Annotated in this window: 57 protein-coding genes (2 of these 57 cut by a window edge); 35 read left to right on the top strand and 22 right to left on the bottom strand. The window is 44.9% G+C overall.

Going from position 1 to position 57,671, the window contains the following annotated elements; all coding sequences use genetic code 11:
* On the top strand, positions 1-865 hold the 3' portion of the coding sequence (gene zapE / locus DRW07_RS10415) for a cell division protein ZapE (protein ID WP_165870471.1). 551 nt of this gene lie to the left of the window's left edge; the window shows 865 of its 1,416 coding nt (coding positions 552-1,416); its start codon lies beyond the left edge, outside the window; its stop codon occupies positions 863-865.
* A 228-nt stretch (positions 866-1,093) separates the two neighbouring features.
* On the opposite strand, the gene DRW07_RS10410 is transcribed toward zapE, so the two are convergent.
* On the bottom strand, positions 1,094-1,972 hold the full coding sequence (locus DRW07_RS10410; protein ID WP_124027858.1) for a LysR family transcriptional regulator: 879 nt from the start codon (positions 1,970-1,972) through the stop codon (positions 1,094-1,096).
* Positions 1,973-2,097: 125 nt separating this feature from the next.
* Between DRW07_RS10410 and DRW07_RS10405 the strand changes: the two genes are divergently transcribed.
* Entirely contained in the window at positions 2,098-2,772 is a 675-nt protein-coding gene (locus DRW07_RS10405; protein WP_124027857.1) for a type 1 glutamine amidotransferase domain-containing protein, read from the top strand.
* 45 nt (positions 2,773-2,817) lie between these two features.
* Positions 2,818-3,561: an SDR family oxidoreductase gene (locus DRW07_RS10400; protein WP_124027856.1), complete on the top strand. Its 744-nt coding sequence runs from the start codon at positions 2,818-2,820 to the stop codon at positions 3,559-3,561.
* Between the two features lie 142 nt (positions 3,562-3,703).
* Here DRW07_RS10400 and DRW07_RS10395 read toward each other — a convergent pair whose 3' ends face one another.
* The 4 genes from DRW07_RS10395 to DRW07_RS10380 all read right to left on the bottom strand — a co-directional run bounded on the left by DRW07_RS10395 (position 3,704) and on the right by DRW07_RS10380 (position 6,647).
* Positions 3,704-3,928, bottom strand: coding sequence for a helix-turn-helix transcriptional regulator (locus DRW07_RS10395; protein WP_124027855.1), 225 nt, complete (start codon positions 3,926-3,928; stop codon positions 3,704-3,706).
* Positions 3,928-4,389 (bottom strand): hypothetical protein, encoded by a 462-nt coding sequence (locus DRW07_RS10390; protein WP_124027854.1) that lies wholly within the window; start codon positions 4,387-4,389, stop codon positions 3,928-3,930. The genes DRW07_RS10395 and DRW07_RS10390 overlap by 1 nt, the downstream gene beginning before the upstream one ends.
* Positions 4,390-4,513: 124 nt before the next feature.
* Positions 4,514-5,746 (bottom strand): serine hydrolase domain-containing protein, encoded by a 1,233-nt coding sequence (locus DRW07_RS10385; protein ID WP_124027853.1) that lies wholly within the window; start codon positions 5,744-5,746, stop codon positions 4,514-4,516.
* Between the two features lie 31 nt (positions 5,747-5,777).
* The gene (locus DRW07_RS10380) at positions 5,778-6,647 is read right to left on the bottom strand and encodes an alpha/beta hydrolase (protein WP_124027852.1); all 870 of its coding nucleotides are present in this window, start codon (positions 6,645-6,647) and stop codon (positions 5,778-5,780) included.
* Positions 6,648-6,817: 170 nt separating this feature from the next.
* Here DRW07_RS10380 and DRW07_RS10375 point away from each other — a divergent pair, with 170 nt between their 5' ends.
* Positions 6,818-8,875 (top strand): winged helix-turn-helix domain-containing protein, encoded by a 2,058-nt coding sequence (locus tag DRW07_RS10375; protein ID WP_124027851.1) that lies wholly within the window; start codon positions 6,818-6,820, stop codon positions 8,873-8,875.
* Between the two features lie 56 nt (positions 8,876-8,931).
* Here the strand turns inward: DRW07_RS10375 and DRW07_RS10370 are convergent, their stop codons facing one another.
* Both DRW07_RS10370 and DRW07_RS10365 read right to left on the bottom strand, forming a co-directional pair.
* Positions 8,932-11,094, bottom strand: a complete 2,163-nt coding sequence (locus DRW07_RS10370) for a prolyl oligopeptidase family serine peptidase (protein ID WP_124027850.1) — start codon at positions 11,092-11,094, stop codon at positions 8,932-8,934.
* Between the two features lie 52 nt (positions 11,095-11,146).
* Positions 11,147-11,938 carry a hypothetical protein gene (locus DRW07_RS10365; RefSeq protein WP_124027849.1) on the bottom strand — a complete coding sequence of 264 codons (792 nt, stop codon included), beginning with the start codon at positions 11,936-11,938 and terminating at the stop codon, positions 11,147-11,149.
* 20 nt (positions 11,939-11,958) lie between these two features.
* Here DRW07_RS10365 and DRW07_RS10360 point away from each other — a divergent pair, with 20 nt between their 5' ends.
* The gene (locus DRW07_RS10360) at positions 11,959-12,486 is read left to right on the top strand and encodes an HAD family hydrolase (protein WP_124027848.1); all 528 of its coding nucleotides are present in this window, start codon (positions 11,959-11,961) and stop codon (positions 12,484-12,486) included.
* A 77-nt stretch (positions 12,487-12,563) separates the two neighbouring features.
* On the opposite strand, the gene DRW07_RS10355 is transcribed toward DRW07_RS10360, so the two are convergent.
* Positions 12,564-12,725 carry a bacteriocin gene (locus DRW07_RS10355; RefSeq protein WP_165870470.1) on the bottom strand — a complete coding sequence of 54 codons (162 nt, stop codon included), beginning with the start codon at positions 12,723-12,725 and terminating at the stop codon, positions 12,564-12,566.
* 90 nt (positions 12,726-12,815) lie between these two features.
* On the opposite strand from DRW07_RS10355, the gene DRW07_RS10350 reads away from it, so the two are divergent.
* Positions 12,816-16,646 (top strand): ATP-binding protein, encoded by a 3,831-nt coding sequence (locus DRW07_RS10350; protein ID WP_124027846.1) that lies wholly within the window; start codon positions 12,816-12,818, stop codon positions 16,644-16,646.
* A 10-nt stretch (positions 16,647-16,656) separates the two neighbouring features.
* On the opposite strand, the gene DRW07_RS10345 is transcribed toward DRW07_RS10350, so the two are convergent.
* The 4 genes from DRW07_RS10345 to DRW07_RS10335 all read right to left on the bottom strand — a co-directional run bounded on the left by DRW07_RS10345 (position 16,657) and on the right by DRW07_RS10335 (position 21,367).
* Complete coding sequence (locus DRW07_RS10345; RefSeq protein WP_124027845.1) at positions 16,657-17,349, bottom strand: hypothetical protein; 693 nt, start codon at positions 17,347-17,349, stop codon at positions 16,657-16,659.
* Positions 17,350-17,430: 81 nt separating this feature from the next.
* The gene (locus DRW07_RS18325) at positions 17,431-17,607 is read right to left on the bottom strand and encodes a hypothetical protein (protein ID WP_165870469.1); all 177 of its coding nucleotides are present in this window, start codon (positions 17,605-17,607) and stop codon (positions 17,431-17,433) included.
* A gap of 372 nt (positions 17,608-17,979) precedes the next feature.
* Entirely contained in the window at positions 17,980-20,217 is a 2,238-nt protein-coding gene (locus DRW07_RS10340) for a GspE/PulE family protein (protein WP_124028172.1), read from the bottom strand.
* 184 nt (positions 20,218-20,401) lie between these two features.
* Positions 20,402-21,367 (bottom strand): ion transporter, encoded by a 966-nt coding sequence (locus DRW07_RS10335; RefSeq protein ID WP_124027844.1) that lies wholly within the window; start codon positions 21,365-21,367, stop codon positions 20,402-20,404.
* Positions 21,368-21,740: 373 nt separating this feature from the next.
* Between DRW07_RS10335 and rpsJ the strand changes: the two genes are divergently transcribed.
* Genes rpsJ through rpsQ form a run of 11 tightly spaced genes read left to right on the top strand, consistent with a single transcriptional unit; the run spans position 21,741 to position 26,677 of the window.
* A complete protein-coding gene (gene rpsJ, locus DRW07_RS10330; RefSeq protein ID WP_124027843.1) occupies positions 21,741-22,052 on the top strand; it encodes a 30S ribosomal protein S10 in 312 nt (103 codons plus the stop codon).
* Positions 22,053-22,070: 18 nt separating this feature from the next.
* Positions 22,071-22,709 carry a 50S ribosomal protein L3 gene (gene rplC, locus DRW07_RS10325; protein WP_124027842.1) on the top strand — a complete coding sequence of 213 codons (639 nt, stop codon included), beginning with the start codon at positions 22,071-22,073 and terminating at the stop codon, positions 22,707-22,709.
* A 17-nt stretch (positions 22,710-22,726) separates the two neighbouring features.
* Positions 22,727-23,329, top strand: a complete 603-nt coding sequence (gene rplD / locus DRW07_RS10320) for a 50S ribosomal protein L4 (protein ID WP_124027841.1) — start codon at positions 22,727-22,729, stop codon at positions 23,327-23,329.
* Positions 23,326-23,625, top strand: a complete 300-nt coding sequence (gene rplW / locus DRW07_RS10315; protein WP_124027840.1) for a 50S ribosomal protein L23 — start codon at positions 23,326-23,328, stop codon at positions 23,623-23,625. Before rplD ends, rplW begins: the two co-directional genes overlap by 4 nt.
* Before the next feature lie 14 nt (positions 23,626-23,639).
* Positions 23,640-24,464, top strand: a complete 825-nt coding sequence (gene rplB / locus DRW07_RS10310; protein WP_124027839.1) for a 50S ribosomal protein L2 — start codon at positions 23,640-23,642, stop codon at positions 24,462-24,464.
* A 15-nt stretch (positions 24,465-24,479) separates the two neighbouring features.
* The gene (gene rpsS, locus DRW07_RS10305) at positions 24,480-24,755 is read left to right on the top strand and encodes a 30S ribosomal protein S19 (RefSeq protein ID WP_124027838.1); all 276 of its coding nucleotides are present in this window, start codon (positions 24,480-24,482) and stop codon (positions 24,753-24,755) included.
* Positions 24,756-24,766: 11 nt separating this feature from the next.
* Complete coding sequence (gene rplV, locus DRW07_RS10300; protein WP_124027837.1) at positions 24,767-25,099, top strand: 50S ribosomal protein L22; 333 nt, start codon at positions 24,767-24,769, stop codon at positions 25,097-25,099.
* Between the two features lie 9 nt (positions 25,100-25,108).
* On the top strand, positions 25,109-25,813 hold the full coding sequence (gene rpsC, locus DRW07_RS10295; RefSeq protein WP_124027836.1) for a 30S ribosomal protein S3: 705 nt from the start codon (positions 25,109-25,111) through the stop codon (positions 25,811-25,813).
* A gap of 2 nt (positions 25,814-25,815) precedes the next feature.
* On the top strand, positions 25,816-26,229 hold the full coding sequence (gene rplP, locus DRW07_RS10290; RefSeq protein WP_124027835.1) for a 50S ribosomal protein L16: 414 nt from the start codon (positions 25,816-25,818) through the stop codon (positions 26,227-26,229).
* Positions 26,229-26,420 (top strand): 50S ribosomal protein L29, encoded by a 192-nt coding sequence (gene rpmC / locus DRW07_RS10285; protein WP_124027834.1) that lies wholly within the window; start codon positions 26,229-26,231, stop codon positions 26,418-26,420. The genes rplP and rpmC overlap by 1 nt, the downstream gene beginning before the upstream one ends.
* Positions 26,420-26,677 (top strand): 30S ribosomal protein S17, encoded by a 258-nt coding sequence (rpsQ, locus tag DRW07_RS10280; RefSeq protein ID WP_124027833.1) that lies wholly within the window; start codon positions 26,420-26,422, stop codon positions 26,675-26,677. The genes rpmC and rpsQ overlap by 1 nt, the downstream gene beginning before the upstream one ends.
* Before the next feature lie 68 nt (positions 26,678-26,745).
* Here rpsQ and DRW07_RS10275 read toward each other — a convergent pair whose 3' ends face one another.
* The gene (locus DRW07_RS10275; protein ID WP_124027832.1) at positions 26,746-27,564 is read right to left on the bottom strand and encodes a DUF3667 domain-containing protein; all 819 of its coding nucleotides are present in this window, start codon (positions 27,562-27,564) and stop codon (positions 26,746-26,748) included.
* An 85-nt stretch (positions 27,565-27,649) separates the two neighbouring features.
* The gene (locus DRW07_RS10270) at positions 27,650-28,537 is read right to left on the bottom strand and encodes a mechanosensitive ion channel family protein (protein WP_124027831.1); all 888 of its coding nucleotides are present in this window, start codon (positions 28,535-28,537) and stop codon (positions 27,650-27,652) included.
* A gap of 213 nt (positions 28,538-28,750) precedes the next feature.
* Here DRW07_RS10270 and DRW07_RS10265 point away from each other — a divergent pair, with 213 nt between their 5' ends.
* Both DRW07_RS10265 and DRW07_RS10260 read left to right on the top strand, forming a co-directional pair.
* A complete protein-coding gene (locus DRW07_RS10265; RefSeq protein WP_124027830.1) occupies positions 28,751-29,128 on the top strand; it encodes a GntR family transcriptional regulator in 378 nt (125 codons plus the stop codon).
* Positions 29,129-29,138: 10 nt separating this feature from the next.
* Positions 29,139-29,981: a hypothetical protein gene (locus DRW07_RS10260; RefSeq protein ID WP_124027829.1), complete on the top strand. Its 843-nt coding sequence runs from the start codon at positions 29,139-29,141 to the stop codon at positions 29,979-29,981.
* Positions 29,982-30,041: 60 nt separating this feature from the next.
* Here DRW07_RS10260 and DRW07_RS10255 read toward each other — a convergent pair whose 3' ends face one another.
* From DRW07_RS10255 to DRW07_RS10240, 4 genes are all read right to left on the bottom strand, one after another.
* A complete protein-coding gene (locus DRW07_RS10255) occupies positions 30,042-31,766 on the bottom strand; it encodes a COG3904 family protein (protein WP_165870468.1) in 1,725 nt (574 codons plus the stop codon).
* Between the two features lie 92 nt (positions 31,767-31,858).
* Positions 31,859-32,482, bottom strand: a complete 624-nt coding sequence (locus DRW07_RS10250; RefSeq protein ID WP_124027827.1) for an SOUL family heme-binding protein — start codon at positions 32,480-32,482, stop codon at positions 31,859-31,861.
* Positions 32,483-32,806: 324 nt separating this feature from the next.
* Complete coding sequence (locus tag DRW07_RS10245; protein WP_124027826.1) at positions 32,807-33,562, bottom strand: LytR/AlgR family response regulator transcription factor; 756 nt, start codon at positions 33,560-33,562, stop codon at positions 32,807-32,809.
* Positions 33,555-34,583 carry a sensor histidine kinase gene (locus DRW07_RS10240; protein ID WP_165870467.1) on the bottom strand — a complete coding sequence of 343 codons (1,029 nt, stop codon included), beginning with the start codon at positions 34,581-34,583 and terminating at the stop codon, positions 33,555-33,557. Before DRW07_RS10240 ends, DRW07_RS10245 begins: the two co-directional genes overlap by 8 nt.
* A gap of 387 nt (positions 34,584-34,970) precedes the next feature.
* On the opposite strand from DRW07_RS10240, the gene DRW07_RS10235 reads away from it, so the two are divergent.
* Together DRW07_RS10235 and DRW07_RS10230 are read left to right on the top strand one after the other, a co-directional pair.
* Positions 34,971-38,021: a TonB-dependent receptor domain-containing protein gene (locus DRW07_RS10235; protein WP_124027824.1), complete on the top strand. Its 3,051-nt coding sequence runs from the start codon at positions 34,971-34,973 to the stop codon at positions 38,019-38,021.
* 110 nt (positions 38,022-38,131) lie between these two features.
* Complete coding sequence (locus tag DRW07_RS10230; protein WP_165870466.1) at positions 38,132-38,872, top strand: substrate-binding periplasmic protein; 741 nt, start codon at positions 38,132-38,134, stop codon at positions 38,870-38,872.
* 3 nt (positions 38,873-38,875) lie between these two features.
* On the opposite strand, the gene DRW07_RS10225 is transcribed toward DRW07_RS10230, so the two are convergent.
* Entirely contained in the window at positions 38,876-40,075 is a 1,200-nt protein-coding gene (locus DRW07_RS10225; RefSeq protein ID WP_124027822.1) for an acyltransferase family protein, read from the bottom strand.
* A 27-nt stretch (positions 40,076-40,102) separates the two neighbouring features.
* A complete protein-coding gene (locus DRW07_RS10220; RefSeq protein WP_124027821.1) occupies positions 40,103-40,699 on the bottom strand; it encodes a CIA30 family protein in 597 nt (198 codons plus the stop codon).
* A gap of 198 nt (positions 40,700-40,897) precedes the next feature.
* Here DRW07_RS10220 and DRW07_RS10215 point away from each other — a divergent pair, with 198 nt between their 5' ends.
* A complete protein-coding gene (locus tag DRW07_RS10215; RefSeq protein ID WP_124027820.1) occupies positions 40,898-42,517 on the top strand; it encodes an RNA polymerase sigma factor in 1,620 nt (539 codons plus the stop codon).
* Here DRW07_RS10215 and DRW07_RS10210 read toward each other — a convergent pair.
* Positions 42,514-43,452, bottom strand: a complete 939-nt coding sequence (locus DRW07_RS10210) for a hypothetical protein (RefSeq protein ID WP_124027819.1) — start codon at positions 43,450-43,452, stop codon at positions 42,514-42,516. The two genes, DRW07_RS10215 and DRW07_RS10210, sit on opposite strands and share 4 nt — an antisense overlap.
* Before the next feature lie 318 nt (positions 43,453-43,770).
* Between DRW07_RS10210 and DRW07_RS10205 the strand changes: the two genes are divergently transcribed.
* From DRW07_RS10205 to DRW07_RS10150, 12 genes are all read left to right on the top strand, one after another.
* Positions 43,771-44,268 (top strand): RNA polymerase sigma factor, encoded by a 498-nt coding sequence (locus DRW07_RS10205; protein ID WP_124027818.1) that lies wholly within the window; start codon positions 43,771-43,773, stop codon positions 44,266-44,268.
* Positions 44,261-44,806 (top strand): hypothetical protein, encoded by a 546-nt coding sequence (locus tag DRW07_RS10200; protein ID WP_124027817.1) that lies wholly within the window; start codon positions 44,261-44,263, stop codon positions 44,804-44,806. The genes DRW07_RS10205 and DRW07_RS10200 overlap by 8 nt, the downstream gene beginning before the upstream one ends.
* Positions 44,803-45,342, top strand: a complete 540-nt coding sequence (locus DRW07_RS10195) for a DUF4252 domain-containing protein (RefSeq protein ID WP_124027816.1) — start codon at positions 44,803-44,805, stop codon at positions 45,340-45,342. The genes DRW07_RS10200 and DRW07_RS10195 overlap by 4 nt, the downstream gene beginning before the upstream one ends.
* Positions 45,343-45,352: 10 nt before the next feature.
* The gene (locus DRW07_RS10190) at positions 45,353-45,892 is read left to right on the top strand and encodes a DUF4252 domain-containing protein (RefSeq protein WP_124027815.1); all 540 of its coding nucleotides are present in this window, start codon (positions 45,353-45,355) and stop codon (positions 45,890-45,892) included.
* Between the two features lie 85 nt (positions 45,893-45,977).
* A complete protein-coding gene (locus DRW07_RS10185) occupies positions 45,978-46,949 on the top strand; it encodes a glycosyltransferase family protein (RefSeq protein WP_124027814.1) in 972 nt (323 codons plus the stop codon).
* Positions 46,939-48,582 (top strand): sulfotransferase domain-containing protein, encoded by a 1,644-nt coding sequence (locus DRW07_RS10180; RefSeq protein WP_124027813.1) that lies wholly within the window; start codon positions 46,939-46,941, stop codon positions 48,580-48,582. Before DRW07_RS10185 ends, DRW07_RS10180 begins: the two co-directional genes overlap by 11 nt.
* 24 nt (positions 48,583-48,606) lie before the next feature.
* On the top strand, positions 48,607-49,113 hold the full coding sequence (locus DRW07_RS10175) for a DUF3087 domain-containing protein (RefSeq protein WP_124027812.1): 507 nt from the start codon (positions 48,607-48,609) through the stop codon (positions 49,111-49,113).
* Positions 49,114-49,212: 99 nt separating this feature from the next.
* Positions 49,213-49,977, top strand: a complete 765-nt coding sequence (locus tag DRW07_RS10170; protein ID WP_124027811.1) for a transporter substrate-binding domain-containing protein — start codon at positions 49,213-49,215, stop codon at positions 49,975-49,977.
* 65 nt (positions 49,978-50,042) lie between these two features.
* A complete protein-coding gene (locus DRW07_RS10165) occupies positions 50,043-50,459 on the top strand; it encodes a hypothetical protein (protein WP_124027810.1) in 417 nt (138 codons plus the stop codon).
* Between the two features lie 98 nt (positions 50,460-50,557).
* Positions 50,558-52,399, top strand: a complete 1,842-nt coding sequence (secD, locus tag DRW07_RS10160; protein WP_124027809.1) for a protein translocase subunit SecD — start codon at positions 50,558-50,560, stop codon at positions 52,397-52,399.
* Positions 52,399-53,307, top strand: coding sequence for a protein translocase subunit SecF (gene secF, locus DRW07_RS10155; RefSeq protein ID WP_124027808.1), 909 nt, complete (start codon positions 52,399-52,401; stop codon positions 53,305-53,307). The genes secD and secF overlap by 1 nt, the downstream gene beginning before the upstream one ends.
* 75 nt (positions 53,308-53,382) lie before the next feature.
* Positions 53,383-54,537, top strand: a complete 1,155-nt coding sequence (locus DRW07_RS10150) for a polysaccharide pyruvyl transferase family protein (RefSeq protein WP_124027807.1) — start codon at positions 53,383-53,385, stop codon at positions 54,535-54,537.
* On the opposite strand, the gene DRW07_RS10145 is transcribed toward DRW07_RS10150, so the two are convergent.
* Positions 54,534-56,369 carry a glycerophosphodiester phosphodiesterase family protein gene (locus tag DRW07_RS10145; protein WP_124027806.1) on the bottom strand — a complete coding sequence of 612 codons (1,836 nt, stop codon included), beginning with the start codon at positions 56,367-56,369 and terminating at the stop codon, positions 54,534-54,536. The two genes, DRW07_RS10150 and DRW07_RS10145, sit on opposite strands and share 4 nt — an antisense overlap.
* A 133-nt stretch (positions 56,370-56,502) precedes the next feature.
* On the opposite strand from DRW07_RS10145, the gene DRW07_RS10140 reads away from it, so the two are divergent.
* Positions 56,503-57,671, top strand: the 5' portion of a protein-coding gene (locus DRW07_RS10140; protein WP_124027805.1) for a GGDEF domain-containing protein. Its footprint extends 694 nt past the window's final position; only the first 1,169 of its 1,863 coding nucleotides appear in the window; its start codon is at positions 56,503-56,505; its stop codon lies beyond the right edge, outside the window.

Below are 57,671 nucleotides of genomic sequence, written 5' to 3'. Positions count from 1 at the left end.
CGTTGCCGATGCCATGATTTTGAAACGACTGTTTAGATTATTATTGGATTGGAATGTCGTGGTGGTGGCCACTTCGAATCGCTCCCCCGATGCCTTGTATGAGGGAGGAATTAACCGATCACTGTTTTTGCCATTCATAGACATGTTAAAAAACACGTTCGACATTATTTCCATGGATGATTCCACGAAGGATTATCGACTCGAAACTCGAGCGGATGGTCAATCCTATTTTTGGTCAAACAAGGATGTTCATGGCGATAGTAATAGCAATAACAACGTACAGGCGCAGTTGGAAGAAATATTTGGTATCACTGCATCTGGAACTGAGGTCGAGACCATTCCTGTCCTCTTTGGTCGCAACGTACAGGTCGCCCGATTGAATGACCGGTGCGCTTGGTTTGACTTTTCCGAGCTGTGCCACCAACCGCTCGGGGCAGCCGATTATATTTCCCTTTGCTGCCGATTTCCGGTCATCATCGTGGAACACGTCCCCCAACTGGATGCCAATCACCTCAACGAAGCGCGACGGCTCGTGACTCTCATTGACGCGTGTTATGAATCTCGCACCCGCTTGGTGCTGTCGGCACAAGTGCCGCTCGACGAATTGTTTGTCGATTTTGAAGCGCACGTCGAAAGCAGTGATGGAGATGGAGAATTGATTGTCAGTGAGAAGGGGGGGAACTCGAGTTCCTTTGCGACGACCATGATTCGCACCAAAGAGGGGGAATATTATGAGTGGTCGGCGACGGGTCGAATTGGCGTGTCACTGGCACAATTATCGTCCGCCAATGATCTCGCCTTTTCCTTTCAACGAGCCGCGTCTCGGTTGGTAGAAATGGGGGGAAAGGAGTGGGGGCGGCAATAGCGACCTACGGTAAGGTGCCCACCAACTTAAAAGTACCCCTTTCATTTGCATACAAATTAACCATTAGTCCTTAGTCGCTCAATCGTTTGCATAAATCCAACCTTTAGACTGTTATGCGAATGCTGACATTGCCAAGAGTGTAGCAGACACGTAATCTTTTTTCGTGTCGCCAAACCTTTTGTCAAGATACCGCTGGTGGCACCTTTGTGTTTTGTATAGACGTCAGACCTATTCCTGCCAATCCGCAAAATACGCCAGTAAGTAGTCGATGGTAATACGGGCCTTAGCGGGCAGGTACTGCCTGTTTTGGTACACGATCCAACTGCTGATGTCCTTTAGCCAATAAGGCTCCATGATGGGCACTAAGTCGCCCTTTTCTATCGCATCACGAAAATTACTTTTGGGCAGATAGGTGATCCCAAACCCATTTAAACACGCTTGGGTCATGACACTGGCATTGTTACTCTTGAAGCGTGGCTCCAGTTTCACACTTTCAATGCCATTTTCCGTAGAGAAATTCCACGTGTCATTGTTCACAATGCAGTCGTGCTGCTTAAGATCGTGCGGTGTTTTAGGCGTGCCCTTACGTGCCAAATAGTCTGGGCTCGCGACAAGCATAACGGAGCGATCAACCAGCTTGCGAGCTATCAGACCTGAGTCCTTTAGCAGGCCTACGCGAACAGAAAAATCAAAGCCTTCATCAACAAAGTTAATTAATTTGCTATCAAAAATAAGATGAATATTAAGTTCAGGATGTTGCTGGCCAAATTCAATCAATGCCGATGCTAGAAATGATTCAGCAAAGGTACCCGCAGCGCTTACTCTCAGTGTGCCCGTAAGCTTTTGCTGTTCTGTTCCAATCGCGTCGTTTGCCTGATGCAAGCCATTCAATAAATCCCGTGCTTTATGATAATAAACCTCACCCTCTCGAGTCAGGTTTACAACACGCGTGGTTCTGGCAAGCAGAGCAACACCCAGTCGTTGCTCTAACTTCACCATTTGTTTGCTCACATGGCTTGTACTGCATCTGAGCTGTTGGGCCGCTTTAGTGAAGCCTTTGCATTCCGCTACCGCGATAAATTCAACCAAGCCCTCAAAGTCATTCATAGTAATTATTATTTCTATAAGGAAATAGTGTTTCTATGATATGGGTAATTATCACTCAATGGAAATAAACTAGAATGCATTTTTTACAGTAAACATTGTTCAACCCAGTACTGAAGGAGCTTGAAATGAAAAACGTACTTATTGTGGTGACAAATCACGCAACGCTTGGCGAAACAGATCAAGCGAATGGCACCTATTCGCCTGAAATTACACACGTCATTTCGGTGCTCAACGAAGCGAGCATTAACTACGACATTGCTTCTATTGAGGGGGGGAAAGCACCACTTTACGGCACCGATGTGGAAGGCGATGATGTAAATCTTCGCATTCTAAATAGTGAAAGCTTTAGTAACCGCATTAATAGCACGCTGCCAGTCAGTCAGGTTGACATTGAAAAATATGCGGCCATTTTTTACCCCGGCGGATTTGGGTTGCTTTCCGATTTGGCCGACAACGCAGAGTTCGCACGTTTAGCTGCCTCACTTTATGAAAAGGGTGGGGTATTAGCCGCTGTGTGTCATGGCCCGGCAGGATTACTACCAATAACCTTGTCTAACGGTGAGAGCCTGTTGGCGAGTAAGCAAGTGACAGGCTTTACACGTGAAGAAGAAATTGATTTTGGCACCATTGATCACATTCCTTACCTGCTTGAAGAGAAATTAGCTCGTAGCGCCAGACAGTACAGCAAAATGCAGCCTTGGAGTGAACACGTCATTGAAGATGGCAGGGTGATTACAGGACAAAACCCTGCCAGTGCTCACGGTGTAGGAAAAGCTTTAGTGAAGCAACTGAAGCAATAACGGAACAAATAGTTGATAACTCGACGAATAAATTAGGAGCAAACAGTGAAAAACATTCAAGATAAAGTGGTTGTTATTACCGGTGGTAGTAGCGGGCTTGGTGAAGAAACTGCAAAACACTTGGCGTCTTTGGGCGCAAAAGTAGTGATAGGTGCGCGCAGAGAAGACAAGTTGAGCAAGATTGTTGAAGCAATTAAAGCCGAAGGCGGCGACGCTTCTTTTCTCACTACCGATGTAACGAAAAAAGATGACGTTTCCGCCTTGGTTCAGCACGCTGTAGATACATTTGGAAAAATTGATGTAATGGTTAATAACGCCGGATTGATGGCGATTGCCCCCATGTCAGCCTTACGCACAGACGAGTGGGACCGTATGATTGATATCAATATCAAAGGCGTGTTATATGGTGTAGCAGCAGCCTTACCGTTGTTCGAAGAACAAAAATCAGGTCACTTCATCAATATTTCATCAGTGGCTGGCATTAAAGTGTTCAGCCCAGGCGGCACTGTTTACAGTGGCACTAAATATGCTGTGCGGGCAATCAGCGAAGGCTTGCGTCATGAAGTGGGGGGAAATATTCGCACCACAAGCATTGAGCCTGGTGCTGTAGAATCCGAGTTGAAACACGGCTCATCTGACAAAGACAGTGCGGCGTTTGTTAATGACTTTTATGAAAACTATGCGATCCCAGCAGATTCAGTCGCGCGTGCAATAGCCTACGCTATCGAACAACCTGATGATGTGGATATTAACGAAATTGTACTGAGACCCACGTCACAGGAGTTCTAAATTAATTTATCCAATGCGCACCTTTACCTGCGTTAGCTTATGCTAGTAAAGGTGCAGTGTATCAGCGAAGGGCTCGTTAGCAGGCCCATTTCAATATGCCAATGTCACTCTTACGCAAAGCCTTAGCCAGAATCAAGAATTTTTAATCGGTGATCTTCTCGTAGGCAAATACCTCATCAAATGGTCGGCCAAATACAAGTGCGATTTTAAATGCCACTTCAAGAGAAGGGGAGTATTTCCCCTTTTCAATCGCCATGATCGTCTGGCGTGTGACGCCCACTTTGGATGCGAGCTCTTGTTGTGTCATTTCGTTGGCAAAGAAGCGTAGTGTCTTAATTGTGTTAGTGATTTTATACTGCGCAGACATCAGCTTTCCTTGCGATAATAATAGATCTCTGTGGCAAATCTCACAGCCTCTGATACCCAAAATACTACAACGAGCTTCAATTCAATGGGGGATGATAAAAAGGCTGGATAAGACGCTTGTGCCTCTATATAGCTATTAGCCATTTGTTGCAAAACACAGCCTATAACACCGATTGAAAGAACCCAATAGCCAATGTTATTAGCAAGCAAACGGTAATTGCGCTCACGTTCATCCTCGGGCAAATTGGCATTCTCTTGCTCACCCATTGCTAGTGCGATGTGTAACACCACTTCTAATACTATAAATGCGATGACCACACGAGTTATCAAAGCAGCCACAGCTTGCGGATCTGCGCTTTGTCCTGCTTTTAAAAAATAATAGATGTTGTCACCGTAAATAGTGGCGATTACTACAGTAATGAGTAACGACACCCACAGGCTTTTCTCTCTGAACGCGATCATCAATTGATACCTTTGTTTGTTAAATCTGACTTCATGAAATAAATAATATACTCAATGTTAAATATATCATACATTTCAGATGTAAATAATTATTACAAACAAGGTTTTCCTATGTTGCTTATGTCTACCGCCTTGTTGCCTTCACAAAAACAGGAAGAAGATGTTCAGCTATCACTTGTTGAGTGGCATCATTGCGGTGATGTGCAGTGGTGACAATTTGTAAATCAAGTTCATTTATTCGCAGTATATACATGCCGCCACCACCTTGTGCTGATGTTGCATAGTAGTGTTTGCCGTTGAATTCAATATCAGTTACCCACCAGAAGTAGCCGTATCCTTGGTTGCTAACGCTCTTTCCGCCACCGAAGATACTTTCGTCACCAGTTAATACTACTCTATCAATAGTCTGGGAAATAAACGCTGAAGGTATGAGCTGTTCATTGTTCCACACGCCTTTATTTCTGACTAAATGTCCAATTTTGACCATAGCTCTTGACGTAATACTCCACTGATCGGGCAGCCGGCTGGCGCTATTGCGTGACAAGTCATAGTTTTTTATACCCATCTTTGCCATTAACTCGTTCTCAATAAATGCCCAAACTGAACCGGGAACGAGGGCATCAACAACATGCAATACGAGAGACGGGTTATAATTTCCGTAGGAAAATGCCTGGGATGCTGGTGTGACCGGCGCGGTATGTTCAAACAGGTATTGTACAAAAGCCTGTCCTTTTAAATCGGTTCTGGTATTCAAAGCTTCTCTGGCTTCATCACTTATTTGCAGGCCGCCACGCATGGTTAACGCTTTTCGCAGCGTTATAGTTTCAACACCCTCAACAAACTTCTCAGGTTGTAGTTGATCAAAAAAGTGCACGATTGGCTTGTCCAGATCAGACATGCTCAAATAACCCTTCTGAATCGCTCGTCCCAAGGTCAGGCCGATATAGGCTTTACCAGCAGAGGATTGGGGGTGAGGCAAGTCAATGCGTCCTCGCTTGAAATAAGATTCAAATAAGAGCTTTCCGTTTTGCGAGATGAGTAAACTGTCATAACTGCCATGTTGGCCTTCTGCCATCTCTTTTGCGAGCCTAATGACAGCAGATGTATCATTCACATAGTCACTCAGTTTGCCCACCTCAATGCCGTCATCATGCGCCGTGGGTTGAGGGTTAATGTAGGCAGTTTCAAGCTCTGGGATTTCCATGAAACCACGGCCAATGGCAGGCATTTGCCAATGAGTGATTTTCGCTTCTTCAGGTGTGGCTGTTGGTGCTAGTTGCTGGGCAAGGGCAGCCTGACACAGCCCAATAATTAAAAATGACGTAATCCAAAGCGCCTTATTTTTTAAGATTTGCACGATATTTTCCTTATTGATTCTGTTTAAAAAGTCAGTTGCTGCTTAATGTCGATAGCCACTTGATACTGCTTGTGAACGTATCGGGCACGGCAGTGGTATGGTCGGCGTCATTGATAATTTCAAGGCCGGTTAGTGTTCTGGGTGATGGTCCTTTGCGACGAATGATAGAGGCTAATTGTTTGGTTGCATCCATGGCGTTGTGCTCTAACGCGCCTATAGAAAGAAAAACATTGGAGTGATGTGAGGCGTGCTGCTGCGTATGTTGCTTTTCCAATGCATCGAGGTAAGCAATGCTTTTTTCATCGACAGAAGGGCTACCTAGTATGTAGTTATCAAAGGTTTCTGGTTGTGCCAACAATATATAGGCGCCAAATTCTGCGCCCATCGAATAGCCCAGATACGTTTGGTTGGTGGGATCTACGCGAAAGGTTTTAGCCACCAATGGCATAATGTGGTTACGAATAAAGGTGAGGTGCTCTGCGCCTTTTCCAAACTGATACTTCTTTTGTACTTTTGGTTTGTCTGATTCAATAAATGAGTAATCACGAAATCGGCTGGCAAACGCCCTGACGTCCCCATAATCCACGGTCTCGCTCATATTTTGTTGCCAGGATATGCCGACAATGATGACATTGGGCATGATGTAGGTCGTGACACCAGACAATAAATCCATATGCCATTCTGCGTCAGTGGTATAAATAACAGGGTAATGTGAGTCAGTCTTTTTGTGATAATCCTCTGGCAGTTTGATATATAACGCATAGTCGCGGTCGAATTCTTTGTGCTTAATCTTAATGGTTTGCGTTCGGGCTATGTGAAAAGCCGATGCCTCGCTTGCCTTTATTGCTGTAGACGTCATCAATAGTGTTGCCGTACACAAAAGCATGGTTACTGTATTCATTGTTTTGCACCTTGTTCATGCAGTTTACGCTTGCTTGCAATATGCCCATTGCATACCTGACTTACTTGAAAAAAAGCTGACGTTTAGCTGATTTATTCGTATTCAGCTTTTTAAGCCGCTAAAAGAGCGGTAAGCTTTCAGCAGAGTTACCACGGTTACCTTAAGCACATATGGCGCAACAGTTCTGGGTTAATAATTACTACATAGACATAACCCGCAATCAGATACACCACCAAGAGCAAGCTACACATTTGCCGCCGAAAGCTTTAAAGGTGCTAGCGGTTTTGGCGTCCCGCGCCGGTGAAGTGGTGAGCCATGATGAGCTTATGGCCCTGGTTTGGGCCAACAGCGTAGTGGGGCCCAATACGTTGCAACGTGCTATCGCGCAGCTAAGAAAAGCCTTTGGCGACGACAGCAAGCAACAGGCATTCATAAAAACACATGCAAAAAAAGGTTATAGCCTTGAAGCCAATGTGCGCTGGGAAGAGTCAAACGTTGCAGCGTCGCAAACAGAGTCTCTGCCAGATAAAGGTTCTGCTAGGCGGAATTGGCTATTGGCTATACCTATGTTTGTCATGTTGCTGGTGGGGGTTTGGGTTTTCTGGCCTATACCGCAACTGTATGACCAGGTCACGCCATTAACTGCCAGTGATGAGCAGGAGTATAATGCTGCCTATTCCCCTGATGGCAAGTATTTGGTTTTTAATCGTTTTGTTGGTCAATGCGAAAGCCACCTATGGGCAAAAGATCTCAATAACGGTCAAGAGGTACGCTTAAGCACAGAGCCGGGTACTTACGGTCAGGTTAGCTGGTCGACGGATGGCACACAGTTGGCCTTTATAAAACAGTCTACTTGCGCAGATGTGATTGAACAAAACACCCTGTGCTGGCAATTACAAACCTTGGATTTTGCACAGGCATGGAACGGCAATGGACAAAATCAATTGCGTTATGACTGCGCCGACACAGAAACAACACACCCCACATGGATGAACGATGGACGCATCGCCATGCTGTATTATGCCGACGGCGCTCAACGCAGCCCCAATGTGATGATATATGACCCTATAGCTAATCAGGCAAACACGCTTGAGTTAGCCGAGAAAGGTGACATTTATGCCTTAGATTACGCCAGAGAAACAGAGTTGCTTGCTGTGGTGATGTTGTTAGATAGCCATGAGCATCGGTTGCTCACCTTCACGCCAGACGGCGAAATACAATCTCTTGCGACAATTCAGCGAAAGGCCTATCAGTCAGTGTATGACCGTTTTCCAATTCGTTTTACGCCTGATGGCGAGTCCTTTCTTACCGAAGTCAATGGCAGGATTTATCGGCTCGACCTTGAAGGTGAGTTGAACCCAATAAACACTGTATTTCAAAACGACCTGAGTATGCCCAGGCATCACCCAACAGAAAACAAAATAGCAGTGACCCATGGCGTGCAAAATTACGATGTGGGTGTGTTAACCCTCGACAATGATAAAACAACACTCGATTTTTTTGCCCGCTCTACTTCAACCGATATTAATGCCCGATTTCAGCCAGGTGGCGAGTTAATTGCCTATGTGTCATATCGCTCCGGTCATGCACAGATATGGATTGCTGATGGTGATAAAAGTTATCAGCTAACCCAGTTTGAGAATGGCATATATGGCTCCTTATTCAGTTGGTCTCCTGATGGCCGTCGAATAGTGGTAAACCTCAACAATCAACTCGCTGTGGTTAAACTTAACGGTGATTATCAGGTGCTTAACACTATGATTCCTGTGTTTGTACTGATGCCGTGGACACAACACAATCACATGCTGGTAACCTCAACGCAAACGCAAAAAGCGCAACTGTTTCAGGTTGATATGCAAACCGCAGAGGTGAAAGACTTGCAGGTAAGTAACGTGATGTGGGCCGCGTATATCGAAGACGGCACCATTCTGTATGCGGACTATCAAAAGCAATTCTGGTTGCTTTCAGGCGAGGGTAGGAAAGCACTGCCTACAATCAGTAATAAGTTAGTAGGTAAGAATGCACTGTTGGAAGGGAGCTATTTGTACGGTATCGACATGCAAGACCAGCTGTGGCGTTATCAATTAAATACAAATGAGCTGCAACACATTTCAACGATTAATAAAGACATAATGCTGATCAGTGATATAAAAAATGGGCAAATCTTGGCATCGCAATTTGTGGGCGGCCGACGAGAACTGTTGGAACTCAGCCCTGAGGCTAAATAAAAAAAACCGCTGCGCTTATTAAGGCAGCGGTTTTATTTCTTTATTACACGAATAAGTTACAAACGGCTTTCCATGTCGAGCTCTTCTGCAAGGAAAGCCCACATGTCAGCGTATTGTTCTATGGTTTTGGCAGTAGGCGTTCCCGCACCGTGCCCTGCTGCGGACTCAATACGCACCAACACGGGTTCGTCACCCCCTTGTGCGGCCTGAAGGGCTGCAATGTATTTAAAGCTGTGCCCCGGTACTACCCGATCGTCGGTGTCGGCAGTTAGCACCAACACAGCTGGGTACTCAGCGCCCTTTTGAATGTTGTGATAAGGGCTGTAGGCATACAGGGCCTTAAACTCTTCAGGGTTGTCTGAACTTCCAAAGTCGTCAACCCAATAACGGCCAGCGGTGAATAGTTGGAAGCGCAGCATGTCCATAACACCCACTGCAGGTAAAGCCGCTTCAAACAAGTCCGGGCGCTGATTAACGACTGCGCCTACTAACAAGCCACCGTTACTGCCACCCCATACCGCCAGTTTGTCTTTGTTGGTATAGCCTTCTTCAATCAGATACTCACCCGCGGCAATAAAGTCGTCAAACGCATTTTGGCGATTTAACTTAACGGCCGCTTGGTGCCATTCTTTGCCGTATTCACCGCCACCGCGAATGTTAGGCTGGGCATACACACCACCCATCATCATCCACGCCAAGCGGGTTAACGAGAAACGCGGTAATAACGACACGTTAAAGCCACCGTAACCATACAATAAGGTGGGCAGGTCACCATTTGGTTTTACGTCTTTTAAATGACTGATAGTCATGGGCACGCGGGTACCGTCTTTAGAGGTATAGAACACCTGCTTCACAACGAAATCTTCAGGGTTAAACGCTACGTTTGGTGCATTAACCACCTCGGCAGTGCCTGTGCTCAGGTCGTGCTTAAAGGAAGTGTTGGGGTAGTTGAAGCTAGAAAAAGAATAATAGAAGGTATCTGTGCTTTGGCTGGTGGTATAGCTGCCAACCTGACCAATGGTGGGCAGGGCAATGGCGGTCTTTTGGCCCGCTTCATCAAAGGTATACAAGGCTGACTTAGCGTCTTCAATATAGTGCGCCACGATTTGCGTTTTTGTCAGTGCCACATCACCCAAGGTCGCTTCGATTTCAGGAACCACTTCCTGCCATTCGCCACTTAAGTTGTTCAAATCTTTCGCGACTACACGGCCTAAAGACGCATTGTTAGTCGTTTGGAAATAGGCGGTGTCACCACGGCTGCCTAAGAATGTATATTCATAATCAAAGCCTTCTACCAGGTACTCAGGCTGACTGTTTTCGTCCTGTAAGTCTTTTACCAATACTTGATAACGGCTGTCTGTACCTTTCCACACTGTGATCACCAGCCAGCGACCGTTATCAGACGTATTGGCAAAAAAGCCCCAGTCGGGGTGCTCAGCGTTACTGTAAATTTCATTGTCCTGACTTTGCGCGTTACCCAGCTTGTGGTGATAAACCGCTGCATTCATATTTAGACTCTGAAACTTTTCACCTTCTTTAGGCTCAGGAAAGCGCGTGTAGAAAAAGCCCGACTCGTCTTGGTTCCACGACACAGAGCTAAACTTCACCCATTTTACTTCGTCTTCTAAGGTTTCTAAGGTGTTTAAGTCCATTACCTTCCAAGTACGCCAGTCAGAGCCCGCTTCCTGAATGCTGTACGCTAAGTAGTTAGCGTTGGGGCTAACCACCACATCAGACAGCGCTTTGGTGCCATCTTCAGACCAGTTGTTGGGGTTAATCAGTTCAACCGGCTCACCGCCTTTTTCATCCTGCATGTAGAGTACATACTGGTTTTGCAGCCCGTCGTTCTTACGGTAAAACAGCTTGCCGTCCACCAATTCTGGCGTGGTGTATTTCTCGTAATTCCAAATCTCGGTGAGCTTGTCGACAATTGCCTGACGCGTATCTAACGGTTCAAGATAAGCCCGGGTAACGGCATTTTGTGCTTTTACCCAGTTGGCAACGTCTTCTGACTCACGCACATCGTCTTCCAACCAGCGATAAGGGTCGGCTACGCTCACACCGTGATAGTCATCAACCTGATCAACGGTTTTGGTTACCGGGTACACCAGTGAAGTCTTTTCTTCCTTAGGCGCTGGAGCTGGTTCTGGGGCGGGAGCCTGCGTGCAACCCATTAACAGGGTGACTACAGAGGCTGTCGCAAGAATTTGTCGTTTCATTTTTTCCTCGTTAGGTCGTTGTTATCGTGATTATTGTTGTTAGTGTAAAAAGCTATTTTACGATCGATTTTATGCCGCCTTTCTTCATGCCATTCGCAATCAACAGCAGGCCACTCACTATGGCCAACAAGCCAATGGATGACATTAAGATAACAAGCGGGTTATTAAAATCGGAACGCTCGTCGTAGTCCATAATATGCAGCATCCACAAAAAGTCGAACACGCGCCAAATATCACTGCGCACTGCCACGATATTCGCCTCGCTCGCCGACACATAAAAGGTAGTGTGAAAAACGTCATCAAAGGCAATTTGCCACAGGGGGAAAGGCCTACCGCCCGCTTCGGGTGCCTGTTCAGGCTCGGTCAATAAACTTGTATCCGCTAAGGGTGCGTCACCTGTGTAGGCTGCTTGGGCGACTGACTCAGCCTCTGTTTGGCTGATGGGGGGCATAGGCTCACCGGTTAAAGCATTCAGCAAACTTGGCCCCTCTGACGTGATCACCTTGTACACCGGAGTATGTAATACCGAAAACAAGTGAACCGACTGAATTTCGCTGTAGCGCGTAGCCAGTGAAGACACAGGAACAACCCTGTCGGTAGCCAGCATTTTGGGCTTAGCATGCTCAACTAGATGGTTACCGCGCACAATATCAATGGGTACGGCTGTCATATACAGGCCACTGAGCATCCACAACAGCAATTGGGCAAATACCGCGAAAGTGAGAATTTTGTGAAGCTGGCGTATCCGTCGCTGAAAAGTCATAACTGCATAATTCTTTTTTGCCACTAATGTATCACAAATGGTAAAACGCGCTAATCCTGACCGGCTAGGCTGCGTATTCACTTACAGGCACAACAAATAAGATGCAGGTGGACACTTCGTTTATGCTTGATTTAACCAATATCAAAGGTGTTATTTTTGACCTTGATGGCACCTTGGTAGAGTCTTCACTCGACTTTGCCAAAATGCGTGCCGAAATCGGCTGCCCTCCCAATGAAGACATTCTCACCTTTATCGACAATATTGCTTGTCCCGATGAGAAAGCGAAAGCGCAAGACATAGTATTGCAGCAAGAGATGGACGACGCCTACAACGCCAAAATGCTGCCGATTGGAGAGGTAATGTTAAAGCAGGTGGCACAAGCCAAGTTGCCTGTGGGGCTGGTTACCCGCAACTGTAAACAAGCCACCGAGATTAAACTGAGTAATAACCATATTTCAATGGACGTGGTACTCACCCGCGAAGATGCCCCGGCCAAACCCGACCCCACGGCCCTATTACAAATTGCGGAAATGTGGTCGATAGCGCCGGAAAACCTGATATATGTTGGGGATTATATTTATGACCAACAAGCTGCTGACAACGCGGGGATGCGTTGTCAGTTGGTTTGAATATGTAATAATTGTTTATTATTTACACAGTTTTGCTTGCTATGCTAGATTCTTTAAGTGAATTGCAGACAGCGCTGTCATTTTAGGTTCTCTTTTAAATAAGGTGGCCTTTTAGGTTGATCAGGGTATGAACTTGCTTCATATGGAAGAGGCAATACAGGATTAGCAGCTCCACCAACTACTTGTGTCAGCTCTTTTTCAGAGAGTTGTTCTAGATAGTGTCTTTCAGTGTCTTTCACATTTTGCTCCATTTATTAGTTAGAAAGTCATTAATAGTATTGAGCTTTAAGGTCTACGAAGCTTTTCAAAAAAGGACACAGGGACGTAAAATGAAGAAATTAATCAATATTGTCTTGATCTTTATAATTGTTGGCCCATACGCTAGGCCTGCGGGGGCAAATCTAAGCCTTCCGTTTCCCAATTTCCCAAAAATAGATAATCATCCTACCGGTATAGTTTGGTCAATTAAATTAATTGATGACGACCTTATGATTGGTGCTGAAAATGGTTTGTTCAAAATGGTCGGTGCTTATCAAAAGAGAATTATCAGTTGTGAGAGTATGGAAGCAATTGCTTCTGTAACTGATATTCTAGACATTGATAACGACATTGCATTAGTTAACTCATACAGTTCTGGCATTTATGAGTTTGACAAAAGAAAAGGGTGTATCTCAGGCAAGCTAAAACTAGAAATTCAGGACCTACACAGAACATGGGATATTGGGAAAAATAGTAACTACCTTTTTCTTACTACAATAAATAATTTTTACGCTCTCGATCCAATTTCATTGGAAATAATGTTTGATCTTCAAAGCTTAGTTGGTGCTTTTCGTCAGATAACTATTACGTCCATGGCATACAATGAAAACTCCGTGTTCCTAGGAGTTGGTAAAGGTGGTGTTTTAGAAATCAATTTAAAGAATTTCTCTTTACAGACGTATACGATTGAAGAGTATTTCGATGGTGCTTCTGAAATTTTGAGTGTTGCGGCTACGACAACTCATTGGGTTGCTGGCTCAGATTCCGGTTTATACATCTCTAATGTTGAACCAGGTTTTATCAAAGTTCCGGGGAGTTCAGAAATAGGGGGAGTTTTTGAAATTTTGGCGAAGGATGAAGAGGTATTTTTTATTGCAAATGGTATCTATAGCCTAAATCTTCAAAAGGCATCAATTTTTGAGGTGAAAGCGTCTAATTATTTAACAGATAATATTAAGAGCAGTTCATACACTGGACTTGAAGTTGATCGCGAGAGAAATATCTATACTTCAACAGGAAAGACAGGCCTTGTTTTCATTCCTATGCGTTCTGGCTCACTCAGCTACATGTTTGATTTAGACTCTAGTTTCAAAAAAGGCAATGAAGTTTTTTTTGAAGCCAAAAACGGGAATAATTCTATATATTCACTTGGTTCCTCAGATGGACAATCTTATGACTTGGATAATCATAACATTACACAAGTTAAATCATTAACTGGAAAAAAAGTATCAGACGGAACAATAACCTATGATGCTGTCCACAAAGAAATATATAAAGTGGTTAATGGAAAGAATATACCTATCTTTCAGGGGGATATTCTAGATTATTTCAAAAGGAGGGATGCAGATTATTTCACTGTTAGAGGTGTAGGTCTTTTCACTATATCCCATGATGGCGCTGTAAAAGTGCTGACAGAAAACAATCTCATCACCAACAGACATGTTAATTGCCTCATAGAGTATATGAACACCTTGATTCTTTGTTCTGATGGGAATGGATTATTAGTTGTAAACAAAACCACACAAGAATTGAAACGACTCAACTGGTTTAACCCGACGTTCATAAGAGGAGCAGCAGAATTGATGACTCACTCAATTACTGTTTCAACTAACAATGGACTGTATTTAGTAAATTTAAAAGAGGAAACGTCTGCTCAGTTGGCTCAAGAGTTCGGCGTATTTGATTATGATTTTGAATATAACTCAGTTATTAGTCATGAGAATACTACGATAATATTCGGTGATACGCTTGGGTATGTTTTTCAAAATGACTATTTAAGCGACCTATTCTCCTCAGGTTTTCTGTCTCATTCAGTGGTCAAGCTTCAAGCTATGGGGATCTTAAACCCACAGAGCAAAAAAATTGAAAATACTATTAATAGAATAAATTATATAACAAACGAAATGCCCCACTTAATCCTTGCCTCTAATGAGGACCTTTTAAACATGGAATTCTCAGTTTCTGGGCCGTTGGATAGTGACCGAAAGCATTTCGCCTATAGACTAGTCGGCTTTAATTCAAACTGGACAGAATCAAAGTCATCTCTTGAAACTATTAGCATCTCAAATTTGATATTTGGCACCTATGTTTTGGAAGTAAAAGCGGTCGATAAACGATTTGAGATCGAACAACCAATTACGAGATATAAAATAACCGTACTACCACCTTTTTATCTTACCAATGAAGCACTATTCGTCTATGTAGCGCTAATTATCATAGTCTTTTCAATCGGTTTTTATATCTATTTGAGAAATGTATCTGGAGCAAAAGCACATGGGGAAAAGTCAGCAAGGAACAAAGTAGTCGCTCTAAAGGATAACAGTGATTCGTTGCAACGACTTCTTGCTCATAAGCAGTCATTAATGGCCAATATTTCCCATGAAATCAGAACGCCGCTCACATTAGTAACCGAACCCCTAAAAACAATAGTAGACAAACTCAAGGATGAAGATTCTAAGAAGCAGTTTGAGATAGTAAATCGCAATGCAGAGAGGGTCACTTGCCTAGTTGAACAATTATTGGAAATTGAACGCTTAAGCTGTATTAGGGAAATCCCAAGTCACAGTTACGATATCAATTCTACCGCTACCTATGTGGTTGAAAGCTTAAAGCCGCTAGCGGAACAAAAGTGCCAGCACCTCACATTAAAATGCAATGCCAAAGGGAGCATCACGCTTTACCAGGATTCGTTGCAGCAAATTTTCTACAATCTCATCTCTAATGCGGTGAAATATTCGCCAGACACATCTGAAATTGTGGTTAAAGTTTGGAAAGAGAACGACTTTGTTATGCTAAGTGTAAAAGATCAGGGGCCTGGTTTAACGCAAAGCGAAGCTAGGATGATGTTTGGTAAATTTACCCGTTTAGAGAATGCAGAGCATGAAAAGGGTATTGGTTTAGGATTGTCGCTTGTTAAGCAATTGGTCAAAGCTAACTCAGGATTCATCGAAGTTAGCAGTGAGCCCGGGAAAGGTGCTGAATTTAAAGTTATCCTTCCAGCCGTGCTAAAACCAAGCAGCGATACTGAGACGGCTTACGAAAAAGAAAAACAAGATGATTCGTTAAAAAATGATTCTCATGTATACGTTTGCGAACCAGAATTCGAAGAAAACCAACCTATTCTTCTCATAGCAGAAGATAGCGAAGAACTCAGAGAGTTCTTGCATAATCTGTTTAAAAATGAATTTAATTGTTATCTGGTGAAGAATGGCAAAGACGCGATTAATGCTGTCTCACGTTTAATGCCTGATCTGGTCATTACTGATTACAAAATGCCGCTTAAATCAGGCATAGATGTGGCTAAATTTATACGCGCGGACGAAATGCTTACTCATATCCCTGTGTTTATTGTCACAGGTATGAATGACAAGAAATCAATTAAGACTGGCCATGATGCACTAGTCGATGAATACATACTAAAACCATTTAATCGCGATATTCTTTTCAAACAAGTTAAGAATCGTATCGTATTAAACCAAAAAATGCGTGCAGCCATATCTGATTCTATCGACAACGACTGTGGATTTGATTTTATGGAAGGGGTTCCTAAACTTGCCAGAGAAAAGGATCAAAGGTTTTACCTTGGGTTAAGGGCATGCTTTGAAAAATACGCGTGCGATCCCGATTTTAACAGGAGTAAATGTGCTTCAAATCTAAACGTGTGTGAAAGACAACTTAATAGAAAACTGGAGGTAGTAGTGGGCAAGAGCTTCACTGAAACCCTCAAGGCGTACAGAGTGTCGATGGCAAAGGCGAAACTTTTAGAAGGGTTTACAGTGACAGATGTAGCTTACGAATGCGGCTTTAGTAATCCTTCATATTTCAGCACAGTGTTCAAAACGCAAACGGGTTCTTGCCCTAGTGAATTCGTTGCTAAGTCAGAATTAATGCGTGATGCTTAGCAGAGGAACTTCACTGCAACCAACTCACCACCTCACCCATAAATGCAGTCTTAGCCAATACCTCTGTTAATGGCCCCATTGCCATAATGGGGATAAGGCCTACCAGATAGGCGGGGTAAAACCGTTTTTTGTTTATCCCGTCGAACACCATGCCGCCCAATAAAAAACCTAACATTACCGCAGACACAACAATGGCGGCTTCTATTTCCAGTACCAGTGCGATACGGCCGACGCCCGGTGTGCCAATGGATAAGGTGGCGGCAAACATAAGGCGGCGGTGCCAATGGGTTTTATGCCGCATGAATAGGCCTAAGGTTATTAAAAGTCCGAATACGAGAATGTTAAGGGCATCGAGGGCGAGAAAAAATGCAGGCGTGAAAAAAGGCGGCGTGCGGCCTACCATCACCGTGTAGGGCAGAAATACAGCGCCGCTAACTATCATCCATATGGCGAGGCCTGCGCCTATTTTCCCCATTACGCGATGATTAGCGCGTTTGTCTGCATAGATAAAGTAAGTTTGACTGAGGTATAGGCCTAACCAGGCCATGTAGGTGACGGCATGTAGGTGCACCCACCACGGCGCTGAGAAAGTAGAGCGCCCGGTTATGATGAACATCACAAAGCCTGCCACTACGATTGTGGCGAAGGCAATGGCGGTAAAAAAGAAAAAGCGCGCTTCTCTTTGCTCAGCAAGCTCACGCATAGGGTTCTCCGGTTTTTGATTTAACCCTAGTCGAAAAGCGTCAGGTTGCTAGCTTTATTGAGGAATGTATTTACCATCAAATCAGATTTGCCAGTTTCCATCTTGGTTTTGTATTTCAAATAATTGTCGTGCTGAATCGTCTGGATATTGGCTCCATGTGCCTCTAAACGGCGGTTGAGTGCCGTTCTGGTAATACTGAATATAGCCTTCTACCACCATGTCTCCTTGGTTGTTTAGCCCGCCTTCATAGTCAATCACATATCCATGGCGCGGTTTAAAGGAATACTAATACCACTATTAAATTTAATAATTGTACCTGCTGCGCAGCAGTCATTAAGCTTCTTGTTGTCTATTTAGGTGAACAAGGTTGAACATAATGAATGATGCTAATGTACTAACGCCGCAAGCCACAGCGAGCCAGCGGTCGGCTCATCTTGTGGTGACGGTTTGTTTGTTGCTGATATTAAGTGGGATAACCAATATGCCGGCGCATCTTTCTGCGCTATTTACTCAGTTGGTTTTGGTTTTTGGGACCGACACACTCATGCATATGGCATTTTTTAGTGTGCTAGTGACAGGCTTAGCAATACTATCGAAATACCACAATGAGTTATTAAAAGCAGGGCTGGCTTACTCAGCCCCACTCACAATTTGCACTTGGGCAATGTCGGTATCGCCTTTAATCACTTTGTAAATGGCGTCTTGCACCAAGGTACGCATGCCGTCATTCATGGCTTGGTCTTTCATTTTTGACACCGACTCTTCTTTATAGATCAAAGACCGTAACTCTGGCGTCATTCCCAATAATTCGTGTACACCTGTTCGGCCTTTATAGCCGGTGTCGCCACAGGCTTCACAGCCTTTACCGCGGGTGAGCATAAGGGGGGAGGGCAGGTTTAGCTCGTGAATATACTCGTCGCCGTATTGGCGGTGAATAAAGGCGACTTCTTCCGGTGTTGCCTCATATTGCTCTTTACAATTTGGGCAAATGGTACGAATAAGACGCTGAGCCAGTATACCCACACAGGCGTCGGAGAAGTTCACCGGGTCAAGGCCTAAATCGAGCAAACGGGTAATGGTTTCGGGAGCTGAGTTAGTGTGCAACGTAGACAATACCAAGTGACCCGTTAGCGAGGCTTCTATACCCGCGTGCGCGGTTTCTTTATCACGCATCTCACCAATTAGAATGATGTCGGGGTCGGCACGCAAAAAGGCCCTGAGCGCCTGCGCAAAGGTAAAACCAATTTTGGGGCTAACCTGTACCTGTTGAAGGCCTGGCTGGGTAATTTCCACCGGGTCTTCTGCCGTCCAGATCTTTTTATCTGGCGTATTCAAATACCCGAGCACAGCGTGCAGTGTGGTGGTTTTACCCGAACCTGTAGGCCCCACTACCAGCAAGATACCGTGGGGTTTTTTGATCATGCTTTCCAACCGGGTTAGGTTGTTTTCAGCAAGGTTCATTTTTTCAATCGGCATGGCGCCACCAGACGCAAGAATACGCATGACCACGCCTTCACCGGCAACGGTAGGTATGGTTGCTACCCGCACTTCCACTAACTGGCCGCTGGCTTTAAAAGCGAGCTTTCCGTCCTGAGGAATTCGCTTTTCAGCAATATTCAGGTTGGCCATAATTTTAATACGGGCAATAACTGCACTATGGTGCGATGCGGGCACCTGATTGATATCGCGGCACACGCCGTCTATACGCATTCTTACCCGTGTAGGGCCGCTTTTTTCTGGGTCGATGTGAATATCTGAAGCATTGGTGCGCTTTGCGTCATGCAGTATACGACTCACCAAGCGAACAATGGCTGGTGCGTCATCAGACATCTCATCAACGTGGTCGTCTAGTTCTTCATTACTCGTGCCAATTTCGTCGAGAATATCACTCATCTCGCCCATGGCACCGCCACCGCCACCGCCGCCACCGAGGTATTGCAATATGTGGTTAGGCAAGCCCACTGCGATTTCGTACTTGTCGATGCCCAGTGCGCTTTCAATTTCCATTAACAAGCTGGCGTTATTCGGCTCGGCCATTAATACGGTGGGCTTATCGTGAGCGTCGGCAATTACTGCAACATAATTACGCTTTAAATAAGATTCGTTAAGTCGGCTTTCACTTTGATAAGGGTGATACTTGTCGGGCAAATAGCCAATAAAAGGCACTTGATAGTGAATAGACAGCGCGTTGCCGATAACCGGTTCGGCTATGCGAAATTCTGAAATTAAACGCTGCACTATGGTGCGCATATCGTCTGAGCTTTCGAGTAGCTCCGCGACGGCTTTTTCTGACATCGAGCCTGTGTGTACCAGGAAGTCGAGTGGGCCATTAGTGCCGCCAAGTTCATAACGGAATTTGTTACCCAAAATCTGGGTGAGTTCGTGAGCCAGTTCCAAATCTTTCTGGCTGAACCCTTCCAGTTCGTTTTCGCCTTTTTTATTGATGATCTGCATGACGCCCATGAGTACGTCTGCATTCATTATGGGCACACAAAGAATATTGTTCGTTTTGAAGTTATTGTCTTTGTCGAACTTTCGGTTAAACCGAAGGCGAGGATGAATCGATTTTAATAGTTCTTCATTATACGGGTCTGCCACTACCAAAGGGCGTTGCGACAAGCCAACATAGCCGGCAACAGAGAGCGGGCTGATAGGGACCTTAATTTCAACAGTACTTTTGCCCGTTTTGAAACGCGCGACCAAATCCTGATGCTGGCGCCGACGCTGAAAAATACTCATGCGTTCGGCGTCGAGTAGGTTTAGGATCAAAGGCTCAAGTTCGCTGTACGCATCCAGCAAAGAGGCATGGTTCTCAAGAACTTGTGTTACCTGAATCAACAGGTTTTGAGTTGAAGATTCCGTGTTCATCATTACCTAGCGAAATAAGTTACTGTTTGAGTGTATCCTAAAGACAGGATTCATAACAGATTTATGCCCCTAAAGTATAAGCCAGTATGCACTTTTCTGTATATTTACGCTTTCTTACTCGTTTTACCACTGTATTCAATGAACGGTTCAGAATAGCCTGTGACTTTTTGGCAACCTGCTAAGGTTACTCATGACCCTCAACCGACTTGCCACAATGAGGGCAGGTTTTCACTAGTTTAGTGGTGCGTTCCTTTTGAATAAGATTAAACAAGGCTTCTGCATCTTGCCTTTCTAAGCCCAGTGTTTTGCGTAACTTCTCAAGCTCATGGAGTTCCTTTGCGCTTAGCACGCCATCAGCAAACGCTTCTATAACCTTGGCAGAAAATGTGTCTCGACGCTTTCTCAGCTGCTCGGAAAAGCTCGACGCTAAAATGCCGGCGGGCAATGCCACCATGGCCATACTAATGACCGTTATTGTACCACCGAAAAATTTGCCGAGGGGGGTAATGGGCGTCACATCACCATAACCCACTGTGGTCAGGGTAGCCATGGCCCACCACATGGCTTGCGGAATACTGCCGAACTTATCGGGCTGTACTTGATGTTCAATGAGGTATATACCACTGGAGGCAATCACCATAAGCACTACCAACCACAGTAGTGCGGCGGTTAGTACCTTAAATTCACGTCGAAATACGTCGTAAAGCAACTGCATGGCGCCGGAATACCGACCTAGCTTGGCGACCCTTATTAATCGGATAATACGCAGGAAGCGCAAGTCCAAATTGAAGAACAAGCTCAAATAAAAGGGCAGTATCGCCAGCAAATCAATAACGGCCATGGGGCTGGTTGCATAAGAGAGCCGCGCTTTCCACTTTGGTAGGGCAGGGTTTTCGTGCTCAACACTAGACCACACCCGCAATACATACTCGATAGTAAAAATGCCAACAGAGAATACTTCATACGCAAACAGCCACTGGCCATACTGGGCGTCTATGCTATTAACAGTCGAGGCCATGACCGCCAGTACATTGGTAACAATGAGCACGACCAGTAAGAAGTCGACCAGGTCGCCCAGCTTGTCATTACGCTGTTGAGGTTCAAGTAATTCAGATACGCGTTTTCGCGCTGCAAGCCAACCACTCGCCATAGGTTGCTCCCGTGAATTTAGTACGCATTGTGTTTTGTTGTTATACCAATAGGTTGTAGCACGCTAAACCCATAAAGAAAACTTTGTTTTGCTGTTGCTTTTGTCGCCATCCCATGTATAATTCGCGCCCACTTGACCGACTATGTTCAAAGAACAGGTTTGGTGGTTAGAGCTTCATTACCGCTGTTTCACTGCTTTTAGGGGAATGGCCGACGCGTTTGAAATCCGATTTAACGCTGGCGTGTAAGAAACTCGAATAACGGTCCCAATTGGGGACCATCGGTTTACGCGCATCTTTTCATCCATATTTCCATGAGGAAATAAAGGGAGTGAAAAGGTGAATTTTTTTGTTCTTTCGATTGGAGCTTAGTCGATGGCTAATCAAAGAATTCGTATTCGCTTGAAAGCGTTTGATCACAAGTTGATCGATGCTTCTACGGCTGAAATCGTAGAAACTGCGAAACGTACTGGTGCTCAGGTCAGCGGTCCAATTCCTCTGCCGACTCGCAAAGAACGCTATACCGTTCTGATTTCTCCGCACGTTAATAAAGACGCGCGTGATCAATATGAAATCCGTACGCATAAGCGTTTGGTAGACATCATCGAGCCAACTGATAAAACAGTTGATGCCTTGATGCGTTTGGACTTGGCTGCCGGTGTTGATGTTCAAATCAGCCTGGGCTAACAAGAGAGGGTTATAACAATGGCGATTGGTCTAGTCGGTCGTAAAGTGGGTATGACACGTATCTTCACTGAAGATGGTGTATCTATCCCTGTGACTGTTATTGAAGCGACCCCAAACCGTGTTACCCAGTTACGCACTGAGGAAACAGACGGTTATCGCGCTCTTCAGGTAACTGCAGGTACTAAGAAAGCGAACCGCGTTAACAAACCAGATGCTGGGCACTTTGCCAAAGCAGGTGTTGAAGCTGGTCGTGGCTTGTGGGAATTCCGCCTAGAAGACAACGAAGGTGCCGACATTGAAGTAGGCAGTGAAATCACTGTTGAAATCTTCAACGACACCAAAAAGATTGACGTAACTGGTACGTCAAAAGGTAAAGGTTTTGCTGGTGCGATCAAGCGTTGGAACTTCAGTTCACAGCGTATGACTCACGGTAACTCTCTATCTCACCGTGCACCTGGTTCAATTGGTCAGAACCAATCTCCAGGTAAAGTATTCAAAGGCAAGAAAATGGCCGGTCAGCTTGGTAACAAGCAGGTGACTACCCAGTCTTTGGAAGTGGTACGCGTTGACGTAGAAAACAGCCTTATTCTAGTTAAAGGTGCCGTACCTGGCGCAACTGGCAGCGACGTTGTCGTTAAGCCAGCTGTTAAAGCGTAACGTCTTAGGAGTAAGTGATGGAATTGTCAGTAAAAGATGCGAAAGCACTTGAAGTTTCAGAAGCGACCTTTGGACGTGAATTCAACGAAGCGCTGGTTCACCAGGTAGTCGTTGCATACAGTGCAGGTGCTCGTCAGGGTACTAAAGCACAGAAGACACGTTCAGAAGTTCGTGGTGGCGGCAAGAAGCCTTGGCGTCAAAAAGGTACAGGTCGTGCACGTGCTGGTACTATCCGTAGCCCAATTTGGGTTGGCGGTGGTCGCGCATTCGCTGCTAAGCCTCGTAACTTCGAGCAAAAAGTTAACAAGAAGATGTACCGTGGTGCTATCAAAAGCATTCTTTCTGAGTTGGTTCGTCAGGACCGCTTGGTAGTTGTTGAGAGCTTCGGTGTAGATTCACCTAAAACTAAAGAGCTGGTTGGTAAGCTTAATTCACTTGAGCTTCGCGATGTACTTATCGTAACACCAGAAGTAGATGAGAACTTGTTCTTGTCTGCACGCAACTTGTACAAAGTTGACGTTCGTGATGTTGCAGGTATTGACCCAGTAAGTCTAATTGCATTCGAAAAAGTGTTAATCACTGCCGATGCAGTTAAACAACTAGAGGAGGCGTTGTCATGAGAGAAGAACGTCTACTAAAAGTGTTGGTTGCACCTCACGTATCAGAAAAGTCTACTTTGGCTGCTGAGAGCAACAACACAGTTGTATTTAAAGTAGTTAAAGATGCCAATAAAGCGGAAATCAAAGCAGCAGTTGAGAAACTGTTCGAGGTTGAAGTTGAAGGCGTACGCACTGTGAACGTTAAAGGTAAAACTAAGCGTCACGGTATGAACTTCGGTAAGCGCAGCGACTGGAAAAAGGCCTATGTGGTTCTTAAAGAAGGTCAGGACATCGACTTCGTCGGTGGTGCTGAGTAAGAAGGGGATTAGAAATGCCATTATTGAAAGCTAAGCCAACTTCTGCCGGTCGTCGTCACGTAGTACAGGTAACTAACCCTGACCTACACAAAGGCGCACCTTACGCTCCGTTGTTGGAAAAAAACAGCAAGTCTGGCGGTCGTAATAACGGTGGTCGTATCACCGTTCGTCACATTGGTGGTGGTCATAAGCAGCACTACCGTGTTATCGACTTCAAACGCAACAAAGACGGCATCCCAGCCAAAATTGAGCGTCTTGAATACGATCCGAACCGTTCAGCAAACATTGCGTTGGTATTGTACGCAGACGGTGAGCGTCGCTACATCCTTGCACCTAAAGGTGCGAAAGCGGGTGATGCAGTTCAGTCTGGTTCAGATGCACCTATCAAAGCAGGTAATGCTATGCCTATGCGCAACATTCCTGTTGGTACGGTAATTCACGCCATCGAAATGAAGCCTGGTAAAGGTGCACAAATTGCACGCTCTGCCGGTGCTTACGCGCAGATTCTTGCGCGTGAAGGAAACTACGTAACGCTGCGTCTTCGCTCTGGCGAAATGCGCAAGGTATTGTCTGACTGCCGTGCAACTATCGGTGAAGTTGGCAACGCTGAGCACATGCTGCGTTCTTTGGGTAAAGCCGGTGCTACTCGCTGGCGTGGTGTTCGTCCTACTGTTCGTGGTGTTGCCATGAACCCGGTAGATCACCCGCACGGTGGTGGTGAAGGTCGTACTTCTGGTGGTCGTCACCCTGTGACACCTTGGGGCGTACCGACTAAAGGTAAGAAAACCCGTAGCAACAAGCGTACTGATAAACTTATCGTACGTCGTCGTAACAAGTAAAAGCGAGGATTCACCATGCCACGTTCTCTCAAGAAAGGTCCATTTATTGACCTGCACTTGCTGAAGAAGGTAGAGGCTGCAGTGGAAAAAGGCGACAAGAAGCCAATTAAAACTTGGTCTCGTCGTTCTATGATCATCCCAGATATGATTGGGTTGACCATTGCAGTCCATAACGGTCGCCAGCACGTTCCAGTATTCGTTTCTGACGAAATGGTCGGCCATAAATTGGGCGAATTTGCTCCAACACGCACTTATCGCGGCCACGTCGCTGATAAGAAAAGCAAACGTTAAGAGGTAGGAAAATGGAAGCTTTAGCTAAACACCGTTTTGCTCGTACGTCTGCTCAAAAAGCGCGTTTGGTAGCAGATCAAATTCGCGGTCTACACGTCGAAAAAGCCCTTGAGGTTTTAACGTACAGCCCTAAGAAAAGTGCCACTCTAGTGAAGAAAGTTCTAGAGTCTGCCATTGCAAATGCAGAGCACAACGAAGGCGCTGACATCGACGAGTTACGCGTTGCCAAAATCTATGTTGATGAAGGCCCTACAATGAAGCGTATCAAGACACGTGCTAAAGGCCGTGCTGATCGTATCTTCAAGCGTAGCAGCCACATCACTGTAGTTGTAGCAGATAACTAGGAGTAGATAATGGGACAGAAGGTACATCCTACGGGCATACGCCTGGGTATCAGCAAACCATGGACATCTACCTGGTACGCTAATACTGCAGATTATGCTGACAACCTTTATAACGATCATGAAGTTCGTCAGTATCTTACTAAACAACTTAAAAATGCGTCTCTTTCTAAAATTGTTATCGAGCGCCCTGCTAAGAGCATCCGTGTGACTATTCACACTGCACGCCCTGGTGTGGTTATCGGTAAAAAAGGTGAAGACGTTGAAAAGCTACGCAATCACGTATCTAAGATGGCCGGTGTGCCAGCTCAGATCAACATTGCTGAAGTCCGCAAGCCAGAGCTAGACGCTCAATTGGTTGCAGACGGCATTTCAAGCCAGCTTGAGCGCCGTGTTATGTTCCGTCGCGCAATGAAGCGTGCGGTACAAAACGCTATGCGTATTGGTGCTAAAGGTATCAAAGTTGAAGTTAGCGGCCGTTTGGGCGGTGCAGAAATTGCACGTTCTGAATGGTACCGTGAAGGTCGTGTACCACTACACACTTTCCGTGCTGACATCGATTATGCAACCTCTGAAGCATTGACCCAATACGGTATCATTGGTGTTAAAGTTTGGATCTTCAAAGGCGAAGTATTAGGTGGCTTGCCACTACAGCAAGAGCAGCCAGCTCCTGCACAGCCTAAGAAGAAAGGCCGCAACGCTAAGCGAGAGGGCTAATCATGTTACAACCTAAGCGTATGAAATTCCGCAAAATGCACAAAGGCCGCAACCGCGGCATGGCAGTTGCGGGTAGCAAAGTAAGCTTCGGTACTTACGGCCTTAAGGCTACTGGCCGCGGTCGTATGACTGCGCGTCAAATCGAAGCCGCACGTCGTGCCATGACTCGTCACGTAAAGCGTCAAGGTAAAATTTGGATTCGAGTTTTCCCTGACAAGCCAATTACCGAGAAGCCTCTTGAGGTTCGTCAAGGTAAAGGTAAAGGTAACGTTGAATACTGGGTTTGCCAGATTCAGCCAGGCCGCATGCTTTACGAAATGGAAGGTGTTCCAGAAAATTTGGCTCGCGAAGCGTTTGAGTTGGCAGCTGCGAAGTTGCCATTTAAGACAACCTTTGTAACTCGGACGGTGATGTAATGAAAGCAGCTGAACTGAAAGAAAAAAGCGTTGAAGAATTGAACGCAGAGTTGTTAAACCTGCTTCGCGAACAGTTCAACTTGCGCATGCAGCACACAACTGGCCAGCTTGAAAAAACTGACCAGTTGAAAAAAGTGCGTCGCAGCATCGCGCGTGTTAAAACCATACTGACTGAAAAGGCAGCTAGCTAATGACTGAACAACAAATTCGTACAGTACAGGGTCGTGTGGTGAGCAACAAAATGGATAAAACCATCACTGTTGTTATCGAGCGTTTTGTTAAGCACCCCATTTACGGGAAGTTCATCAAACGTTCTACTAAACTACACGCTCACGACGAGAGCAACGTGTGCAACGAAGGTGACGTAGTTACCTTGACTGAGTGCCGCCCAATGTCTAAGTCTAAGACTTGGAAATTGGTTGATGTTGTAGAGAAAGCGGCTGAGTAATTAGCCCTTTTTAACGTCGAAAGAATAAAAAGCCCTGGTTAAAAAACCGGGGCTTTTTTTTACGTATTTTAAATGGCGCTCTTCATAGCAATACTAGTCGCAATTAAAAGAGTCACCATAAATAAGACAAAAGCAAACACAAGTGCCAATATTGACGCAATTACGCTGTGTTGTTGTTTAGTATAAAAGCCTCTTGTTGAGATTAGACAATAAACCAAATAGAACACCAGTGATAAAGGCGCGTGGTAAGTATAGAAGTAGCGCACAGTAATGAAGCCCATCAACCCAGTGGTCATCACAAAATGCCCCATTGTATAAAACGAAAAGATTAAGGTTTCAGCGCCGTTGTATGCAGCACGATGGCGCCGTGAAAAAGCCCATACCATAAAAGCAAAAGGCAGGCACAAAAATACAAAGCCTAAGTAGGTATAGCCTTGATTGATCACACTAATGTATACATCGGCATATATATTTGCTGCATTATCCCCGTATATTTGCTGCAACTGTGCGAGTTGCTCAGTAGAAGACGACAACTTGCTTATCAATTCGCTTTTGAGTTGTTCAGCTGAGAAAAACAGCATTAACAACTGCACAGCTGCGCCAATCAAATAGTAAGTTAATGGGCTAGTGAATTTTATTCTTTCACCTTGAACGTAGCGCCGGGCCACCTGTCCGGGGGCTTTGAATTGGAGCAAAAAAGTGTAGAAAAAGCCTTTGTCCAAACTGAGCCATTGTGAGGGAATATCAACCAGAATGGCTTTTAATGACAAGCGTTCAGCTCGGTTGCGTTGTCCGCAGTCAGGGCAAAACGTTTTTGTGACTACGTCACCGCAATTTTTACAATGTTGGGGAGAGCTTTCTAAGCTAGTCGGCGCAATGCTATTCATATTTGTTGAAAGCGGAGAATCGCTTTCCTCTTCCTTGCCAATATATAGCTAAAGTATCACTAATTGTGGCTATTGCAAAAAATGACTAGTCCCGGTGGCGGCTGATTTCCAGTTTGCCATCCAAATGCAGATCACGCTGCGGAAAAGCAATGACAATGGCATGTTGGGCAAACAATTCATCAATTCTGAAACGGACGTTACTGCGAATAAGCCGAAGATCACGCTCTACCGACGCATTGACCCAAAAATACACTTCGAAAATGAGTGCGTTGTCGCCAAAGTCATCAAAAATAACTATCGGCTCTGGCGAATGTTGTATTTCGCTTTGGTCATCGACAGCCTGTTTGATCAGCGCCGCCACTTTTTTGCAAGGCGAACCATAAGCAACGCCAATCCTCACAGAGGTGCGCGCTTTGCGATCCATGTGGGTCCAATTTACTACAGTATTTTCCAACAACTTACTGTTGGGTACCAAAAGGTGAACACCATCAACACGGCGAATTCGGGTTGAACGGGTGTTAATTGTTTCGACTGTTCCCCGAGCGTCATCGACCTCAAGAAAGTCACCTATCTTGATGGGTTTTTCCCACATCAAAATCCAACCACTAATAAAGTTGTTGATTACATTTTGTGCCCCAAAACCAACACCAATAGCGACCGCTCCAGATAAAAAGGCAAACGCAGTGATCGGAATATTGAGGATTTCCAAAGCAGTGACAAAGAGTATCAACAGCGCAATAACATAAAATACTCTTCGTATGAGCAACACTGAGTCGGGATTGACGCCACTGCCCGCTAAGCGCTCCGCAAGAAAACGCCCAAGTAAACGAATGATATATAGCCCAATTAGCAGAATGACGGGCACGAGAATTAGCTCAAACAGATTAAACTGATAGTCAAACAGCGTGAACAAGTCTTTGCTCATCACTTCCGTTACCTTTGCTAACCAGTCACTTATGCTTTGTTCAGACATGCTATACCCTCGAGTAGATACTACTTAGCACCCAACGCCAGATTAAATTTGAGTATAGAAAAAAACCTACACCCGAAGCCAATTTTTGCTGAATAGGGTGACATAGAGATCGCATGGAAACGAAAAAATTCTTGCACTTAGTTTTTTTTCTACTAACATGTTCCATGTGTGGTGGTGGTACACATGGTTAATTTGGGTTTAAATGGAATAGACATGATTACAATCGATCTCGACTCACCCGAACCCCTGTTTAATCAGTTGATCAATCAAATCAAGCTGGCCATTCAAAAGGGTTTACTCAAGCCAAGCGATCCCTTGCCATCTATTCGCAAGTTGTCGTCAGAGTTGGACTTGAATGCGAAAACAGTGACAAAAGCGTTTCGATTACTGGAACGAGACAAGGTTATAGAAACAAAGGGCTACCGAGGAACGTTTGTGCATCCTGATGCCCTGCAAAATCTGTCTAGTGACATCCACGAGTGGCTGGATGATCAGCTACAAGAAACAATCAACAAGTTGCGAGATGCTGGCGCGACTGACTCAGAAATTAGAATCGCTTTTAAAAAAGCACTTTCTACGCAGACCAATTAAGGAAAAACAAATGGAAAACTGGCTCTCGCAAACCAATTACATCATGATGTTTATACAAATATTTATCACGTTAGTCGTGGTTCCCATTTTTACGTTTAGGCACTTCTCTCATCAAACTCAACAGTGTAGGGCGCATCTGGAAGATGTTGACAGCGTTGAGGTGAAGCAGTTTCAGTCAAAGGCGGCCATGATGTACTGGACGTCTGTTGGTTTCGCATTTGGGTTTACCATGATCATTGTACTTACGGCCTTTGTAAAAAAGACTGAGTTACTAAATTGGGACAATCAAACCGGTTTGATGTTGCTATTCTTGATAGCCATGGTCCCGTTGCTGGTTATTATGGGCCTACACAAAAAGTTGTTGAATTTATACAAAGAAAAGGCGGGAGGAAAGCGCTACGCGGCTTTGGACAATAACAGCTGGAAAACTTATTTATCTCGCCCTCTCCTAGCGTTGGTTGGCGTAGCTAATATCACCTATACAGCCAGTGTAGTGTACTTTTCACAACATCCTTTTGAGGGCTTCGCGGGCTATTATAATTTGCTTGGGCAGCTTATTCTGAACGCGTTTTTTGCTGCGATACTTTATGTGATTTACAGAGATAATAAGTCGGTTAATTTCTCTTTACCCGAGCACAAAGAACGTTTTAAGAAGCGTGCTATGAAAATAAACTTGCTGGTGCTTGCCTTGGCACTTTTTCAGATAACATTAATGATGTGGGTACAGGGTAGCGGCTTAATCGAGTACAAATTGATTATTCAATCTCTCTACTTTCAGCTGGTACTGGTACTAACGGCAATTACATTTAAATTACCGGATGCTATTTTTCAGCAACAGGCAATGGCTGAGTGATGCGCTAAATGTCGCTTTCGATTGTGAAAGCGACGTTTCTTTGGGTAGGTCTTTAACAATCTACTCCAATAATGAAAAGCTTCTCAACAGTTGTCCGCTTGTTTTGATATCAAAAGAAACAAATCCCTCATTAAGCGCTATGGATGCATCACATAAAAGGCTAGGCTTATCAACAAAATCCTTAGCGGATGCCACAACATTTACAAAGTCCGCGTTCCTATCTTTTAATTTTGATAATACTTCCTTTACCAGCCCTTTTTGTGTGGCCTTATCTATGTTTGGGGGTTGTGCATTAATGCTTCGAATTAGTGCTTCTATGGCTGCCAGATCTTTGGCTTCTTGTTCAGCTGAGATAACTCCTTCATTGCCGTAGTGCTTTTCAGAGGGGATGTCCCCCGGAAATGCGAATGAGGCGCAGGCTAGTGGGAAGTCGTTTCGTAACTCCTTCATATGGTCAATTTGTGAGAGCCAGTATTGGACAACCGCTTCATCGCTACCGATTCTCAAATAAATGGGGAGTCGTTCAACGTAGAGAAGATCCTGGAATTCTCTAGAAATTTGGTTTCGACTCTTCCCAGCCAACATGCCATTGATGTTAATCTCGACGGCTCGCTGGTATGCCTCCGTGTCGTATTCTTTCATTGCCTGCATGTAATCTTGCGTCAATAAACCTGACTCTACACCTTCAACAGTAATTGCTGACTCTGGGCCCAATCCACTCAATGGGTATTCATCAGGATTGACTATCTCAGTAACAACCTTGGCTTTTAATAACTCTTCTTGGGTAGGAATCCATAAAGACTCGTTTGGCGTTTGCATTATTTTTTTTATAAACCACTCCGGCATGTTGGTTCTTTCATAAGCACTTTGCAAAGCGGAGCCGAGTTCTTCTACATTGTGAGCTGATAATCCACCAAAGCCTGGTGCATGAAACTTAAGCTTGCCAGTGGTGGCCAATAATCTATTGCTGCCTGCAAGATACAAGAGTGTGCATGCCGACGCACACTCTGCTTTTACATAGGTGTCCAGATTATGTTGTTTAATCGTGTCAGCCATTCTATTTGCCGCCACCAACCGGCCGCCTTCGCTGTGCAGATGAATTCTCGTTATCTTTGGGTTTATTGTCAGTTGCTCATTTAGGCGTTTGTCTGACCCCAACTCTATGCGCCCGATAAGTTCTAAATCCTTTCCTTCATTAATAACTCTGAATTCTGTTGCTGGGTATTTATTATTGTTAATAAGAAGTTGTATGCCGCCTTTTATAATGGGAACACCAGTTCTATACATTTCAAAAGTAAAACTTACTAGGCCGATACCTAGCATAAAAATAGCCACTGTTGCCCATCCTGAGTCCCCTGTCCTCAGAGGATGCTTTCTTGCAGTTCTAAATAGTCCAACAGACTGCCATACGACTGTTGTTATAATAAAGACATATAAAACAATGATGTAAGCACCTAGCTGCCAAGTATCGGTTGACGCCTCTATACCCCGCTCGACCAAATAAGATATTGCATAGATGAGCATAACTGTAGCCAACCCGACTCCCCAATAGCTCATGGGAAGTGAAACTTGCCCTTTCCAGTACCTGATAAACCAATTAGGGTGAAGTTGTTCTTTAATGGGAATAAATTCATCCTCCTGAGCGGAGAAATCAGATTCCCTTGATGCGATTTCCTGGATTATGATTTCTACACGCTCAGGATATGCGTCTTTATTGATATGAGAGAGCGCATCTTCAAGTTCGCGCAGCGAATATGTGGTGAAATCAGGTTGTTTATCTGTCAAATCCATTTGCTGTAATGTCCCATACTAAGTACATACAATCTAACCTAAATAGTTAAATTGATCTTTCGCACATATTAACGAAACAATTGACTTTATTGAACAGCAATGAGCACTTCGTTGTGACGCAAAAAAGGCAGGGTCAGCGGGCCGTTATAGCCTGCCTTAACAGGCTTGCCTACCGCATTTAAATTATTGTTTTGTATCCAATCACGTAATATCTCTGTGTGTTTTTCTACGTTGCTATCACCTAGTGTGCCGCTGAATTTGATGGCTGCTACTTTATAGTCCTTTAGCTCATTAATGCTAAGCGTGGGATCATTCGGTTTAGGCGTCGTTTGCAAGGTGAAGTGCGCCGGCATGACAAAAGACATAGAAGCTTGCGTGCCATTTTCAGCAATAAACACAGGTGCTGTCATTGAAATTTTAGTGCCCTCTGATTGTTCATCCTCTATGAACACGGGAGCCGTCATGGCAATCTCTGTGGAACCCTGATTGTTGCCAGCGATGTAATTAAACAGTTTGCGAAAAGCACTTCTCTCGCTGTCATCGGTCATTTCGGCAGTAACTAAAATCATAGATTTGTAATTGCGAACTTCAATATCTCTATTTTCATCAGATAAGAGCAGTTCATAAGGTGCAGATTCCACTCCATTGTCTCCAAAAACAGAGCATCCGCTAACCAGCAACGTCAAAAACAGTAAAAGCAGGTTTTTCATTTAATTCGCCTAATTATTCCACTGGAAATCTATTACGTTGATCTTAAGGTTTTGTATTACTCACCGTTTAATACGGCAAATTACACATTCGTCACACCTTGCGAGACATTGGTCACTTTCGACTCACATCGTATACGAGAATCCGTAGAATCATTGTTGTCGGAGCGAGGGCCCGACTCATTAACTTTCTACTGTTACAGGTAGTCCTTTATTTAGAGGCCAATGCGTTTGCAATTGGCCTTCTTTTTTTGTTGCAAGTCATTTTTCTGCATGAGTATGACTGGTATTGGCGGGGAGCGTAGCGATTTGGGCAATAAAAAAGCGCTAATTCATTAGTTCTGCCAGCTTGTGTTTATTTCGTCTAGAAAGTGTCAGTGATTCACCTGTCTTAAGCAGCACGGCGTAGTCGCCTTTTTCATTTGGATGCAACTCGCTAACACTGCTCCTACGGACAATACTTGAACGGTGGATCCTTACAAAAATATTAGGGTCTAACTGACTTTCCAAGGTAGACAATGTTTCTCTGTGCAGGACCATATTGCCGTCAAATGTGTGAATTTCGGCATAGTTTCCTGCGCCCAGGATAAAATTTATTTGGTCGACATCGATGAGTCGAATTCGACCTGGGTCGCGTATCACCAAACGCGATTTATAGTGCCTGTCCTGCTCGTCCATCATATGACGAATTAGCTGTCCAACTTGTTTATAGTCGGCCACTTCGCGTTCTTTTATTTTATTCCTGGCTTTGTCGAGTGCCTGATAGAAGCGTTTGTTATTAAAGGGTTTAAGCAGGTAATCGATGGCGTTTAACTCAAAGGCGGTAATGGCATACTGATCATAGGCGGTCACAAAAATAACCACACACTCTTTTTGCAGTTGTTCGGCAAGCTCGATACCTGTGATACCAGGCATCTGAATATCCAAAAACACAATGTCAGGAGCATGCGTTTGATATTGTTGCAGAGCATCATTTCCATCTTTAGCCTCAATAATCTCTGCTACATCAGTTTGTTCCTGTAGCAGTAGCTTTATTGCTTCGCGCGCCAAAGGCTCATCGTCAGTAATCATCACTTTATGCATAAAAGTCTTTTCCTAGCGGAATAGAAACAAACGTTTCAAAATAGCCATTTTCTATAGGGGTAAGGGTAAGGGTGAAGTCATCGTGATAAAGGTGACGCAGTCGCTCGCGGCAATTTTTAACTCCAATACCAAACCCCTGATGGGTATCTTGCTGCGGTACTTTATTGGTTAGCTTCACTAATAGCCGGCCGTTTTCACAGCGTACTTGGAGGCTTAGCAGGTTACTGTCAGTTTCTAGTTGGGAGCCATGTTGTACGGCGTTTTCTACCAAGGGTTGTAACAACATAAACGGAATGTCTTCGTGCAAACATTCAAAGTCAACTTCAACAGCCGTATTAAGCTTATCCTCAAATCGCATTTTTTGTATGGTCAGAAAACTTTGAATAAACTCAATTTCCTGCTCAAGTGGAATGAGTTGATTACTTTGATTCTCCAATACTTTTCTCAGCATCAGGCTCAGTTCATTGAGTGCATCAACCGCTTGATCCTTTCTATCCAAACGCACCAAACTTGCGACGGTATTGAGCGTGTTGAATAGAAAATGTGGGTTGAGTTGCGATTTTAGCGACTGTAACTGGATATCCACTAATTGCTTGGATAACTCAGCATTACGGTTTTTTTCTAACTGTGCCTGACGGCTGCTTTTAAGCCCGTATCCTGCCAGTAAAATTGCAAGATAGACAACAAAATCGATATGCCAGAGTGAGTTGGTAAGGGCATTTTCTATTTGTATTTTCAAACTGCTTTGAGAGAGTTCTTTGTTCCAAAGTATCAGGTTCATCGCAATGCCGCTAAACAAATACATGACCAATACAGACAGAAGTGCCATTACATGCTGCCATGCAAACATAAACATTGACGTTTTATGTCGATCAATGAGTTGAGCGTAGGCGATAACCAAGGGCGTGAGCAAAGCCCATGGCATCCACCATGGAAAGTAGTATAGCCATACTTCCAGCCAAGATGTGGCATTCGCTGCTCGACCAGAACGATAGGTTAGTTCTGCAGCGAACGTATTCATTAGCAACCAAAAAATCATGCTGCTCAACCATACCTTCCAGCCAGGAAGAGCATTTAAAAAACGGGCCACTGCGTTAACCACCACATCAAATTATTTAACAATCTACATGCATTATTGATTAGTGTATTTGTGCAATGCAAATTTCACCTTGCTTTACGGTGTGCATTTGGGGGTAAAAAGTCTGGTTTGGCGGTCACTCCGTTTGCTTTTTCGAGGAGTCCCACCCCATTTAATTGCCTTTGCATACCATTGGTACCAGTAATCCTGTCGTTCGTGTAATCCCACTATTTGTCGACCTTGCAGTTCACTAATTTGTCCGATGAAAACCTGAGAAATGACTATGTCAATCATCCAGGGACAACACAAGGAAACACACGAGGACTCAATATGACAAGACGTTATAACAAGCTAGCACTGTCTATTCGCGTTGCATGTATTGCAGCAATATCAGCAGGAACACCTGTGTATGCACAAGACCAGGCCCAAGATCAGCAGTTAGCAGCAGAACAAAGCGTAGAAAAAATAATGGTGACGGGCTCGCGTATTCGCAATGCCGATTTCGCCGCCAATAGCCCACTAGTAACTGTAGACGCAGAACAGCTAAACAGCCGCGCAGATATTACATTAGACACTTATCTAAATACCTTGCCCCAAGTCAATCCTGCGGGCACCACCACCTCAAACAACCCTGGTAATGGCGCGCAATCCAACATTGACTTACGAGGGCTGGGGGCAAACAGAAACTTAGTACTTGTAGATGGTCGCCGGGTAATGGTGTCCGCGTCTAATATGACGGTTGATTTAAATACCATACCCGCTGCACTTATCGATAGCGTAGAAGTTATAACGGGTGGTGCAGGCGCTGCGTATGGCGCTGATGCTGTTGCCGGTGCAGTAAACATCAAGCTTAAAAATGATTTTGAAGGTTTTGACTTCACTTACAACCGCTCAGAAAGTGAAGAGTTTGGTGACTCCAAGGAGTACAGCTATTCAGGTTTGCTGGGGGGTAACTTTGACGACGACAAAGGCAATGCCGTATTGTCGTTTGATTATACAGTGCGTGATGGACTAATCAAAGGACAGCGCCCTTTTGCCGCCGTTGCCACCGCTACTACGACCTTTTTCCCTGAAGGTCGTTTTGTTGGCTCAGGCTCTAACCCTATCACCCAAAGTGCGGTAGATGATCTATTTGCCACATACGGTGTTGCACCTGGCTCGGTACCGGCTAATTTTGGTTTGCTAGCGTTTAACGATGATGGGTCACTTTTTTCAGCGGGTATTTTCAATACCGACTTTAATGTTGAGAACTGGCGCTATCCTGTGGATTTGGCAGTTAACACCAACCTTTTTCCAGACCGCTACAGTTACAACTTCGATGCGGTGAATATTTTGGTATTGCCACTAGAGAGGCGTTCATTTTCAACCAAAATGAATTACTTTATTACTGATCAGTTGGAGATCTTTGGGTCAGCGGGCTGGACCAACTATGAGTCATCAACCGCACTAGCGCCTACACCATTCCCTCTTGGAAGGTTCGACGGGCCTGGCGCCAATAACCCCAACAATGCGGTGTCTCAATTTGTTGAAGCAGGCAGCTCTATAAGCAATGCGCTTGTGGTTCCAGTGAGTAACCCGTTTTTGCCCGATGATTTTAGAATGCTGTTGAATTCCCGTACCGGTGATGATCCTAGATTAGTAGGCAGTGGTGCAGATGAAGCGTTTCTTGTGCGTCAGCGGTCATTGTGGAACGGACTGAGACAGTCCTTTAGAGACAATACCATTTTGCAATACATGATTGGCGCCCGCGGCACAATTCAGGATCGTTGGGATTGGGAAGTGTATGCCATGCAAGGCGAAACTACCATTCGACAAACACAAACCGGCAATCTACAGAATCAAAGGTTAGTGAATTTGGTAGAAGCCCCTGATGGTGGTGTGAGTATTTGTGAAGGTGGCTATAACCCCTTCGGGCGTAACCCTGTTTCTCAGGAGTGCGCAGATTACATCAATATTTCGGCGACCACCTCTACTGTATTAGATCAGCAAATCGTACAAGGCTATATTACAGGGGACGTATTTGAGCTACCTGCTGGCGCAGTAAGTGTGGTGGTCGGTGCTGAAAACCGTAAATTTGAATATGCGTTCGACCCCGGTGCAACGTCAGGCTCTATTTCTGGGTTCAACACCTCGGTACCTGCTGGTGGTACAAACGAATTTACGGATCTCTTCTTTGAGGCATTCATTCCTTTGGTTGACGGTGAAGAGTTTGCCGAATCGCTCGACCTCACGCTAGGGTTCCGTACTTCAGAATCGCAGTTTACTGACATCGCCACACAATCAATTAGCGATAAAGACAGAAATAGCGCTTACAAAGCAGAATTGAGTTGGCATATCAATGATGATTTACCGCGTATTCGAGCTTCATTCCAACGCTCAGTCAGGGCGCCTAATTTTGGCGAGCTGTTTGACGGTGGCTCATCAGCACCTCAATATTTTGATCCTTGTTCCAGAACTACTAACTTCAGAACATCAGGAGGTGAATCGGCAGCTGGTATCTGTGCTGACAATGGCGTAGCCGACCCCAGTATTTATGTGCAAACACCGGGTGGGCAAGTCACGATTTTCACGTCGGGCAATTCAGAGCTTAAGGCAGAAGAGGCGGATACCTTAACCTTAGGCGCTGTCTATACCATGGACAATGGTGTTGAAATGTCTTTGGATTACTACAGCATTGACATAGACGGTGCCATACAAACGCCTAACGTTAATTTGATCATAGCCGATTGCTTTAACTATTACGGTCGCAACCCTGACCTAGATATCAATTTTGAGAACTGTCAGGGTTTGGCTCGGGGAGGAGATATATTCTTTATCTCGGCTCCCACAGCCAGTGGCTCTTTCCCAACCATTAATGGTGGCACGCTTTCTACCTCAGGTTTTGATTTCCAGTCTAACTATGCCTTTGACACAGAATGGCTGGGTGGTGCGTCGTTTAACGTGAACTTGTTTGTAAACTATTTACTGGAGTTTGAGAATCAGCAAGCACCTTTCTTACCGGCACTAGATTATGCGGGTACCGTGTCTTATTTTGGCGCTGGGTTGGGCACGACTTTTCCAGAGTTGAAGGCTAATTTAAATCTTTCAATGGACTTGGAAGATGTGTCTGTAAATTTACAAGGTAGGTATGTTGCAGGTATGGACCACCGTCTGGAAAAAGAATTTCCGGGCGAGCAATTCCCCGGTACAGGTTCAGTCATGTATTGGGATGCGAGCGCCACTTACTTTGTTAATGAAAGCATATCGCTGCGACTAGGGGTGAATAACTTGTTTAATAAGTTACCGCCGCTTTATTCGCCCAACGTGCAATCAGGTACAGATCCGTCTCAGTATGATGTGGTGGGACGTCGACTTACCTTTACTGCCAGAATGACGTTTTAAACGACACCATTAACATGCTAAGGGGCTGAAAATAGCCCCTTATTTTTCTGTAGAATATTAGATTAGCTGTATACTTAACGTAGATGCTCTTGGCACAAGGAGGGGCATATATGCTTAGTCTACGTCTGCGAATTATGAAATGTGTTGTGGTTTGTATGTGTTTGCACAGCCCGTGGCTCGGTGCATCGGACACTTTACCTATTCCGTTTTATGACAATAGTCGGCCTCCTCTGATTATCTCTACTGATAAGTATTCAGGGATTTATGCAGAATTGTTTACTGCGGTGCTCAAACAGGCAGATATCGACTTTGAACTTTTTCCTGTGCCTGCCATGCGTAAACGCATAATGTTTGAAAACGGCGAAATGGCGCTAAGTTGTTGTTCAAATCCTGCTTGGCGTAATCGGCAAAAAGAACTGCAAGTACAGTTGTTTTCGCTGCCCATTTACGAGTCCACAGATCACTATATTTTCAATAGCAATCAGATTTTCAATATTGCTGCACCCTCAGACTTAAAAACCCGTGTTGTTGGAACCGTAAGAGGTTTTACTTACCCAGATTCAGAGTGGTTTGGAACTGATATAAAAGTGCAAACCGAAGAAAAGTTGTTGGAGCTACTCCACCTAGGTAGAGTTGAGGTGGCCATTGTTAACAAAGAGGTCGCCGAGTATTACATCAATAAAAACGGGTGGGCACTAACTATTGGTCCTGAACACGATAAGCATGCTTTGCACATTCGAGTTCATAAGCAACATGCTGCATTACTGCCAAGTATTAACCAGGCCATTACCCAAACGATCAGGTCTGGACGAAGAGATCAGATAATCAAACGACACCTTCACCCTGATTGACCGCTAATTTATCATTGCTCGGGGTTTACGACGCCCATTGAGTGTGGCACCAATAAACGTGTTCCTTACTAATAAATCATAAATGAACAAAGACAGAATTACCGTGGTTATGGTAATGCCTAACCATTTTACTGACCAATGGAACGACCATTCTGCAACAACAACTTGCAGAAAAATAACGACAGGTAGGTGGATGAGATACATCCAGTACGAGGCGTCAGCAAGATAACGGACTATTTTGTTAGGCTGATTTAGCACACGCTGGAATAGGCCAAGTGTTAACAATACCAACGCCATCATCATCACGGCGTAGCAGACGACGAACCCAGCCTTGATGAAGTCGTAATGGGGATGAGCAACCTGCATTTGGAAGTCCATCAACACAACCGATGAGATAACAGATACAAGCGCTACAACCAGTTTTTTCCAGGATAAACAAGCCCACTTATCCAGCAAAACTGGTTGGCGGTGAAGCATCCAACCCAACACAAAAAAGCCGCCATAAATTAACAACACGGGCCAATGGGGAGAAAGGGATTTGTCAGGCGTATCCATACCCCAGCTATCCATAAACCACAGGCAGCATGCAATGGGTAACGCCATGGCTGCGAGTGCGAAGGGTGACTGCAAAAGCCAAGATATTGCTGTGTCGGTAGCGCCCGTCAGTTTGTCGCTCACCTTTTTAGAGGTACGCAATATGGCGCGACAAACAAGTGTCACAGCGGTGATCAGCAACAGATAATATAAAAACCAAAGGTGAGTGCCCACCAAAAAGCCGGTGGGAAATGACTGTAAGTCAGTTAAACCCGCCATCAAACTACTGGTAATATCAATCTCTCCACGAAGGCTCTGACCACCCATAGTAAAGCCAGATACAATAAGTGGACGTAAAATAAACCAACCAATAATTAAAGGAATGGCAATGCGTATGACACGCGATTTTAGGAAGCGTTTACTGCCATCCCGATGAAAGGTCATATGGCTAAAAAAGCCCGCTATTAAGAAGAATAACTCCAGTCGAAATGAATGACTGATGGTAGCAAAGATAGCTGTAATCCAGCTGGTAGAGACATCCATGACTGCCCAACCAATAAATACTGGGATAAACGATAAACTAGCGTGAAACACAATCCCTAGAATCAGTGCAAAAGCGCGGGAAGCGTCCAGATAGTCGATGCGTTTTGGAGACGTTGAGTTTGTCATGGTTTTGTCCAATCCTATCTTGCCTGGTTAGTAAAAACTGACTTGGTCAATCGCAAAGTCAAAATCATTGGCTTGCATATCCCATGCAACAATACTGATACTGCTGAGTGTCTGGGTATCCAATTCGGTCTGTGCAGACCATGCGCGTTTCATAGAATTAAAAGGAATGCTGACTTCTTGGAATTCGCCATATTGAGTCACGACAACGGGAGCAACATGATAATCATAGTTGCTGACTTTTGTGCTGTTAGCAGAGACATTGACATTGCCTTTGTTTATCTTAATGACGAGTTTTATGCCTTCATAGTGGCTGGCGTCTTTAGGTTGACCTGCGGGGTCCAGCAATAATACGGTGCTTGCCCAACCAGGCTGGCCACGTGCAGGCGCAATTTTACCTGTGACTGTCATAATGCCATTGCTGACACTTGACGATGTTGTGGTTTTACCACCAGTGGTAGAGTCGTTCATAAAAATGCGAGCTAGGCCTAAGTTGTTATTGGTAGCATCACTAAAATTATCTATGTTCTTACTCAGTTCGTTGGCTAAACCAGCGTTCGATAAGCAAATTAGTGCAGTTGCTGCCAATACGGTCACAACACGTTTTTTCACAGACAGTGTATTCATTCGTTTCTCTCCAGTATGCCAACGGCATGCTTTTACGTTAAAGGTTAAATAGCGCCAAATCAGCGGTATGCCTATAAGTGCCAGCCGACATAAAAAAGGTGACAAAAAAAGTAAATTTTATTTTTTGTCACCTTTATGGCTCCTCATGGCACCTATGGATATAGCGCGCTATATTGTTGAGGAAATAGAGAGAGTCCTATGTTTAAAAAACGCCTTTTGGCTGCACAATTAACGGATGCTGATTTAGTTCTGGCTTCACTTGGAGGAGACCGCACCGCGTTTTGTGAAATAGTTAGTCGCTATCAATCATTACTGTGCTCCATCGCTTATTCCGCTGTTGGCGACATTAAACATAGTGAAGACATAGCACAGGAAGCCTTTGTTGAGGCATGGAAAAAGCTAGATAGTTTAAGCGATCCACACAAACTTAAAGCTTGGTTGTGCGGTATTTTACGCTTTAAGGTGAGTCGTTTTTTTCGCAAAGAAACTACACAGCCTGCCTACCAAGCTTCTGATATTGACGAAGTGACAGCAAATTTGGCTGAGCAAGCCAAATTGGAAGACACGGCGATTGATGAACAACAACAGCAATTGTTATGGCGCACCTTAACGGCATTGCCTGAGAACTATCGCGAGCCATTGGTCTTGTTTTACCGCGAGCAAAAATCAATAGAAGCGGTTGCGACTGAACTAGATTTGTCAGAGGAGGTGGTAAAACAGCGCCTATCTAGAGGCAGAAAGCAGTTACAGGCGTCGATGACTTCAATAATAGAAAAGGCCTTGGTGAAAAGCAAACCGGGTGCGGCCTTTACGTTGGTGGTGATGACATCAATTAGCAGTCTCTCTCCACCTGCTAAGGCCTCTGTTTTTTCAGCCGCAGCGCTCAAAGGCAGTTCGTTCTTCAAATCGGCAAGCCTTTTTGCATTTTTGGCTGCATTTTCAGGGCTGATTAGTTCGTTTTTTGGACTTCGCGCTGGCCTTGCACAGTCTCGAACAAAACGAGAACGCCAAGCCACTATTGTGTTTGTCGCGTTGTTTTTTGGTGTCGCATTACTGCTTGTCATCGTATTACTCACACTGAAACAGTTAGCCATAGAGCAACCAGAGCTGGCATGGGAGTTTGCGATATCCGCTCAGGCTGTGATTGGAGTGTTTGTTACTTGTTATTCGTTTTTGCTAATTCGTTTGCTAAAGGGCATGCGTGCATTGCGAGCCCAAGAACGCCTGTTCCAGCCCAATGCCTTTGACCCGCCCTACAGCGAGGAATCAGTAAAAAAGAGGGAATATAAAAGCGAAATTAGTGTGTTTGGTATTCCACTTTTTCATTTTCGTTTTGATGTGCCTGAAAAAAATGATAAGCCTGTATTGGGTTGGTTTGCCGGTGGAGAGCATGCTTATGGTGTCATTTTTGCCTGGGGCGCCTTCGCTGTTGCACCCGTAAGTGTAGGTATAGTGTCATTTGGGCTCGTTAGCGTTGGGGCTGTGGGTATTGGTCTTTTGGGTATTGGCGCTGTAGGCATAGGCATAGTGAGTTTTGGTGCCAGTGCAATAGGGTATTCTGCGTTTGCTTCGCTTTCGGCTCTGGGTTGGCAAAGTGCAGCTAGCAACGGTTTTGCGCTTGCAAAAGAAGGCGCTTACGGGGTGATTGCCTTTGCTGACGAAGTGAATAACGAAGCTGCGGTTGCGTTAGCAAACCTATCAGTACTTGATCAGGTTTCTCCTTGGTTGAATCTGTTTATCGCATTGGTAGTGATTGTGCCTGCCGCCTGGCACTCACGTAAAGTGCGCAAGCGACTGGCTCGGGCTAAGAAATCTTAGCAAGTCGGCTCAAAACTGCATTGCCGCGTTTGGGAGCATTGAAAAGTGAAGTTACACGCCATGTTTGTTGTTGGTAGCGGGGCTTCAATACCCACTCTGGATGCGAGTTCGGCGATTTCCTGAGCGATTTCATAGGGTACATTTGAAACCTTCCACTTCGCAAATTGATTAGCCTGATTTGGAAATGCCAGAATATTTGGGGTCCTGATAGTATTGAGCTCTACATCGAATTCTATATCAATAACGCTATTAAGTTGGGAATAGCCTTCCAGCTCTGTTGCTATGTCCATTTTAAACAAACCACTTACCTCTCGACGAATGGCGACTGACTTAACTAACACCTGGGAAGTATCTTCAAATGTTATTCTGGCGAAGCAACAACCGCTAGCTACGAGCAGATCATAAGCTACGGCTTTGGCCATATGACTGGCGTTTTGGTTAAGCGAAAACCACAGATTGCTGGTGTGATGACTCAAGCGGTTTTGCAGTCCGTTTTTGAAAAGCTCTGATGGACCTAGCAGATCAATTGCTGAATCAAATGGAATAGAAAGCGCGTTGGGAGTAATGTTATTAAATGCCTGGCCAAAGCTTTGTACGATCAGTCTTGCATCAGCAATGCCTTCTAGCACAGCGTCATCACCCGCAATGGGGGTGACGGTATAGGTTAACACCGGCGCATCAGATTCTGATTTACCCTTTATAAGGGCGACCTGGTAGGCGATAACCTGACCTCTTAACAAGTTGACCATATACAGGGTTTGTGGCTCGTTATGCGGCAAGCTGACTTCTTTCAGTACTTTTTCAGCATACTGCACATCTGTATTGCAGGTGTGGCAATACAAAATCGTGGGCATACTCTGCGTCTCAGCGTTTGCGGGCAGAAAATAAGAGAAAAACAGTAGGATGACAACAGACACATGTAGTCGGTGTTCCATGGCAAAAGCTCCTTGATAGATTTGCGCCTTACACAGTTAACTAGCATCAATGCTCGCCAAAGGGTATCAGCTCATAGTGGCTTCAGCTACCAGTAATTTTCGTTACACTTTAGTGAATCAGACACCGCGCAAGCTGTGCTTAAATAAAAAACTGTCTTTATTGTGAATCAAACGCTATGGACTACTGGGCGATACAGCTGGCCCTATCAACGTGTTTGTTTGCTTCTCTATGGCCTTCAATATTTGAGCTTTATGAATTTTTTCTGGTTTTTGCTCAATAACCTGTAACTTTTTAGTTCGTGGTGCGTGTATATCAGTATGAAAGGACAAAAATTCAAACAAGTGCTGGCAGAACAACAACAACGTATTTATTCGTTGGCGTTGTATATCTTGCACGATCCACATGACGCCGAAGACAGCACGCAAGAAGTGTTTACGCGCTTGTGGAATTGCATGGACGATATAGAAGCAGAAAAGGTGTCTGGTTGGCTATCTGCAGTCACTCGTAATGTTTGCATTGACAAAATTCGCAGACGCAGAAATACCAGTGAAGTACAGGAAGCACATCAGGTAACGCAACACTTTGAAGAGCCCGACGGACAATTGCAGCACGCACAGCTAAGCAGCTGGCTTGGGCAGGCTATTTCGGGTTTGAAAGAGCCCTACGGCTCTTTGATTATGTTGTGTGATGTACAGCAAAACAGCCATTCTGCGGCAGCGGCTTCGCTCAACCTTTCTGCTACACAAGTTAAAGTGTACCTGCATCGCGCTAGACACCAGTTAAAACGTTTATTGAAGGAGTTTTCTCATGAATAAACATAACGCATGGCAACAAGAACTGGAACGCTTTCTGGCGGCAAATCCGCCCACTGCGGATACGCGGGTCGTGGCCAGAGCGCTGGCCAGCGACGGTGAGACAATGGGCGAACCTAATCCTTCGACCGTCGAAGCCATAGAGCGCGCGTTACAGATTGAGCAAAACCTTGATGCAATAGGGGTACAACCGTTACCTGAAGGGCTTGAAGAAAAGCTTCAAGGTATTGCCAAGGAAAAAAACACAGGCACGGTTATCAGGGGCGATTTTAAACGGCGATGGAAAACATTCACTGCCATTGCCGCGACCCTGGTGATCGGACTCATGTCGGGAAAAATGCTCGATGAACCTTCAGGTGCACAACCCAATATTGCGCAAGTGAGGCAAGCAGAGCAAGAACTGCTGGTGGCTCTGCATTATGTGTCTATGGCACAGACAAAAACCTCAGACACAGTTTCACACGCATTCGATGACAACATTCGGCGTCAATTCAACAGAGGATTGGCCACACCGCTACATCACGTTAAGGAAACCTTATGAAAAAGTTACTGTTAACCGCTTTGGCCTTTATTAGCCTTTCACTTTCCGTGGCGGCGCAGGCAACGACTGACGATATTACCCTTGAGAGAGGGTATGTAGAATTTACCAGTCTGGAAGCCGATTATGGTGAGCCTAAAGTAATGATAAATCTGAATAAAACCATGCTAACCTTTGTCAGTAAGTTAAACGCATCTGACCCTGAAACCAGTGAGCTTATCAGTAAACTAAAGGCGGTTAGGGTAAATGTGTATGACATTGAAGGAAGTGTTCAGCCGGCAATGGATTTAATTACCAAAGTGAGCAATGACATTGCAGGTAAAAACTGGATGCCTATCGTGTCGGTTAATGAAGAAAAAGAACGGGTACGCATCTTTACCAAAGTAACTGACGATGTCATGGATGGTCTGGTAGTCATGGTAGTGGACGACAGTGCTGGCGCAGAGCGAGAAGCTGTGTTCATCAATATCGTTGGCGAAATTGACCCAGAGCAACTGAACAAAGTGACCGGTTCGCTCAACATCAATGTTGATCTGTGAGGAGTAGATTATGACGACTTTTCACCGTATCAAACAGGGTATTTGGCTATTGATACTAGCAGCGGTCGTATTGTTGAGCGGCTGCAGTATTACCGCCAGTGGCCTGCACGACCACCCTGGATATGCTCACATCGATTCACCCTACTGGTGGCAGGCTGACAGTGAAGTGAATTTATCTTTAGGGCCGACTACGCTCCGCGCAGCTCGCTGGTTTACCGACGTGGACCAAGACCCTGAAGTCGGCGTGCTGCTTAAAGAGTTGGAGGGCATCCGAATTAGCGTGTACGAAGTGACCGACAACAGTGAAATTTTTAAGAAGAATATTGCACAAACGCAAGATAACCTGAATCAGGAAGGGTGGATGCCTGTGCTTTGGGTCTCTGAAAAAGAAGAAGATGAAACCACGTTAATGTTTATGAAAGCCAACGGTGACAATATTGATGGGTTGGTGGTGCTTAGCTTATCTGCTGATGAAGCCGTGTTTGTCAATGTGATTGGTAATATTCAGCCGGCGTCTTTTGAGCCTCTTATGGCGCATGTAAATCAGTAGACATCTTGTACATGCCAAAACGTGTACCTGTTGCATCCTGCGGTAATGCTCACTATGCTTCATTTTTTTGTTCCAGGGCATTACCGTGAAGTGGTTAAAGAAAGTTCGGCATTTAGTCAAACCTAAAATAAGGATGTTGTTTTGTCGGGACTATCAGGGCTACACCGGTGGGCATCAAAAGTATTATGATTACTACCAACATATTAGTACTCACCCGGCTTTCTCCACGTTTCTTCACTTCAGTGATGCCTCTTTCAGAGACGCATCATGCCCATGGTCGCCAGAGGAGATGGCACAAAGCGTAGACTTCAACACAACGGAGTATGATGCCTTGTTTGTGGCGGGCACAGACTGGCGGAATGTGCCAGAAGACGACACTACGCCTGTCATTAATCTTATTCAACATGTCAGACACGCCGAGCCTAATACAGAACTCTATAGCTACTTATCTCGGCCTGCTATGAGGCTTTGTGTCTCCGCAGAGGTTGAACAAGCTATCCGTAAAACGGGAAACGTAAACGGCCCCATAATTACTGTGCCTAATGGACACAATATTGATGTAAAGTCGACTGACACTCAGTACTCAAACACCCTTTTTATTCTGGGGATGAAGCAGCCGACACTTTGTAATGAACTTGAAAAAATGCTTTTCTCGTCGATGTATGAGGTGATCGCCTGCCCAAAAAAAATTCCCCGAGAGGATGTGCTGAGCATAATGGGCAATACGAAGATTTCAGTGCTACTGCCTGACCCGACCGAAGGTTATTATTTACCTGCGCTTGAGGCCATGGCAAACAGTGCAGTTGCCCTAGTACCGGACTGTGTAGGTAACCGAACTTTCTGTAAACACCTATACAATTGTATGATGCCAAAATCCTATACTGCAGAAGGTATTCTGCAGTGTATAGATGATTATGAGCGCTTATCAGAGGAGAAAAAGCGCGAGATTCAGCTCAACGCGAGAGCTACAGCGTTGTCAAATTCAATAGATAAAGAACGAACAAGGGTACACGAGCTGTTGGATAATTGGTTAAAAGAGTCTCACCATGCAAACTGATACGTTTATTTTATTTGCAGGCATTCCGCGCTCAGGCACTACTCTCACGTGTCATTTGCTTAACCAGATCCCATGCAGTCATGCGCTGATAGAGTCCATGGACATGGATGCCTTTCTTCAGTGTGAAAACGCGCAGCGCCGAGCAACGTTTATTACGGATTATCTCACTGACACTTATTCAAATATTCAACGTCAACAACCTATATTAATCAATAAGATAGACCAGCAGGCCACGAATACATTTGCGGAGTCGCCGGCGGGAGAAAAGCGCAAAAACAAGATCGTCGCCAAGGTGCCTACTGTAATAACGCAAAAGCTGGATAACCACTTTTCGTTGGTACTGAAACATCCCAATGCATTTTCCGCTTTACTCGATGAGCTGACTACCTCTTTTACTGTGTTTGCACAAATTAGAAACCCACTGTCTGTGATTGCGTCCTGGAATAGTTTGGATCACCCCTTAAGTCGTGGTCATGCTCCCATGGCAGAAGCATTTGATGAAAACTTGCACGCTACGCTTAGCGCCGTCAGTGATGATCTTGACAGGCAGCTCCTGCTGTTGGATTGGTACTATAAAAAGTTTAAAACTATATTGCCGAAGGACAAAATCATTCGATATGAAGACATTATCAAAACGGGCGGTAAGGCGCTGAGTTCCATCGTTCCCGGTGCGGACAAACTGAACGAACATCTAGAAGACAGAAACGCCAATGCGTTGTATAACATCGGCTTGATTGAGGCCGCGTACGCAAAGTTAAAAGCCTCACCCGAACATGCCTGCTGGCGCTTTTACAATGAACAGGAAGTTGAGCAAACGCTTTTTAATGCCAAGGCAGCTGAAGCACAAAAACAACGCTTGGATTTTATGATCATTGGTGCACAAAAGTGCGGTACGACAGCCCTAGCAAGCTTTTTATCTGAGCACAGTAATATCGCTATACCTGCGATTAAAGAGGTGCATTTATTTGACTCAGAAGACTACCAACCAGGCATGTCAACTGAGGCTGTGAATACGCGCTATGCCATATATTTTGATGACCGGTTTAAGCACAGAGCGGCCAGCTCAGAGACGCTATTTGGCGAAGCTACTCCCTTTTATTTATTTTGCCCTGAGATAGTTAAAGCGCTTCACGACTACAACCCTGACTTAAAGGTCATTATTCAAATCCGCGATCCTGTTGAGCGGGCCATTTCGCATTATCAGATGGAAAAGAACAGAAAGGCTGAAAATCGCAGTATTGCCTTTGCGTTTCTTTTTGAACCGTTGCGCCTCGGGAGGATAAAGCCTTGGCTATTTACCTTCGCTAGACGCACTTATTCGTACCTGTCGCGAGGGAAGTATTACGATCAAATTTGCATCGTGCGGCAATACTTTAATGACGATCAGATCCTCATTGTCGACAATACGGATTTGCTAACATCACATGATACCACCGTGCAGCAAGTCTTTACCTTTCTGAATATACCGGCGCAAAAAATAGCGCCAAGAGAAGTATTTAAAACAGACAATAGGCCTACCCTCAATAGGGCGTTAAGGTTATGGCTGAAGTGGGTGTACCGTAGACCGAACCAAAAACTCAAACGCCTTTTACGCGCGATGGGATACCCTGTTCCCACATGGTTAGAATCATAGTTTTTCTTGGATTAGCACCTTGTTATGCAGTTAAAAAAAATCAATAAAGCGCGATATCGCAAACATCTTAATATTGTGATTGTTTCATGCATTGCTTCTTTGTTAGTAGGTAGTCTTGGCATTGCGCAGTTACTTATTTTCCTATTTCCTGATCAGGAAGGTTCTCATTTTCACTGGAACTTACTCGGGGTCATAGTGTCTGCAATCACCATAGGTGCGGTGCTAAACAAATGGCGTAACCATCCATTCATGGCGGAGGTAACGTATGTGTGGGAGCTCAAGCAAACGCTGAATTACATCGCCCGCAAATTGCCAAAATTAAATCAGGCTGCTGAAGAGGGTGATGTTACGGCCATGAACGCCATGCAATTCAGCTATGCCGGCTCGCGTTTTTTGTGGCAACTTGACGACAACACGTTGGTCATGGACGAGCTTGCGATATCTCAGGCAAAGCTCGATGCGCTGGCGGCCAAACACAATGTAACATTGAATGCTGACCGTTTTGAAAAGCAGGATTTGGCCCGTTTCTAACAGAAAAAATACTATGATTGCCTGCGTCCATTGGCTGATTTACACTCATCATCTGTGTTAGCAATGGTTAAATAGCGTAGCGTGACTCACTTCTTCACTATGAAAAAAACGCTGCTTTGTATAGGGTTTAGCTTGGTGCTGTGTAGCGCGAGTGTGCATGCAGAGCGCCTGTCTACCTGCTCGGATTACACGCCTTACACGCTTAATGCCGATGGCTCTAAGCAGTGGGCCGGCACCAATATGGAAACACTTTTCAAGCTAGCGCTAACGTTAGATGTAAGCTTGGATACTTCGATACGCGCCCCCTTTGTGCGCTGTATGGCGCTTTTGAGAGCCGGTGAGATAGATATCATGCCTGGCTTAATTTATACCGATGACAGGGCTCAAGAGTTTTTAATGGTGCCTTACAGTTACAAAGAACAACTTGCCATATTTTATCTTTCAGGGAGTCATAAAGATTTTTCTCTGAATACACAGGCGCAAACCCTCTTAATTGGTGTGCACAGGGCATTTGCTATACCAAAAAGAATGAAGGAGGCTAAGCTTGCCACATTTTTCACACCCGTGAGTTCGGTTGATGTGGGGTTGCGAATGGTGGCAAAACAACGACTTGATGGTACCCTTGCCACCATTTCAACCGGTAATATTGTGATTGACGAAATGACGGATGTAGCTGCCACATTTGACTATACCGTATTGCCAAACTACGGCGATGATTTGCTGTATTTTGCTATTAACAAAGAGGCCCCGTTCGCCAAGCAGATCGACAAAATAAACCAAGCCATTGCGATAATGGCAGCGCGCCAAGAAAATGCGCACCTAAATCTGCGCCTTTCCGAGCCGCTGGAAAAAACAATACCTTAGATAACTTCCTTGAAATTGCCTACTTTGCCTCAATCTTACATATATCACTCGTAACACATGTCAGTATGCTAAATACACGTTTCACTCTCTGCTCGGCCATTATGGCACTGTGTTTTGCACTGTTAATCAGTGTGCAAACAAGCACGCATGTGGAACATCATAGCAACAACACTCTCGTCAGCTTTCACAGTGTTGATGACAATGGTTCTCCCATGGAACCCTTGCCTGACAGCGTTGCTTATACACGCATTGTAGCTAGTGAATTTCAGCATCCTTTGCAGTTGTCCCCAGAGTATGGCTTGGTAGTAGAGTTTTTAGCTGAAGACTTAAGTGCTAAACATTTTACCTACATTCGCACTATTCCAGATATACAACCCTGGTTTGAGTTAGTTGCATTTATTCCCAACAAACGACGTCTCTCCGGTTGGAAAGACACGCGTGTCATGTACGCGCCATCCGAAACGAATATCACACTGTCTTAACGTCCTACCCATTAAATGGTCCTACGCACGATGTGCGGAAGGGAGATTTTACAGGCTTAGCTTTCTTCAAAGGCAAGGCCGGACAGTTGAGATATACAATGAAAAAACAAACTACTCTTATGCCAGGTATATGGCAGCGGCTGATGATATTCAGCGTATTACTTTTTTTAATTTTTAATAGTCTTCCCAGTTTCTTGGGACAATATGATGCGCTTACCTTGCGCGGAATGCCATTGCTTGAAGCACAACGACATAGTTTGACGCTTGAAGAAATATTACGCCATTCCAACAATCACCACATTATGGTGACTGACAACGGCAAATCGGACAGGGACAGTGAGGTAACCCTAGTGTTCACTGATACTAACGCCGATATGCAACAGTTGCTCCGACAGCTTAAGGAAGACTTCGCTGATACTGTTGAAGTCACATTAGGGCAAGTATCAAAAGCACCGCCTATGCTAACAAGCATAGCTGCTCAGCCTATGAAGTTGGGCCTAGACTTAAGTGGTGGTGCCTTATTTGTATTGGAAGTTGATACCGATACTGCATTAGCGGAAAGGGTAAAAAAACTGCAACAATTACTGAATGTACAAATTAGGCAAGACAGGTTAATTGGCTCTCGCGTGAGTAAATTGGATGACGGAAGCTTGCTGGTGACGTTTTCTGAGTCTCGTTCCGCACAAGTCAGCAGCACGCTAGACCATTTCGTCGCTAAAAACGAAGGCTTACAAGTGCTAACTAAAGAACCTACTTCTGCACGTTTAGGTTATAGCGAAGAAAAGCGCAATGCATTATCAAAGCAATATCGTGAGCAAGCACTTACTACTATACGAGGAAGAATAGAGCAGCTTGGCATTACAGAGGGGGTAATACAAAAACAAGGAAAAGACCGCATTCGAATAGAGATTCCTGGCATCAAAGATCTTGAACAAGCAGAGCGTCTTATCGGTGCAACAGCCAGTGTTTCCTTTCATCAGTTGGCATTGAATGGCGATGACCCACGCCGCCTCGTGATTGACGATAAACAGTATGGCCGGCAAGTATTGTCTGCTAAGCCAATATTCACTGGCGCTCAGATAAACGATGCGCAAATGGGAAGGGATGAGCAGGGTATACCTCTGGTTAATTTAGTGCTTAACAGTCAGGGTGGAAAAAGCATGTCTGACTTTTCCAAAGCTAACATCGGGAAGCCAATGGCAACATTGTTTACAGAATATGTAAGTAATGAGCAGGGCGATTTAGAAAAGTCTGAGCGACTCATTAGTGTGGCAACAATTCAGGCACAATTGGGTAACAGATTTAGCATTACTAACTTGCAAAGTGCTACCCAAGCCCACGATCTCGCATTGCTGCTTAGGGCGGGCTCCCTAGACGCCCCGGTTTCTATTGTGGAAAAGCGCATTATCAACGCCTCTCTCGGCGATAAAAACGTAAAAAATGGCATGCTCGCCTTAGCCATTGGCCTGCTGTTTACACTTGTCTTTATGGTGCTCATCTACAGACGCTTGGGACTCGTTGCGAATATGGCATTGATTCTCAATTTGGCCTGTTTAACAGGGTTGATGGCACTGACGCCAAACGCGGTGTTAACCCTTCCAGGTATTGCTGGGTTAGTGCTGACCGTGGGAATGGCAGTAGACACCAATGTGCTGATTTTTGAGCGTATTCGTTTTGAGCAACAACGCGGAGCCCCGCCAAGGTTGGCGATGATATTAGGATACAAGCATGCGTGGAGTACCATCTTGGATGCCAATCTCACCACGCTCATTTGCGCCTTGGTCATGCTAAGCATTGGATATGGCCCGGTTAAGGGGTTTGCCATTACGTTAACTCTTGGCCTGTTAACCAGTGTATTTACCGGCGTTGCATTATCTAAAACGCTGTCGGCTTATTTCTCGGCTGACTGGTTGCTAAACAACAAGGGAGTGAAAGACTAATGACACGTTTTAGACAAATTGGTTTGGTATTGGCTGCAGTTGCGCTGTTCTTTTCCTTAATAGCCTTGACGTCAAAAGGGCTCAACTATGGTATTGAGTTTACAGGGGGCGTAGTGACGGAATTTACTGCCAGTGTCCCGCTGACGCAAAACCACTTGTTATCGGTTTTTGAGCCTTATATCCAAGAAGAGTTTCGCATCAACGGTTCTCAGGATGGCATGTCCTGGAGCATCCGGCAAAGTGACAATTCGAGTATCGCAGCTCAACGAGAAGTGATTCAAAAGGTAGCAGAAGAAAATAGTTTGCCAATTCAACTGCAAGAGTCGGTATTTATTGGTAGTCAGATAGGGGAAGAGTTGATTGAGAAAGGCGGTCTTGCCCTATTATTTTCTGCCCTATGCATGATGGCTTATGTCACATTCCGATTTGAGTGGCGACTCGCTAGTAGTGCCATATTTGCATTGTTACACGATGTGTTTGTGGTACTGGGCTGTTTTGCTTGGTTTCAGGTGCGCTTTGACCTGTCGGTTTTGGCGGGGTTACTCGCAATCATGGGTTATTCGCTCAATGATTCCATTATTGTGGGTGACAGAATAAGAGAGCTCCTAATAAGCAAAAAACACAATCAGCTGAATAGCTTGGTGAACCTAGCTGTGAAGTCAACATTCAGGCGAACACTTATTACATCAGGTACCACATTGGCCACAATTATCGCGATAGGTCTGATGGCTGGCGATGTGCTTGGTTCTTTTGCGCTGTCGTTAGGAATTGGTGTTGTTGTTGGTACCTTCTCATCTATTTTTGTCGCAGCAACCTTACCAGTGGTACTGGGGTTAGGACTGGATGCCTATGATATCCCTGACTTTGATACGACCCACGGGGATGGCCCTGAGAGAGTCACGGAGTAATATTTCTTTAAAGTACAAAGGCTATCCTTGGAAGAGGAATAAATCGTTTTTTGGGTAGCCTTTAAGAGAATTACTATGGCAAGACTGTTGGGCTTGGGTTCAGGTCATAATCGCGTGATAGAAAACTATCACGACTTACGCGTATCGGCATCACAAAATACGGGAAACCTTGTATTCAATTTTGCATTGGAACAACTGATACATCTCAAAGAAACGGGGCTGAGGTGGAACACTGCCGCAGAGCACCTAAATGCATATGGTGACCCCGTGGTGGTACCTATGGCGAATAACATAGGTAAACATATGGATTTGGAAGTGTCAGGGCCACAACTCAATGCACTGACAGTGCCTTTTGTTGTGTTTGGTCTGGGCGGACAATTCAGTGTTAATGGTGTGGTAGAAGAGTCCATCGGCGTGATCCCAGAAGGCACAATTAGGTGGTTAAAAAAAATAGGTAGCGCGACATCTCAGCCGAACATCTCAGTTCGTGGTGAGTATACCTATCACATTTTTGAACAGCTAGGGTTGGCTAAAAGTGCGATAAAGCTGGGCTGTCCCTCACACTTTATCAGTTCGGATAAGTGCTTGGGTGCGCATATTGCGGGTAGGGTGAAAGAGCTGAGCCTTAATAACCTGTCTAGCGGTATTGGTATAACGGCGGGCAACCCTGAGATAAAACATCTGGCCAGGTTGGAACAGTTTCTTATTAACCTGATTGACCAGAACGGGGGATGTTATGTGGTGCAGAATCCGAAGGCCCTGATTTGCGTTGCCGAAGGCTGGCTAAATGAACTGACCGAGCAGGAAACAGAAGAAGTTCGGTCTGTTTTTTTCCCCGATAGGCAAACAGTGGAAATGACTAACTGGATGCGGCAATACGCCAGAACCTATATTTCGGTCCCTCAGTGGTGCCGAGATATTAGCAAGCAGGCGTTGGTGGTTGGTACACGTATACATGGGTGCCAGGTTGCATTACAAGCGGGGGTTCCTACGGTGTGTTTATATATCGACTCGAGAACCAAAGAGCTTTGTGACATCTTACACATTCCCAGCATCAAGGCACAGACGTTCCAAAAAGACCCGTCAATTGACAGGATTATCGACACATTGCACGCTTGGAACTGGGATGATTACGACGAAAAAAGAATGGCGCTTTGTCGAAAAACGCTGGCATTTGTTGAAGCTAATGGTCTTAAACCTACCCGTCATTTTTACGAGCTGGCACGCTAGTTATGATTTAACAGTTCCTGAAATGTGGGTGTGTGAATGGCTGTAGTGGTAACGTATTCAATGCCCATGGCAGTCATTCGTTTTAACGACGCATCGAAGTCATCTGGGCGTCGCTTTTTTAAATCTGATGTCAAGCCCACTGAGTCAGGATGGTCCCATTCAATGCCGTGAATAAAGCAGAGAGCCTGTAACCCTGCCCGCCTGACTCTGTAGAGTTCCGCCGTACAGTCTTCGTTGTAATAGGGGTAGGTGAACATGATGCCGTCAACGCCATAGCGGGCAATTTGTGCTAAGCCAATATCATCCAGCTCCCATGCTTGCGTATATAACTTCCATAAATGCACGCTGTCAGGAAAAGCCGCCAGCAATGGGGTGAGTTGCTCCTCACTGTAGACACAAAATATGAGATTTCTCGGGTCATATTCGGCTTTCTCAATACATTTTCTTAATGACTCATAGTCTTTTGCTGAAAACCTGGCATCAATCAGTAGTCGCGTATCCCCGACTATAGACAGTACTCTGGCCAATGAGGGCAAGAATATGTCTTTGCCTTGGTAGGTGCCGATAGGAAATTGTTCGGCCTGTTCCAGTGTAGATGTTGATAAAGTGAGGGTGTCGCCACGATCATTTTTTAGTGTGTTGTCATGGGCGAGAACGACCTGGTTATCGGCTGTGGTAAGTACATCCACTTCTATCACATCAAAACCGATCCGCAAAGCCTGCTCCACCATGGGAATAGAGTTGGACGGCGGTCTGTCAGCGCCATCTACACACTGTGACCATGCGACAAGATTCGTTTTGTTGTTATTAAACCGAAAAGCCCTCGTACTTCGCCTTTGAGCAAGGTGCAGTAAATTCTCTATCGGCCAAGGCCAATCGGTTTCGCCCTCGATGTTATAGCAGTAGGGAGCTGACTGTGTGACGACATAAACGAGGTCCGGCGCGATGACAATCTGAGTTTTTATTCCCCTGCGCTCAGAAAGATAACGCGAGGTAAAATCAGCCACAACATCGATTGCGACATCAGAATCTAAAAGGTGGCAAAACCGCATCAAATCTTGCGTCTGAAATTGACCGTTAGGTGACAAGTTAAACTTACGCTCAATAAATTTCGCGAGATAGAGCGCTGTGTAGTTGTCGAGCAGGGGAAGTGGTTTACTGGCGGGAAGTAACGCGAACAGTAGCTCGTCAGATAGTACATGGCCGTCGCACAACAGGTTATAAACCAATGAACGAACATGTTTTTGTGCATAAGGGATGTTTTTAGGTAAGGCTGTTGGCAGATTGTGCGTTTGTAGAAACCGTGATAGTTCTGCTGCCAATGTCTGCATTTTCAATCGTTCGAAAAAAGAAAAGCGCAGCAGCTCTTCACTCTGATAGGTGGCCAGTATTTCAAGTTCGCGAGACCTGAGTCCACCTTTTCCTGTGCGATTATAAAGAACAATATCTTTTACATAGACGGGAGCCTTAAACGTGATGTTTATATAAGGTTGATACTCAAACTTGCTGTGTATCATTGCCCGCTTAGATAAGCGATTGAGGATGCAGGTTTCCTTGTTAGAATCGTCGTGAAAGCTGGAGCTGATCACTGCAGACTGCACGTGTTCTGAGTCAATGATGTTAGTGCCATCGTCAGCGATGACGGCGATTGAGCGCAAGTTAAGGAACGCTTTACTCTCTGATTTCAGGACTATTTGTAATTCTGTAATGTGTTGTTGAGTAACAATACGTAGGGGCGTGCCATCAAGACCCCACACGCCAATATGACTTAATAGTTCAGTGGGGATCTCATTCGCTTCATTGCGTCGACGAAACCAGCGGGTGTACTTCACAGATAAAAGGTCACGTAATGGGTCGGTATCCCTCTAATCTTACAAGACAAAAAAAATAACTCAATCAGAGTTGTGTTTTCGCAATTTCCAGCTGTAATCTATTAAAGATTAAGGAATCTATGGAGTGGGCGCTGTGTTGAGATGGATGTTTTTATTGGTTGCTGCAACTGTGCACATAAGCGGTTTTGCAGCCACGTTTGTTATTCATCAGTTTGCCTTTGAACAACGAAGTTTCGACGACATTCAAGAAGAGTTAAATGCCCGAATTGACCAAACCGCACCCTCAGCTCAATCAATCGATGCACAGGTAGCGCTAGCAAGCCTGTATGTGCAGTATGAACGGCCTGAACTTCTTTTTGCTGTCGTTACTGCCATTGAACAGTATGAGAGCTATCAGGATAAGCCACTCTATCAAGCCTTGAATTATTTTTTTCGTGGTGTTGGGTATCATCTTCAGCATGATTATGAAGCCGCAGAGGTGTCGTATTCTGCGGGTTTAGCCATTATCGAGAGCAGTGAGATAAATTACCCTAACGGCAGCCTGTACCTCACAACCATTTTTGAAATATATCAGGCTGCGAACGCCACATTTCTTCAAGAATATTCTGACTCGGTGGCAGCGTTAACTGCCCTTAAAAACATCGCCGATCAAAATGAATGGCGATTTTTATCTGCACTCAGCTTGTATTGGCTTGGTGACGTAAACTATGAACTCAAGCACTACGAACAAGCTGAAACCTATTTTAAGCAAGCGAAGACACAGTTTCCTAACGACGCATCCTTATATATTGCCCGCAGCACTATGCGTGAAGCGCAAATGACAAATATCGTTGGTGAGCGCGCTGAGGCCTTTTCTCTTCTCAATCAAGCCATGGTTCAACTAGAGCAAAGTGGTGATGTAGTGTCTCTTGCCTACGCCTATTTATTGCAATCGTATTTTCATGATAAGAATCTTGACCACGACCTTGCGTTAGCGTGGATAGCAAAGTCGGTTGCGCTTCGCGAATCCTTGGGCGTAGACGCCGACATTGCCAATGCGTATGTGCATTACAGTGCTATCCTTGGTCGCAATGGAGATAACGAGCAAGCGCGCTCATATGCAAAAAAAGCCGCGGATCTAGTCGAGGGCACACAAGACCTGACCGGGCAATGGGATGCATTTCACAATTATGCCAATCAGCTATATACGAGCGGTGACTATAAGCGTGCTTATGAATATATGCTGCGTTCTGAACGCGCACTATTGGCCAAAGCGCGCTTAGATATTACTGAAGAAACGGCGCGATTACTGAATCAATTTTC

This window comes from Paralteromonas sediminis (genome assembly GCF_003820355.1).
Classification (GTDB): Bacteria; Pseudomonadota; Gammaproteobacteria; order Enterobacterales; family Alteromonadaceae; genus Alteromonas_F; species Alteromonas_F sediminis.
This window is presented reverse-complemented; position numbering and strand designations above follow the sequence as displayed.

What these genes read in the sequence shown, in the direction of transcription:
- DRW07_RS10370 (WP_124027850.1), bottom strand. Translation starts at nt 11,094, where the DNA reads ATGAAACGACAAATTCTTGCGACAGCCTCTGTAGTCACCCTGTTAATG.
- DRW07_RS10275 (WP_124027832.1), bottom strand. Translation starts at nt 27,564, where the DNA reads ATGAATAGCATTGCGCCGACTAGCTTAGAAAGCTCTCCCCAACATTGT.
- rplD (WP_124027841.1), top strand. Translation starts at nt 22,727, where the DNA reads ATGGAATTGTCAGTAAAAGATGCGAAAGCACTTGAAGTTTCAGAAGCG.
- rpsJ (WP_124027843.1), top strand. Translation starts at nt 21,741, where the DNA reads ATGGCTAATCAAAGAATTCGTATTCGCTTGAAAGCGTTTGATCACAAG.
- rpmC (WP_124027834.1), top strand. Translation starts at nt 26,229, where the DNA reads ATGAAAGCAGCTGAACTGAAAGAAAAAAGCGTTGAAGAATTGAACGCA.
- DRW07_RS10205 (WP_124027818.1), top strand. Translation starts at nt 43,771, where the DNA reads ATGAAAGGACAAAAATTCAAACAAGTGCTGGCAGAACAACAACAACGT.
- DRW07_RS10380 (WP_124027852.1), bottom strand. Translation starts at nt 6,647, where the DNA reads ATGAATACAGTAACCATGCTTTTGTGTACGGCAACACTATTGATGACG.
- rplC (WP_124027842.1), top strand. Translation starts at nt 22,071, where the DNA reads ATGGCGATTGGTCTAGTCGGTCGTAAAGTGGGTATGACACGTATCTTC.
- DRW07_RS10265 (WP_124027830.1), top strand. Translation starts at nt 28,751, where the DNA reads ATGATTACAATCGATCTCGACTCACCCGAACCCCTGTTTAATCAGTTG.
- DRW07_RS10230 (WP_165870466.1), top strand. Translation starts at nt 38,132, where the DNA reads ATGCTTAGTCTACGTCTGCGAATTATGAAATGTGTTGTGGTTTGTATG.
- rplV (WP_124027837.1), top strand. Translation starts at nt 24,767, where the DNA reads ATGGAAGCTTTAGCTAAACACCGTTTTGCTCGTACGTCTGCTCAAAAA.
- DRW07_RS10225 (WP_124027822.1), bottom strand. Translation starts at nt 40,075, where the DNA reads ATGACAAACTCAACGTCTCCAAAACGCATCGACTATCTGGACGCTTCC.
- rplW (WP_124027840.1), top strand. Translation starts at nt 23,326, where the DNA reads ATGAGAGAAGAACGTCTACTAAAAGTGTTGGTTGCACCTCACGTATCA.
- DRW07_RS10200 (WP_124027817.1), top strand. Translation starts at nt 44,261, where the DNA reads ATGAATAAACATAACGCATGGCAACAAGAACTGGAACGCTTTCTGGCG.
- DRW07_RS10375 (WP_124027851.1), top strand. Translation starts at nt 6,818, where the DNA reads ATGGCGCAACAGTTCTGGGTTAATAATTACTACATAGACATAACCCGC.
- DRW07_RS10190 (WP_124027815.1), top strand. Translation starts at nt 45,353, where the DNA reads ATGACGACTTTTCACCGTATCAAACAGGGTATTTGGCTATTGATACTA.
- DRW07_RS10405 (WP_124027857.1), top strand. Translation starts at nt 2,098, where the DNA reads ATGAAAAACGTACTTATTGTGGTGACAAATCACGCAACGCTTGGCGAA.
- DRW07_RS10270 (WP_124027831.1), bottom strand. Translation starts at nt 28,537, where the DNA reads ATGTCTGAACAAAGCATAAGTGACTGGTTAGCAAAGGTAACGGAAGTG.
- DRW07_RS10180 (WP_124027813.1), top strand. Translation starts at nt 46,939, where the DNA reads ATGCAAACTGATACGTTTATTTTATTTGCAGGCATTCCGCGCTCAGGC.
- DRW07_RS10345 (WP_124027845.1), bottom strand. Translation starts at nt 17,349, where the DNA reads ATGCGTGAGCTTGCTGAGCAAAGAGAAGCGCGCTTTTTCTTTTTTACC.
- DRW07_RS10260 (WP_124027829.1), top strand. Translation starts at nt 29,139, where the DNA reads ATGGAAAACTGGCTCTCGCAAACCAATTACATCATGATGTTTATACAA.
- DRW07_RS10395 (WP_124027855.1), bottom strand. Translation starts at nt 3,928, where the DNA reads ATGTCTGCGCAGTATAAAATCACTAACACAATTAAGACACTACGCTTC.
- rpsS (WP_124027838.1), top strand. Translation starts at nt 24,480, where the DNA reads ATGCCACGTTCTCTCAAGAAAGGTCCATTTATTGACCTGCACTTGCTG.
- DRW07_RS10195 (WP_124027816.1), top strand. Translation starts at nt 44,803, where the DNA reads ATGAAAAAGTTACTGTTAACCGCTTTGGCCTTTATTAGCCTTTCACTT.
- DRW07_RS10350 (WP_124027846.1), top strand. Translation starts at nt 12,816, where the DNA reads ATGAAGAAATTAATCAATATTGTCTTGATCTTTATAATTGTTGGCCCA.
- DRW07_RS10165 (WP_124027810.1), top strand. Translation starts at nt 50,043, where the DNA reads ATGCTAAATACACGTTTCACTCTCTGCTCGGCCATTATGGCACTGTGT.
- DRW07_RS10245 (WP_124027826.1), bottom strand. Translation starts at nt 33,562, where the DNA reads ATGCATAAAGTGATGATTACTGACGATGAGCCTTTGGCGCGCGAAGCA.
- DRW07_RS10335 (WP_124027844.1), bottom strand. Translation starts at nt 21,367, where the DNA reads ATGGCGAGTGGTTGGCTTGCAGCGCGAAAACGCGTATCTGAATTACTT.
- DRW07_RS10175 (WP_124027812.1), top strand. Translation starts at nt 48,607, where the DNA reads ATGCAGTTAAAAAAAATCAATAAAGCGCGATATCGCAAACATCTTAAT.
- DRW07_RS10250 (WP_124027827.1), bottom strand. Translation starts at nt 32,482, where the DNA reads ATGAAAAACCTGCTTTTACTGTTTTTGACGTTGCTGGTTAGCGGATGC.
- secD (WP_124027809.1), top strand. Translation starts at nt 50,558, where the DNA reads ATGAAAAAACAAACTACTCTTATGCCAGGTATATGGCAGCGGCTGATG.
- DRW07_RS10410 (WP_124027858.1), bottom strand. Translation starts at nt 1,972, where the DNA reads ATGAATGACTTTGAGGGCTTGGTTGAATTTATCGCGGTAGCGGAATGC.
- rplB (WP_124027839.1), top strand. Translation starts at nt 23,640, where the DNA reads ATGCCATTATTGAAAGCTAAGCCAACTTCTGCCGGTCGTCGTCACGTA.
- secF (WP_124027808.1), top strand. Translation starts at nt 52,399, where the DNA reads ATGACACGTTTTAGACAAATTGGTTTGGTATTGGCTGCAGTTGCGCTG.
- DRW07_RS10215 (WP_124027820.1), top strand. Translation starts at nt 40,898, where the DNA reads ATGTTTAAAAAACGCCTTTTGGCTGCACAATTAACGGATGCTGATTTA.
- DRW07_RS10340 (WP_124028172.1), bottom strand. Translation starts at nt 20,217, where the DNA reads ATGAACACGGAATCTTCAACTCAAAACCTGTTGATTCAGGTAACACAA.
- DRW07_RS10390 (WP_124027854.1), bottom strand. Translation starts at nt 4,389, where the DNA reads ATGATCGCGTTCAGAGAGAAAAGCCTGTGGGTGTCGTTACTCATTACT.
- rpsC (WP_124027836.1), top strand. Translation starts at nt 25,109, where the DNA reads ATGGGACAGAAGGTACATCCTACGGGCATACGCCTGGGTATCAGCAAA.
- DRW07_RS10220 (WP_124027821.1), bottom strand. Translation starts at nt 40,699, where the DNA reads ATGAATACACTGTCTGTGAAAAAACGTGTTGTGACCGTATTGGCAGCA.
- rplP (WP_124027835.1), top strand. Translation starts at nt 25,816, where the DNA reads ATGTTACAACCTAAGCGTATGAAATTCCGCAAAATGCACAAAGGCCGC.
- DRW07_RS10150 (WP_124027807.1), top strand. Translation starts at nt 53,383, where the DNA reads ATGGCAAGACTGTTGGGCTTGGGTTCAGGTCATAATCGCGTGATAGAA.
- DRW07_RS10210 (WP_124027819.1), bottom strand. Translation starts at nt 43,452, where the DNA reads ATGGAACACCGACTACATGTGTCTGTTGTCATCCTACTGTTTTTCTCT.
- DRW07_RS10170 (WP_124027811.1), top strand. Translation starts at nt 49,213, where the DNA reads ATGAAAAAAACGCTGCTTTGTATAGGGTTTAGCTTGGTGCTGTGTAGC.
- DRW07_RS10240 (WP_165870467.1), bottom strand. Translation starts at nt 34,583, where the DNA reads ATGAATACGTTCGCTGCAGAACTAACCTATCGTTCTGGTCGAGCAGCG.
- DRW07_RS10360 (WP_124027848.1), top strand. Translation starts at nt 11,959, where the DNA reads ATGCAGGTGGACACTTCGTTTATGCTTGATTTAACCAATATCAAAGGT.
- DRW07_RS10235 (WP_124027824.1), top strand. Translation starts at nt 34,971, where the DNA reads ATGACAAGACGTTATAACAAGCTAGCACTGTCTATTCGCGTTGCATGT.
- rpsQ (WP_124027833.1), top strand. Translation starts at nt 26,420, where the DNA reads ATGACTGAACAACAAATTCGTACAGTACAGGGTCGTGTGGTGAGCAAC.